At 70.0% G+C, this 55,532-nt stretch carries 61 protein-coding genes (2 of these 61 only partly in view); 31 read left to right on the top strand and 30 right to left on the bottom strand.

Annotated elements, in window-relative coordinates:
* Window positions 1–753, bottom strand: partial view of a sigma-70 family RNA polymerase sigma factor gene (locus G3I71_RS02490; protein ID WP_164312208.1) — the 5' portion only. Its footprint begins 912 nt before the window's first position; only the first 753 of its 1,665 coding nucleotides appear in the window; it begins with the start codon at window positions 751–753; its stop codon lies beyond the left edge, outside the window.
* Between the two features lie 205 nt (window positions 754–958).
* Here G3I71_RS02490 and G3I71_RS02485 point away from each other — a divergent pair, with 205 nt between their 5' ends.
* The 4 genes from G3I71_RS02485 (at window position 959) to G3I71_RS02470 (ending at window position 5,278) form a co-directional block, all read left to right on the top strand.
* On the top strand, window positions 959–1,372 hold the full coding sequence (locus G3I71_RS02485; protein WP_164312207.1) for an SsgA family sporulation/cell division regulator: 414 nt from the start codon (window positions 959–961) through the stop codon (window positions 1,370–1,372).
* A gap of 71 nt (window positions 1,373–1,443) precedes the next feature.
* On the top strand, window positions 1,444–2,229 hold the full coding sequence (locus tag G3I71_RS02480; RefSeq protein WP_239148816.1) for a response regulator transcription factor: 786 nt from the start codon (window positions 1,444–1,446) through the stop codon (window positions 2,227–2,229).
* 92 nt (window positions 2,230–2,321) lie between these two features.
* Window positions 2,322–3,755: an ATP-binding protein gene (locus G3I71_RS02475; RefSeq protein WP_343242832.1), complete on the top strand. Its 1,434-nt coding sequence runs from the start codon at window positions 2,322–2,324 to the stop codon at window positions 3,753–3,755.
* Between the two features lie 170 nt (window positions 3,756–3,925).
* The gene (locus G3I71_RS02470; RefSeq protein ID WP_164312205.1) at window positions 3,926–5,278 is read left to right on the top strand and encodes a DUF3500 domain-containing protein; all 1,353 of its coding nucleotides are present in this window, start codon (window positions 3,926–3,928) and stop codon (window positions 5,276–5,278) included.
* Between the two features lie 100 nt (window positions 5,279–5,378).
* Here the strand turns inward: G3I71_RS02470 and G3I71_RS02465 are convergent, their stop codons facing one another.
* Window positions 5,379–6,338, bottom strand: a complete 960-nt coding sequence (locus G3I71_RS02465) for an ABC transporter substrate-binding protein (RefSeq protein ID WP_164312204.1) — start codon at window positions 6,336–6,338, stop codon at window positions 5,379–5,381.
* A 402-nt stretch (window positions 6,339–6,740) separates the two neighbouring features.
* Between G3I71_RS02465 and G3I71_RS02460 the strand changes: the two genes are divergently transcribed.
* The 4 genes from G3I71_RS02460 to G3I71_RS02445 all read left to right on the top strand — a co-directional run bounded on the left by G3I71_RS02460 (window position 6,741) and on the right by G3I71_RS02445 (window position 11,587).
* The gene (locus G3I71_RS02460; RefSeq protein WP_164312203.1) at window positions 6,741–9,935 is read left to right on the top strand and encodes an ATP-binding protein; all 3,195 of its coding nucleotides are present in this window, start codon (window positions 6,741–6,743) and stop codon (window positions 9,933–9,935) included.
* A complete protein-coding gene (locus G3I71_RS02455; protein WP_164312202.1) occupies window positions 9,932–10,408 on the top strand; it encodes a roadblock/LC7 domain-containing protein in 477 nt (158 codons plus the stop codon). The genes G3I71_RS02460 and G3I71_RS02455 overlap by 4 nt, the downstream gene beginning before the upstream one ends.
* A gap of 149 nt (window positions 10,409–10,557) precedes the next feature.
* Window positions 10,558–11,001 carry a DUF742 domain-containing protein gene (locus G3I71_RS02450; protein ID WP_164312201.1) on the top strand — a complete coding sequence of 148 codons (444 nt, stop codon included), beginning with the start codon at window positions 10,558–10,560 and terminating at the stop codon, window positions 10,999–11,001.
* Entirely contained in the window at window positions 10,988–11,587 is a 600-nt protein-coding gene (locus G3I71_RS02445) for an ATP/GTP-binding protein (RefSeq protein WP_164312200.1), read from the top strand. The genes G3I71_RS02450 and G3I71_RS02445 overlap by 14 nt, the downstream gene beginning before the upstream one ends.
* A 54-nt stretch (window positions 11,588–11,641) precedes the next feature.
* Here G3I71_RS02445 and G3I71_RS02440 read toward each other — a convergent pair whose 3' ends face one another.
* The 5 genes from G3I71_RS02440 to G3I71_RS02420 form a co-directional block, all read right to left on the bottom strand.
* Window positions 11,642–12,310 carry an ABC transporter permease gene (locus G3I71_RS02440; protein ID WP_164312199.1) on the bottom strand — a complete coding sequence of 223 codons (669 nt, stop codon included), beginning with the start codon at window positions 12,308–12,310 and terminating at the stop codon, window positions 11,642–11,644.
* Window positions 12,307–13,029, bottom strand: a complete 723-nt coding sequence (locus tag G3I71_RS02435; RefSeq protein ID WP_164312198.1) for an ABC transporter permease subunit — start codon at window positions 13,027–13,029, stop codon at window positions 12,307–12,309. Before G3I71_RS02435 ends, G3I71_RS02440 begins: the two co-directional genes overlap by 4 nt.
* On the bottom strand, window positions 13,026–14,198 hold the full coding sequence (locus G3I71_RS02430) for an ABC transporter ATP-binding protein (protein WP_203729119.1): 1,173 nt from the start codon (window positions 14,196–14,198) through the stop codon (window positions 13,026–13,028). The genes G3I71_RS02435 and G3I71_RS02430 overlap by 4 nt, the downstream gene beginning before the upstream one ends.
* A 175-nt stretch (window positions 14,199–14,373) precedes the next feature.
* On the bottom strand, window positions 14,374–14,721 hold the full coding sequence (locus G3I71_RS02425) for a hypothetical protein (RefSeq protein ID WP_164312196.1): 348 nt from the start codon (window positions 14,719–14,721) through the stop codon (window positions 14,374–14,376).
* Window positions 14,718–14,942 carry a hypothetical protein gene (locus G3I71_RS02420; RefSeq protein WP_164312195.1) on the bottom strand — a complete coding sequence of 75 codons (225 nt, stop codon included), beginning with the start codon at window positions 14,940–14,942 and terminating at the stop codon, window positions 14,718–14,720. Before G3I71_RS02420 ends, G3I71_RS02425 begins: the two co-directional genes overlap by 4 nt.
* Before the next feature lie 161 nt (window positions 14,943–15,103).
* On the opposite strand from G3I71_RS02420, the gene G3I71_RS02415 reads away from it, so the two are divergent.
* The 7 genes from G3I71_RS02415 (at window position 15,104) to G3I71_RS02385 (ending at window position 19,047) form a co-directional block, all read left to right on the top strand.
* Window positions 15,104–15,400 (top strand): GntR family transcriptional regulator, encoded by a 297-nt coding sequence (locus G3I71_RS02415; protein ID WP_239148815.1) that lies wholly within the window; start codon window positions 15,104–15,106, stop codon window positions 15,398–15,400.
* Between the two features lie 74 nt (window positions 15,401–15,474).
* Window positions 15,475–15,777, top strand: coding sequence for a hypothetical protein (locus tag G3I71_RS02410; RefSeq protein ID WP_239148813.1), 303 nt, complete (start codon window positions 15,475–15,477; stop codon window positions 15,775–15,777).
* A gap of 553 nt (window positions 15,778–16,330) precedes the next feature.
* Window positions 16,331–16,519, top strand: coding sequence for a hypothetical protein (locus G3I71_RS02405; protein ID WP_164312379.1), 189 nt, complete (start codon window positions 16,331–16,333; stop codon window positions 16,517–16,519).
* 267 nt (window positions 16,520–16,786) lie between these two features.
* Window positions 16,787–17,014, top strand: a complete 228-nt coding sequence (locus G3I71_RS02400; RefSeq protein WP_164312194.1) for a hypothetical protein — start codon at window positions 16,787–16,789, stop codon at window positions 17,012–17,014.
* Window positions 17,015–17,221: 207 nt separating this feature from the next.
* Complete coding sequence (locus tag G3I71_RS02395) at window positions 17,222–17,968, top strand: hypothetical protein (RefSeq protein ID WP_203729117.1); 747 nt, start codon at window positions 17,222–17,224, stop codon at window positions 17,966–17,968.
* A gap of 172 nt (window positions 17,969–18,140) precedes the next feature.
* Window positions 18,141–18,716 carry a YdeI/OmpD-associated family protein gene (locus G3I71_RS02390; RefSeq protein WP_164312193.1) on the top strand — a complete coding sequence of 192 codons (576 nt, stop codon included), beginning with the start codon at window positions 18,141–18,143 and terminating at the stop codon, window positions 18,714–18,716.
* Window positions 18,717–18,807: 91 nt separating this feature from the next.
* Entirely contained in the window at window positions 18,808–19,047 is a 240-nt protein-coding gene (locus G3I71_RS02385; protein ID WP_164312192.1) for a hypothetical protein, read from the top strand.
* Between the two features lie 28 nt (window positions 19,048–19,075).
* On the opposite strand, the gene G3I71_RS02380 is transcribed toward G3I71_RS02385, so the two are convergent.
* Window positions 19,076–19,984 (bottom strand): NAD(P)-dependent oxidoreductase, encoded by a 909-nt coding sequence (locus G3I71_RS02380; RefSeq protein WP_164312191.1) that lies wholly within the window; start codon window positions 19,982–19,984, stop codon window positions 19,076–19,078.
* Between the two features lie 95 nt (window positions 19,985–20,079).
* Between G3I71_RS02380 and G3I71_RS02375 the strand changes: the two genes are divergently transcribed.
* Window positions 20,080–23,235 carry a beta-N-acetylglucosaminidase domain-containing protein gene (locus G3I71_RS02375; RefSeq protein WP_164312190.1) on the top strand — a complete coding sequence of 1,052 codons (3,156 nt, stop codon included), beginning with the start codon at window positions 20,080–20,082 and terminating at the stop codon, window positions 23,233–23,235.
* A 73-nt stretch (window positions 23,236–23,308) separates the two neighbouring features.
* On the opposite strand, the gene G3I71_RS02370 is transcribed toward G3I71_RS02375, so the two are convergent.
* From G3I71_RS02370 to G3I71_RS02335, 9 genes are all read right to left on the bottom strand, one after another.
* Window positions 23,309–23,596 (bottom strand): SCO5918 family protein, encoded by a 288-nt coding sequence (locus G3I71_RS02370; protein ID WP_164312189.1) that lies wholly within the window; start codon window positions 23,594–23,596, stop codon window positions 23,309–23,311.
* Window positions 23,597–23,722: 126 nt separating this feature from the next.
* Window positions 23,723–25,291: a DEAD/DEAH box helicase gene (locus G3I71_RS02365; RefSeq protein WP_164312188.1), complete on the bottom strand. Its 1,569-nt coding sequence runs from the start codon at window positions 25,289–25,291 to the stop codon at window positions 23,723–23,725.
* Window positions 25,292–25,572: 281 nt separating this feature from the next.
* The gene (locus G3I71_RS02360; protein WP_006373337.1) at window positions 25,573–25,776 is read right to left on the bottom strand and encodes a cold-shock protein; all 204 of its coding nucleotides are present in this window, start codon (window positions 25,774–25,776) and stop codon (window positions 25,573–25,575) included.
* Window positions 25,777–25,938: 162 nt separating this feature from the next.
* Window positions 25,939–26,217 (bottom strand): PfkB family carbohydrate kinase, encoded by a 279-nt coding sequence (locus tag G3I71_RS02355; RefSeq protein WP_343242817.1) that lies wholly within the window; start codon window positions 26,215–26,217, stop codon window positions 25,939–25,941.
* A gap of 58 nt (window positions 26,218–26,275) precedes the next feature.
* Complete coding sequence (locus tag G3I71_RS02350) at window positions 26,276–26,869, bottom strand: GNAT family N-acetyltransferase (protein ID WP_164312187.1); 594 nt, start codon at window positions 26,867–26,869, stop codon at window positions 26,276–26,278.
* Window positions 26,866–27,063: a hypothetical protein gene (locus tag G3I71_RS50795; protein WP_343242815.1), complete on the bottom strand. Its 198-nt coding sequence runs from the start codon at window positions 27,061–27,063 to the stop codon at window positions 26,866–26,868. The genes G3I71_RS02350 and G3I71_RS50795 overlap by 4 nt, the downstream gene beginning before the upstream one ends.
* 162 nt (window positions 27,064–27,225) lie before the next feature.
* Entirely contained in the window at window positions 27,226–27,588 is a 363-nt protein-coding gene (locus G3I71_RS02345) for a helix-turn-helix domain-containing protein (RefSeq protein ID WP_164312186.1), read from the bottom strand.
* 17 nt (window positions 27,589–27,605) lie between these two features.
* On the bottom strand, window positions 27,606–27,869 hold the full coding sequence (locus G3I71_RS02340; protein ID WP_164312185.1) for a hypothetical protein: 264 nt from the start codon (window positions 27,867–27,869) through the stop codon (window positions 27,606–27,608).
* Between the two features lie 115 nt (window positions 27,870–27,984).
* Window positions 27,985–28,239, bottom strand: coding sequence for a hypothetical protein (locus G3I71_RS02335; RefSeq protein ID WP_164312184.1), 255 nt, complete (start codon window positions 28,237–28,239; stop codon window positions 27,985–27,987).
* 314 nt (window positions 28,240–28,553) lie between these two features.
* Here G3I71_RS02335 and G3I71_RS02330 point away from each other — a divergent pair, with 314 nt between their 5' ends.
* Complete coding sequence (locus G3I71_RS02330; RefSeq protein ID WP_164312183.1) at window positions 28,554–29,558, top strand: helix-turn-helix transcriptional regulator; 1,005 nt, start codon at window positions 28,554–28,556, stop codon at window positions 29,556–29,558.
* A gap of 30 nt (window positions 29,559–29,588) precedes the next feature.
* Here the strand turns inward: G3I71_RS02330 and G3I71_RS02325 are convergent, their stop codons facing one another.
* The 3 genes from G3I71_RS02325 to G3I71_RS02315 are packed head-to-tail and all read right to left on the bottom strand — an operon-like array spanning window position 29,589 to window position 32,979.
* Window positions 29,589–30,854 carry a cation:proton antiporter gene (locus tag G3I71_RS02325; protein ID WP_164312182.1) on the bottom strand — a complete coding sequence of 422 codons (1,266 nt, stop codon included), beginning with the start codon at window positions 30,852–30,854 and terminating at the stop codon, window positions 29,589–29,591.
* A 17-nt stretch (window positions 30,855–30,871) separates the two neighbouring features.
* A complete protein-coding gene (locus G3I71_RS02320; protein WP_164312181.1) occupies window positions 30,872–32,038 on the bottom strand; it encodes an ABC transporter permease in 1,167 nt (388 codons plus the stop codon).
* Entirely contained in the window at window positions 32,035–32,979 is a 945-nt protein-coding gene (locus G3I71_RS02315) for an ATP-binding cassette domain-containing protein (RefSeq protein ID WP_164312180.1), read from the bottom strand. Before G3I71_RS02315 ends, G3I71_RS02320 begins: the two co-directional genes overlap by 4 nt.
* Window positions 32,980–33,083: 104 nt before the next feature.
* Between G3I71_RS02315 and G3I71_RS02310 the strand changes: the two genes are divergently transcribed.
* Together G3I71_RS02310 and G3I71_RS02305 are read left to right on the top strand one after the other, a co-directional pair.
* Entirely contained in the window at window positions 33,084–33,500 is a 417-nt protein-coding gene (locus G3I71_RS02310; protein WP_164312179.1) for a hypothetical protein, read from the top strand.
* A complete protein-coding gene (locus G3I71_RS02305) occupies window positions 33,497–33,811 on the top strand; it encodes a transcriptional regulator (protein ID WP_164312178.1) in 315 nt (104 codons plus the stop codon). The genes G3I71_RS02310 and G3I71_RS02305 overlap by 4 nt, the downstream gene beginning before the upstream one ends.
* A 77-nt stretch (window positions 33,812–33,888) precedes the next feature.
* Here the strand turns inward: G3I71_RS02305 and G3I71_RS02300 are convergent, their stop codons facing one another.
* The 6 genes from G3I71_RS02300 to lxmK all read right to left on the bottom strand — a co-directional run bounded on the left by G3I71_RS02300 (window position 33,889) and on the right by lxmK (window position 38,082).
* Window positions 33,889–34,056 carry a hypothetical protein gene (locus G3I71_RS02300; RefSeq protein ID WP_164312177.1) on the bottom strand — a complete coding sequence of 56 codons (168 nt, stop codon included), beginning with the start codon at window positions 34,054–34,056 and terminating at the stop codon, window positions 33,889–33,891.
* A 38-nt stretch (window positions 34,057–34,094) separates the two neighbouring features.
* Window positions 34,095–34,259, bottom strand: coding sequence for an LxmA leader domain family RiPP (locus G3I71_RS50155; protein WP_203729113.1), 165 nt, complete (start codon window positions 34,257–34,259; stop codon window positions 34,095–34,097).
* A gap of 54 nt (window positions 34,260–34,313) precedes the next feature.
* Entirely contained in the window at window positions 34,314–34,469 is a 156-nt protein-coding gene (locus G3I71_RS50150; RefSeq protein ID WP_203729111.1) for an LxmA leader domain family RiPP, read from the bottom strand.
* Between the two features lie 199 nt (window positions 34,470–34,668).
* Complete coding sequence (locus G3I71_RS02295) at window positions 34,669–35,970, bottom strand: NAD(P)/FAD-dependent oxidoreductase (RefSeq protein WP_164312176.1); 1,302 nt, start codon at window positions 35,968–35,970, stop codon at window positions 34,669–34,671.
* A 25-nt stretch (window positions 35,971–35,995) separates the two neighbouring features.
* Window positions 35,996–36,907, bottom strand: coding sequence for a T3SS effector HopA1 family protein (locus G3I71_RS02290; RefSeq protein WP_164312175.1), 912 nt, complete (start codon window positions 36,905–36,907; stop codon window positions 35,996–35,998).
* Window positions 36,908–36,963: 56 nt separating this feature from the next.
* Window positions 36,964–38,082 (bottom strand): class V lanthionine synthetase subunit LxmK, encoded by a 1,119-nt coding sequence (lxmK, locus tag G3I71_RS02285; protein WP_164312174.1) that lies wholly within the window; start codon window positions 38,080–38,082, stop codon window positions 36,964–36,966.
* 158 nt (window positions 38,083–38,240) lie between these two features.
* Between lxmK and G3I71_RS02280 the strand changes: the two genes are divergently transcribed.
* From G3I71_RS02280 to G3I71_RS02240, 9 genes are all read left to right on the top strand, one after another.
* Window positions 38,241–39,518 (top strand): pitrilysin family protein, encoded by a 1,278-nt coding sequence (locus tag G3I71_RS02280; protein WP_164312173.1) that lies wholly within the window; start codon window positions 38,241–38,243, stop codon window positions 39,516–39,518.
* Window positions 39,515–40,792, top strand: a complete 1,278-nt coding sequence (locus G3I71_RS02275) for a pitrilysin family protein (protein ID WP_164312172.1) — start codon at window positions 39,515–39,517, stop codon at window positions 40,790–40,792. The genes G3I71_RS02280 and G3I71_RS02275 overlap by 4 nt, the downstream gene beginning before the upstream one ends.
* 53 nt (window positions 40,793–40,845) lie before the next feature.
* Window positions 40,846–41,832 carry an LLM class flavin-dependent oxidoreductase gene (locus G3I71_RS02270; protein WP_164312171.1) on the top strand — a complete coding sequence of 329 codons (987 nt, stop codon included), beginning with the start codon at window positions 40,846–40,848 and terminating at the stop codon, window positions 41,830–41,832.
* Complete coding sequence (locus G3I71_RS02265) at window positions 41,829–42,446, top strand: flavoprotein (RefSeq protein WP_164312170.1); 618 nt, start codon at window positions 41,829–41,831, stop codon at window positions 42,444–42,446. Before G3I71_RS02270 ends, G3I71_RS02265 begins: the two co-directional genes overlap by 4 nt.
* Window positions 42,447–42,609: 163 nt before the next feature.
* Entirely contained in the window at window positions 42,610–43,587 is a 978-nt protein-coding gene (locus tag G3I71_RS02260; RefSeq protein ID WP_164312169.1) for a hypothetical protein, read from the top strand.
* 36 nt (window positions 43,588–43,623) lie between these two features.
* Window positions 43,624–43,929, top strand: a complete 306-nt coding sequence (locus G3I71_RS02255; RefSeq protein WP_164312168.1) for a helix-turn-helix domain-containing protein — start codon at window positions 43,624–43,626, stop codon at window positions 43,927–43,929.
* Window positions 43,930–43,972: 43 nt separating this feature from the next.
* Complete coding sequence (locus G3I71_RS02250; protein ID WP_164312167.1) at window positions 43,973–45,769, top strand: ABC transporter ATP-binding protein; 1,797 nt, start codon at window positions 43,973–43,975, stop codon at window positions 45,767–45,769.
* Complete coding sequence (locus tag G3I71_RS02245) at window positions 45,766–45,990, top strand: hypothetical protein (RefSeq protein WP_164312166.1); 225 nt, start codon at window positions 45,766–45,768, stop codon at window positions 45,988–45,990. The genes G3I71_RS02250 and G3I71_RS02245 overlap by 4 nt, the downstream gene beginning before the upstream one ends.
* A 222-nt stretch (window positions 45,991–46,212) precedes the next feature.
* The gene (locus G3I71_RS02240; protein ID WP_343242814.1) at window positions 46,213–46,956 is read left to right on the top strand and encodes a DUF4142 domain-containing protein; all 744 of its coding nucleotides are present in this window, start codon (window positions 46,213–46,215) and stop codon (window positions 46,954–46,956) included.
* A gap of 32 nt (window positions 46,957–46,988) precedes the next feature.
* Here G3I71_RS02240 and G3I71_RS02235 read toward each other — a convergent pair whose 3' ends face one another.
* Window positions 46,989–48,596 (bottom strand): glycoside hydrolase family 13 protein, encoded by a 1,608-nt coding sequence (locus tag G3I71_RS02235; protein WP_164312377.1) that lies wholly within the window; start codon window positions 48,594–48,596, stop codon window positions 46,989–46,991.
* Window positions 48,597–49,052: 456 nt separating this feature from the next.
* On the opposite strand from G3I71_RS02235, the gene G3I71_RS02230 reads away from it, so the two are divergent.
* Window positions 49,053–50,015, top strand: a complete 963-nt coding sequence (locus G3I71_RS02230) for an LAETG motif-containing sortase-dependent surface protein (protein ID WP_164312165.1) — start codon at window positions 49,053–49,055, stop codon at window positions 50,013–50,015.
* Between the two features lie 162 nt (window positions 50,016–50,177).
* On the opposite strand, the gene G3I71_RS02225 is transcribed toward G3I71_RS02230, so the two are convergent.
* Window positions 50,178–51,185 carry a nucleoside hydrolase gene (locus tag G3I71_RS02225; RefSeq protein WP_164312164.1) on the bottom strand — a complete coding sequence of 336 codons (1,008 nt, stop codon included), beginning with the start codon at window positions 51,183–51,185 and terminating at the stop codon, window positions 50,178–50,180.
* Window positions 51,186–51,349: 164 nt separating this feature from the next.
* Here G3I71_RS02225 and G3I71_RS02220 point away from each other — a divergent pair, with 164 nt between their 5' ends.
* Window positions 51,350–52,375, top strand: coding sequence for a hypothetical protein (locus G3I71_RS02220; protein ID WP_203729109.1), 1,026 nt, complete (start codon window positions 51,350–51,352; stop codon window positions 52,373–52,375).
* A 110-nt stretch (window positions 52,376–52,485) separates the two neighbouring features.
* Entirely contained in the window at window positions 52,486–53,193 is a 708-nt protein-coding gene (locus G3I71_RS02215) for a hypothetical protein (protein ID WP_239148809.1), read from the top strand.
* A gap of 89 nt (window positions 53,194–53,282) precedes the next feature.
* On the opposite strand, the gene G3I71_RS02210 is transcribed toward G3I71_RS02215, so the two are convergent.
* Both G3I71_RS02210 and G3I71_RS02205 read right to left on the bottom strand, forming a co-directional pair.
* A complete protein-coding gene (locus tag G3I71_RS02210) occupies window positions 53,283–55,328 on the bottom strand; it encodes a TerD family protein (protein ID WP_164312375.1) in 2,046 nt (681 codons plus the stop codon).
* Window positions 55,329–55,454: 126 nt separating this feature from the next.
* Window positions 55,455–55,532, bottom strand: the end of a protein-coding gene (locus G3I71_RS02205) for a hypothetical protein (RefSeq protein ID WP_164312163.1). It continues 621 nt past the right edge of the window; 78 of the gene's 699 nt are visible here — the last part of the coding sequence; its start codon lies off the right edge, out of view; the stop codon is at window positions 55,455–55,457.

The following is a 55,532-nucleotide window of genomic DNA, read 5'->3' as shown; positions in this document are numbered from 1 at the left end:
CCCCGTGCCGCCCACCAGAAGCACCAGCAGGGCCGGGCCGACGAGCGCGGGCAGGCGGTCGTTCGTGCGCATCAGCAAAGCGAGTCGGTGGCGACAGTCGTCGCAGGTGTCCGCGTGGGCGAGGATCTGGTCGGACTGACGGCGGGTCGCGGTGCCGCGTACGTACGCGGGCATGCGGACCCAGTACGGCTCGCACGCCGTGTTGTCCGGGACGCCGGGCTGCTCGCGCAGGAAGGCCTGGCGCATGCCCTCGCGGGCGCGGTGGAGGAGTACCGCGGTGGCGCCCTCCTTGGTGCCGGTACCGATCTGGGGGCCGATCGCCGCCAGGGGCTGGCCCTCCGCCTCCGCGAGCCACAGGGCCTTGACCCAGCGGTCGGGGAGTTGGCCCAGTACCCGTACCAACAGGTCGACCGAGGAGACCTGTTCGGCGGGGTCGTCCATGTGGCGGCCCTGGGAGACGACCCGTTCCCCGCGTTCCGGCCTGTCCTGCGGATCCTGCGGGGTCTCGCGCGCGGAGTTGCTGCCCACGGTGGCCGCCAGGTGCCGGACCGTCGTCATCAGGTACGCGGGCACGTTGTCGATCTCGTGCCCCGCCGACAGGCGTCGCCACACACGGAAGTGCGCCTCGGCGACCAGGTCCTCCGCGGCCCAACTGCTCTTGGTGAGCGAACGTGCGTACGCGACGAGACGCGGTTGCTGCTCCTCGTAGATACGGGCGTACGCGTCGGTCGCGGTGGCGGTGTTGTCAATCATGGGCAGGAACGCTCCAGTTACCTGCGGATGGGGCATTGGGGATGAGTTTGTAAGGCTAGATGACAAAAATCTCAAGTAATTACAGAAGGTGACGCACGTCACATGGGGTAACTCCCGTATCGGCGTAATGCCGGGGCACTGCCAGAGGTCGAGAAGGCAGCTCGGCACAACTGGCCCAACGCCTCACCCGGACGGGAAGACGATCATGTACAGAACCCTGGAGCAGTCCGCGCGCGCCCGCCTGATAACCCCCGGTTACCAGGAGCTTCCGCTCGTCGTCACCCTGCGCTACGACTCCACCGACCCGCTCGCCGTCCACATCGACTTCCCCGTCGACGTCTCGGTCGACGGTGAGGGAGTCACGTGGACCTTCTCCCGGACGCTTCTGGGAGAAGGGCTGGACAACCCGGCGGGCATCGGCGAGGTCCACCTGTGGCCGTGCGGACCGACGCGCACGGTCGTGGAACTCCACTCGCCGTACGGGCTTGCCGTGGTCCGGTTCCGTACGGCGCAGCTCCAGCGGTTCCTCCATCGCTCGTACAGCGTTGTCGCACCGGGCATGGAGGATCTGGGACCGATGGTCGAACAAGGGCTCGCCCTGCTGCTCGGCGGGGTCTGAACTCCGTACACGCCGCCCGCCACTCAGTTCGCGCACAGCGGTCCCACAGCTTCCTCGGGAATGCTCGGCGCATGTCCGGCATGACTGACACCCCCAAAGCCGTGGCCCCCGAAGGCGTGGGCCCCAAAGCCGTGGACCCCCTGGCCGTAGCTCCCGAAGGCGCCATTCGTGTGCTGATCGTCGACGACGAGCCGGAGCTCACCGAGTTGCTGGCCGTGGCCGTGGCCGGAGCGGGCTGGCAGCCGTTCCTCGCGGCGGACGGGTACAGCGCGCTGCAGATCGCGCGCGGCTGCGCCCCACATGCCGTCGTGCTGGACGGGATGCTGCCCGACGTGGACGGGCTCCAGGTACTGCGCGGACTGCGGCAGGAGCACGCCGGACTGCCCGTGCTCATGCTCACCGCCCGGGACGCCCTCGAACACCGCATCGACGGCCTGTCGGCGGGCGCGGACGACTACGTCACCAAGCCCTTCTCCCTCGAAGAGGTCATGCTGCGGCTGCGCGGACTGCTGCGCCGGAGCGGCGCGGAGGAGGCGGCCGAGGACGAGTCCGTACGGGTGCTCGGCGATCTCGTACTGGGCGAGAAGACGCGAGAGGTGCAGCGGGGCGGGGTCCGTATCCCGCTCACGGCAAAGGAGTTCGACCTGCTTCGCTTCCTGATGGAGCGTCCGCGGCAGGTGCTCAGCAAGACCCAGCTCCTCGATCACGTCTGGAACAGTTCGTTCGACGGCGAGGGCAATCTCGTCGAGGTCTACATCTACAGTCTGCGCGCGAAGCTCGACAAAGGCAGGGCGCCGATGATCCACACGGTGCGCGGGGCGGGGTACACCATCAGGGCCCCGGAGAACGGCAGTTGACCAGTAGCCGCGCGTGGTGGCGGCGACAGCGGTCGCTGCGGACCGGGCTCGTGCTGTTCATCTCCGGCACACTGGCCGTCGTCTGTACGGTCATGGCGCTTGCCACGGTCTACGTCCAACGCGCCTATCTGCTGGGCGACTTGGACCAGCGCGTCACCTACGCCGCCAATCGCAGCCAGGGTGGTCTGCAACGCCGGACGGGCGACGCGACCGACCTGGGCTTCCTCAACGAACGCGGCCAGCCCGCCGGCACCCTCGCCGCACGTTTCGCCACCACGGACGCGGACGGGGGCAGTGCCTCAGAGATCATCGCCGCCGAAGTCGTCACCGCGGACGGGCGTCAACGCACCCTCACCGCCGCTCAGCGCGCCGCCCTCGCCGGGATCACCGCAGACGGCTCCCTGCACACCCGGACGATCCCGGGGCTCGGCACCTACCGCCTCACGGCCATCGGCGGCGACGGGGTGCCCGTGCTGGCGGGGCTGCCCATGGGCAACGTACAGCGCATGATCAACCGGCTGGTGGTGGTCGAGGCGGCCATCGCCATCGTCAGTCTCGGGGTGGCTGGGTGTGTCTCGGCGGTCGTCATACGGCGGCGGCTGCGGCCCCTCGACCGGGTCGCCGCGACCGCCGTCGAGGTCTCGCGGGTGCCGTTGGACCGGGGCGAGGTGGCCGGCCTGACGCGCGTGCCGGAGCACGACACCGACCCCGCCACCGAGCCCGGGCAGGTCGGCGCCGCCCTCAACCGGATGATCGACCACGTCGAGTCGTCGCTCGCGGAACGGCAGCGCGGTGAGGTGCGGATGCGGCGCTTCCTGGCCGACGCGAGCCATGAACTCCGTACGCCGCTCGCGTCGATCGCCGGGTACGCCGAGCTGATGAGCGGCGGCGAGGTGGTGAAGGGGCTGGAGCCGGACCAGGCGTGGCTGCGGGTGTCGGCGCAGTCGGCGCGGATGACCGGGCTGGTGGAGGACCTGCTGCTGCTCGCCCGGCTCGACGAGGGGCGGCCGTTGCGGTCGGCGCCCGTGAACCTCGCGACGCTGGTCGCCGAGGCGGTGTGGGACGCGCGGGCGGCGGGCGCCGACCACGACTGGCAGCTGTCGCTGAGGCTCGACGGCCCGTCCACGCCGGCGACCGTCGTGGGTGACGCGGAGCGGCTGCATCAGGTGGTGGCCAGTCTGTTGGCCAACGCGCGCGTGCACACGCCCGCCGGCACGAGGATCACGGTCGTCGTGGAGGCCACCGACACCCACCGCGTGATCCGGGTGCGGGACGACGGCCCGGGCATCCCGCCCGCCCTCCTCCCGACGGTCTTCGAACGCTTCACCCGGGCCGACGCGTCCCGCTCCCGGGGCGGCCCCGACCGTGACGGCGGCGGCTCGGGCCTCGGGCTGGCCATCGCGACGGCGATCACGCAGGCGCACGGCGGCCGGATCGACGTACGGAGCGAGCCGGGCCGTACGGAGTTCACGGTGACGCTGCCGACGGCCGGGAGCCCTTCCTCCTTCAGGTCGCACAAACGCTAAGCAGCTCCACAGAAAGCCAGTTCAGACAGTGCGCGTACGAGGTTCGGCGCGCCCTTCTCGACCCCCGCGCGGGGTCCGTTTCAGCCCTGCCTCAGTTGGCTGGACCAGGGTTGCCGACGTGCGGCCGACCAGTCACCGGGGACGCGGCCACGACGAAGGGAACCAGTGCGATGACCGAGCACGAGACCGGGGAGTCCGGGCAGACCGGGGAGTCCACGGCGCCGGAGAGCGGACGTCACGCACTCGCGAACCGGCGCAACTTCATGCGCAAGGTGTTCTTCGCCAGCGGTGCCACGGCCGTCGCGACGATGGGGGCCGGCGCGTGGACCGCCCTCGCGGACGACACGACGGGCACGGCGACGGCCGACGCCTCCGCCTCTCCGACCCCCAGCGGGGCGCCGAGCGGCGGCCCGGGCGGCGGTACAGGTGGCGGCCCCGGCAACATGACGATCACCGAGGACTTCTTCGGGCTGACCACCGACGGCAAGCGGATCGACGACCTGTTCACGGTCCACTCGACGAAGGTCGCCACCGCCCCGGTCATCACCGCCGCGACCGCCTTCCTGGCCGGGCTGACCGACACCCAGAAGTCGTCGACGCAGTTCACCGTGCAGTCCACGGAGTGGCGGCTGTGGAGCAACGTCGATGCCTACGAGCGTCAGGGCGTCTCCCTTGCAGACCTGACGGATGATCAGAAGGCTCTGGGAACCGCCCTGTTGAAGTCCGCCCTGAGCGCGGACGGCCTGGAGACCACGGAGAAGATCCGCAGGATCAACCAGGCGGCCGGCGAGGCGATCAACAACACGACCGCTTTCAACGAGGACGCCTACTACTGGACGGTGATGGGCACCCCGTCCGCCACCGAGCCGTGGGGCTTCCAGTTCGACGGCCACCACCTGGTGATCAACTACTTCGTCCTCGGCAGCCAGGTCGTCATGAGCCCCTGCTTCTGGGGCTCGGAACCGACGTCAATGGAGATCGACGGCGAGACGGTGACGGTCTGCCACGAGGAGGTCGTGGCCAGCCTCGCCTTCATCAACTCCCTCACGGCGGCGCAGCAGTCGGTCGCCATCGAGTCGACGACCAAGTCGAACGAGTCGATGAAGGCGGGCGCGTTCGCCGACAACACGGTCCAGGCGTACACGGGCCTGCGCGGCAACGCGCTCAACGCCGCCCAGAAGAAGAAGCTGCTCGGCATCGTGGGGGCCTTCGTCGGCCGCGCGAAGGCCGACGCGGCGAAGGTGACGCTGTCCGAGGTGAGCAAGCACCTCTCCGACACCTACGTCACCTGGGCCGGCGGCACCGCCGACGACGCCGCCTTCTACGTCCGCGTCCACAGCCCCGTCATCTGGGTCGAGGTCGACTGCCAGGCCCCGGGCCCGCTGGCGGGCGCGTACGGCGCCACGCCGGGGAGCGGCGCGACACAGAAGCACGTCCACTCGATCCTCCGTACCCCGAACGGCAACGACTACGGAAGGGAGCTCCTCAGGCAGCACTACCTGACGTCGTCTCACCACCACTGAGACGCACACACACTGTTTCGAGGTTTCTCTGTCATGGCGAGAGCCGCACCCGTGAGTACGGGTGCGGCTCTCGTGATTCCGTGGTCCCCGACCGGGAACGTCAGCTCAGGCCGGCCGACTTCAGCCAGGCCTTGGCGACGTCCAGCGGGTCCTTGCTCTCCAGTTGCACCTGGGAGTCCATGTCGAGCAGGGCCTTCGTGTCGAGTTTGGCGGAGACCGCGTTGAGCGCGGCTATGCCCTCCTCGGAGAGCCCGCTCTTGTAGACCAGCGGGGTCACGTTCGCGAATCCGAAGAGGTTCTTCGGGTCCAGGAGGACGACGAACTTCTCCTTGGTGATGGTCGGGTCCGTGGTGAAGATGTCCGCGGCCTGCACGGTGTTCTTCTTCAGCGCGGCCTGGGTCAGCGGGCCGCCCGCGTCGAGCGCCTTGAAGGACTTGAACTTCAGCCCGTACACCGACTCCAGCCCGACCATGCCCTGCTGGCGGGTCTGGAACTCGGGCGAGCCGCCCAGGACCAGGTCCGGCGCGATGGTCTTGAGGTCGGCGAGCGTGGAGGTCGCGGTGAGGTTGTACTGCTTCGCGGTCGCCGCGTTGACCGTGACGGAGTCCTTGTCCTCGGCCGGCGACGACTCCAGCAGCGTGAGCTTGGAGTCGAGCTTGGACTTCGCGGCGGCGTTCACGGTCGCGAGCGAGGTCTGCGCGGCCTTCGCGTCCAGGTAGGCCAGCAGCGAGCCGTTGTACTCCGGCAGGACGGTGATGGAACCGTTCTTGAGCAGGCCGTAAGTGGTCTCGCGGCTGCCGATGTTGGGCTTGTAGGACACCTTGATGCCCTTGGCCTTCAGGGCCTCGCCGTAGATGTCGGCGATCAGGATGCTCTCGGCGAAGTTGTTGGAGCCGACGACCACGGTGTCACCGGCCGCCTTGTCGCCGGCGAGCGGGTCGGAGGTGTCGTCGGACGAGGAGGAGCATCCCGCCAGCAGGAATGTCACCGCCGCGAGGGCGACTGCCGCCGCACCCGGGTGGTTCCTGAGGGACCTGCTGCTGTGGGCGTTGATAGTCACGGTTCTCGTTCCGGGCTGGGGGAGTTGATGAGAGCTCAGACGCTTTGGTCTGATCCAATCCAGCCGCTTCTTGATCAGTCAAGAGGAACCGGGTTACCGATTGACGTCTATCCGTGATCACTTGCGCATGGACCTGGAGATCACCTGTGTACTCCCCGGAAGGCCCCCGAGTGGCCTCCGGACGCCGCTTCGTAATGGATTCTTGACTTAGGGCCACATGCTCGCCCGTTCGAAGACGGGATAGTCTCGCCGGAGTTGGCGTCCGCCTCAGCAGTCGGCGGGGGCCACAGCGGTGTGCGGGGGACGCTTCCGTATGGTTCGTTGTCGGACACATGTGTGCAGCAGGTCGGCATGCATGCGCCCCCCTTGCACGCCTGCAAAACCTTTTTTGAAGGAGGCCCGGTGTCCACGAAAGAGGTGGACGCGTCCGCCCGGCCGGCATCCCCGGCGTCCTCGGCACAGAGGTCCACACGCCGGGGCCTGCGGGGGTTCGCCGACCGATGGCCCTTCCAGCGCAAACTGAACGTACTCGTCGGTATCCCGCTGACGGTGATCGCGCTGCTGCTGACGTACCTCATCGTCGACCTGGTGCAGGAGTCCAACCGCGCGGAGGACGCCGCCCAACTGGTGCGCGCCAGCGCCCAGGTGGCCCGACTGGTCGCCGAACTGCAGGCCGAACACCAGCAGGCGCTCCTGCTCTCGGTGCGATACGAAGCGGCGTTCGACGCCGGCACCCCCTCCACCGCGTACTACCGGCAGGCGCAGTCGGCCGTGGACGCCCAGGTGCGGACGGTCGTCGACGCCTTCGGCGACCGGCTGCCGGACACCGAGGTGCAGGCCCTCAAGGACGTCCAGGCCCTGTCCGCCCTGCGGGCCACCATCGAGCAGGGCTATCTGCCCGCCACCAACATCGACCCGGCGTACTCGGGTGCGGCCGACGGCCTCATCGACGGCCTGGGCCTGGACCGCAACGCCGACCTCGCGACCACCTTCACCGGTAACCTCCTCGACTCGCTGCTGCGCGCCGGCACCGCCCACGGCGCCTACGAGACCGGCGTCTTCTCCGCGGGGACCCGCGACAGCAACGCGCTCATCGAGTTCACCGGAGCGGTCGGCTCCTACGAGCTGTTCACCTACCAGGCCGAGCGGTTCGCCCGGTTCGCCGACGAGGCGCAGACCGACGAGTTCGGCGGCATCGAGCACAACTCCTGGCAGGCCGCCATCAGCCGGCAGTACGCCGAACTGGCCGTGGACCCCAGCGCGTTGCAGGCCGAGTCCAAGAGCGCGATCCAGGCGGCACTGCGGACGGCCATCATCTCCTACCCCAACTACCGCGCGCAGTCCGGGACCCGGCTGGACATCTCCACCTCGCTCATCGACCAGATCGCCGACCGCGCCGACGACGCCGCCTCCAGCGCCCAGTGGCGCGCGGGCCTGCTGCTGAACCTGGCCCTGCTCTGCTTCGCCCTGTGGATCGCCTTCTCCATCCTGGTCCGCCGCTCCGTGGTCCGCCCGGTGCTGGCGCTGACCGGAGCCGCCCAGGAGGTCGCCGACGTGGCGGGCCGCGAGCTCGCCCGTGTCGCCGACGACGACGCCGAGGAGTCCGGCTCCCCGCGGCTGCGCCGGCTGCCGGTCACCGCGGACGACGAGATCGGCGAACTCGCCCGGGCGTTCAACAACGTGCAGACCACCGCCGCCGCGCTGCTGGAGCGCCAGGTGCACAGTCGGCGCAACGTCGCCGAGATGTTCGGCAACGTCGGCCGCCGCGTCAGCAACCTGACGACCCGTCAACTCGCGCTGATCGACGCGGTGGAGCGCGGCGAGACCGACCCCGCGCTGCTCGAACGCCTCTACTCCATCGACCACATCGCCGTCCGCCTGCGCCGCAACGCCGACAGCCTGATGCTGCTGGCCGGCATCCGCGAGACCGTGCTCGGATCCGGGCCGACCGCGCTCACCAACGTCGTACGTGCCGCGCTGGGCCAGATCGAGGGCTTCCAGCGGGTACGGCTGCGGGCCGCGACCGAGGCGATGGTCGAGCCCGACATCATCGGTGACCTGACCCTGATGATCGCCGAACTCCTCGAGAACGCCGTGTCGTTCTCGCCCGAGGACAGCCCCGTCGAGGTGGTGGTCGGCTCCGACCACGAAAGCGCGTCGATCACCGTCGCGGACCACGGCCTGGGCATGAGCGCCGAGCGTCTCGCCGAGGAGAACTCCCGCCTGGTGCGCCGCGAACGCCTCGACGTCGTCCCGACGAAGGTGCTCGGCCTGTTCGTGGTCGGTGCGCTGGCGCGCCGCTGGGACGTCGACGTCACGCTGTCCCGTACCCCGGGCGGCGGAGTGACGGCCGAGGTGATGATCCCGTCGACGCTGCTCCTGACGATGAGCGAGCTGGAGCCCACGGGGCGGCTCGCCTCCCGCGACGTGCCTCCCCCGCCCTCCGCGCTCACCTCTCCGTCGGCCCCCGCGGCCGGCCCCTCCCCGTCGTCCTCGATCCCGTCCACGGTCCCGTCCTGGGCCACGCACGAGGACGACGCGACCGTCCTCCCCCGCCGGGTCCCGCGCCGCGACGCGTCTCCCGCCGAACAGGAGACGGGGGCCCCGCTGCCCTCGGCATCCACCGCCGAGGACCCGACGAACCCGGCCCGCGACACCGCCACAACCACGGCAGGTGCCTCCTCCGGCTCCTCCGGCCACTCGGCTGAACCCGTTCTCCCCTCCCGTACGACGAGGTCCGCGCCCCTCGGTCTCCCGACCCGGTCCGGATCCCTGGCCGCCAACGCCGCGGCCGAGTCGGGGAGTTCAGCCTCCCTGTCGGCTTCCGCGCCCCGCGCCGGCCTGCCCGAGCCCGCCTCCGGCGTTCACCCCGACGGAACCGGAATCCCGGCGCCCCGCACCGCCGAGCCGACGCTCCACACCCGCGCGAAGGACGGACCCGGGGCCTACTCCCGTACGACGGAGCGCATGACCCCCGCCGCTGCGACGGAACCGTCGCCGTACGCCTACCCGACCGGGCCTCAGCCCACCGCCCGTACGACGGAGCAGTCGCCGCACGGCCACCCGGCCGAGCCCCAGCCCACCGCCCGTACCTCGGAGCCGTCTCCGTACGCCTACCCGGCCGGCCCCGAGAGCGGTCCCGCCCGTGCGGCAGGCGGTCCCGGTGACTCTGTCCGCGGGGCGGAGCAGGGCGCCGCCGGCCACGCGGCCGACCCGTTCGCCGTCGGTCCCGACGGCTCCCGTCCGCTTCGTCGGCGGGTGCGCGGAGCGACACTGCGGACACCCGTCGACGCCGGCGCCCAGCAGGCCGCGCGGCAGGCCGCCCGCCCCGCCGACGCGGACGCCGTGCGCGATTCGCTGGAGGAGTTCGAGGCAGCCGTGGCCCGCGCGCACCGCGACACCGGCGAACACCCCCGCCCCACCGAAGACCGGGCCGCTCGTCGCGACGACGGCCGCCATGACCACCGTCCCCACGTTTCGCCCGACCGGACAGAGTCGTCCGACCCGTCCACCGACCAGATCACCGTCGGGGACACCACGCATGACCAGAACCACCAGATCCACCAGAACCACCTTCCGGAAGGAGCCGAGCAGTGAGCACGTCGACAGGTGAGACTCCCGCCGGAGACGCCAGGCCGAGCGATCTGCGGGCCGCCGCAGATGACTTCACCTGGCTGCTAAACCGTTTCGCCACCGAGACCGCAGGGGTCGTGGACGCCATCGCGGTGTCCTCCGACGGCCTGCTGATCGCCGTGTCGGCGCTGCGCGAGCACGCCGACTCCGAACGGCTGGCCGCGATCGTCTCGGGCATCACCAGCCTGGCCGCGGGCGCCTCCGGCAACTACGGCCTGGGCGGCCTGAACAAGGTCATCATCGATCTGGAGGGCGGCCATGTCCTGGTCTCCGCGATCGGGAACGGCGCCGTGCTCGGCGTGGTCACCGGCAAGGAGGCCAAGTTGGGCAACATCGCCTACGAGATGACGGTGTTCGCCAACCGCGCGGGCACCGCGCTCAGTCCGCAACTCGTCCTGGAGCTGAAGAACACCGTCGGCGCCACACGTCTGCACTGAGCGGGACTGAGCGCGTGCGCCACCGCAGCAAGCCATGGACACAGCCGTAGACAGCCGTAGACAGGCCTGGACAGGCGTAAAGAGACCGTCGAGAGAACGCTGAAAGACCGTTGAGATACCGCAGAGAGACGTAGAGAGAGCGAACACCGATGGCGGACGGCCGCACACCGCACGGCGGGCGCGAGGACGGCGTCGCCCCCGTCGGCCCGGCACCCGCCGTGCGGCCCTTCCTGGTCACCGCCGGCCGGGTCGCGGGCGCCGCGGGGGAGGCGTCGTCCGGCCGGACGATGCCCGTGGAGACCCAACTGGTGGCCACCACCGGCGGGCTCGACGCGCTCCACCGGCTCTCCTTCGAACAGCACGACATCGTCGCCGCCTGCCGCGTACCGCAGTCCATCGCGGAGATCGCGGCCAGGCTGCGGCTGCACCTGAACGTGGTGCGGGTCCTCGCCGAGGACCTCCGGACGGCGGGACAACTGTCGGTGCACGTGCCCGACTCCGGCGTCACCCACGACTCGTCCGTACTGCGCAGGGTTATCGATGGCCTGCGGGCCATCCCCGACTCCCGGAGGGTCCTCCGTGACACCGACTGAACCGCTGGTCCGCACCTCGGCCGGACAGGCCGCCGTACGGCCGCCGTTGCCGGTGAAACTGGTGATCGCGGGTGGCTTCGGCGTGGGCAAGACCACCGCCGTCGGCTCGATCTCCGAGATCGAGCCGCTGACCACCGAGGCGGCCATCACCGAGGTAGCGGCGGGCGTCGACGACCTCAGCCACACCCCGACCAAGACCACCACCACGGTCGCGATGGACTTCGGCTGCATCACCATCGACCCGACACTGAAGCTGTATCTGTTCGGCACGCCCGGACAGGAACGGTTCGGGTTCATGTGGGACGACCTCGTGGAGGGCGCGGTCGGCGGGCTGGTCATCGTGGACACCCGCCGTCTGGACGACTGCTACGCCGCCGTCGACTACTTCGAGCACAAGCAGATCCCGTTCGCCGTCGCCGTGAACGCCTTCGACGGCCAGACCGCGCACACGCTGGACGAGGTCCGCTGGGCCCTCGACGTGTCCGAAGGCGTGCCGCTGCTCGTCTTCGACGCCCGCGAGCGCGGCTCGGTGCGCGACGCTCTGCTGGTCGTGCTGGAACAGGCCCTGGCTCGCTCCGGCGGCTGACGCACAGGGCGGGACCGGGAACCGGTCACGCCCCGAAGTCAACTGTGCCCGGGGCTAGTTGCTCCGTCGCACGCCCGGCGAGACCGTCACCTTCGTCGCCGCCCAGAACACCGCGAGCGTCGCGAGTGCCATGCCGGCGACCAGGGTGGCGCCGCCCACCACCTTCTCGTAGTCGTGCTGGTAGAGACCGTCGACGATGTAGCGGCCGAGGCCGCCGAGGCTGACGTACGCGGCGATGGTGGCCGTGGAGACGATCTGGATGGCCGCCGAGCGCAGCCCGCCGAGGATCAGCGGGAGTGCGACGGGCAGTTCGACGCGCAGCAGGATGCCGGACTCGCGCATTCCCATGCCCCGCGCGGCGTCCACGGGGGGCGGATCCACAGAGCGCATCGCCTCGTAGGTGGTGACCAGGATCGGCGGTACGGCGAGGACGACCAGCGGGATCATCACGGGCAGCATGCCGAACCCGAGCGCGAGGGTCGCCACCACCAGCAGGCCGAAGGTGGGCAGGGCGCGGCCGGCGGTGGCCACCAGGGAGAGGACGTTGCCGCCCCGCCCGTAGTGACCGGTGATCAGGCCGATCGGCAGCCCGATCGCGGCGGCGATGGCGAGCGCCTCAAGGGAGTACTGGACGTGTTCCCACAGCCGGGTGGGGATGCCGTCGTACCCGTTCCAGTGGGCGCTGTCGCCGAAGAAGGCGTGGATGTAGTTGATGACGTTCACCGGGCTGCGTCCTCCAGGGCGGGCACGGCCGGCTCGGGCCGGACCCCGGCGGGCCTGGACCGAGCGCCGCGCGCGGCGCTCGGCATCCAGGGGGTGAGCAGGACGCGTACGACGACCAGCGCGGCGTCCGCGAGCACCGCCAGGGCGGCGCTGGTGATCACGGAGTTCCAGGCGAGTTCGGGCCGGTTGTAGATCTGCGCGTCGTGGAGCAGGTTACCGAGGGCGCCCTGGTTGCCGATCAGCATGCCGACGCTGACGAGGCTGATGCTGGACACGGTGGCGACCCGCAGACCGGCGATGATGGCGGGCACCGCGATGGGCAACTGGACCTGGACGTACCGGCGTACGGGCCCGAAGCCCATGGCGGTCGCGGCGGCGAGGGTCTCCTGCGGGACCGACCGGACGCCGTCGACGATCGCCGGGACGAGCACGACCAGGCTGTAGACGGTGAGCGGGATCATCACCGTCAGCTCGGTCTGTCCCGTGTAGTCGATGAGGACGACGAAGAAGGCCAGGGACGGGATGGCGTAGAGCACGGTCGTCACCCACAGCACCGGCGGGTACAACCAGCGCAGCCGCACGCACAGTTGGGCCAGCGGGAGCGCCAGCAGCAGCCCGCCCAGCACCGGCAGCAGGGCCTCGCGCAGATGGAGCCCGATGAGGCCGAGCCAGTCGTGCTGGAGGTCGCTGGGGATGTCGAAGAAGCGGTTCCAGTTCACCTGACGACCTTCTGCCCGCTCTTCCCGCTGACCCCTCTGACCTCAGTGGTCCGCTGCCCCTCAGGGCCGGCCGCGTGGGCGCCGCGGATGGCGTCACCGATGGCCGCCTGCGAGACGACTCCGGCGGCCCGGCCCTCGGCGTCCACGGCGACCGCCCAGCCGGTGGGCGACAGGACGGCACAGTCGAGCGCGGCGCGCAGCGAGTCCCGCCCCGCGACGAACGGCCGTCCGTACGGCAGCAGTTGGCCGGCGTCGACCTGTCCGGCCGTCAGCTCGCCGGACTCGCTCCAGCCGAGCGGACGGCCGTCCAGCCCGGTGACGAGAAGGTAGGGGGCCTCGGTCGCACCACGTGCGGCGATCTGTTCGGCGGTGGCGTCGATCGCGACGATCGGGGCGGTGAGCAGTTCAAGTCCGCCGGAGGAGAAGAACGACAGGCGCCGGATGCCCCGGTCGGCGCCGAGGAAGTCCTCGACGAACGCGTCGGCGGGGTCGGACAACAGCTCGGCGGGCGGCGCGAACTGGGCGAGCTTGCCGCCGGTGCGCAGCACGGCGACCATCGTGCCGAGCTTGACGGCCTCGTCGATGTCATGCGTGACGAAGACGATGGTCTTGCCCAACTCCGCCTGGATACGCAGGAGTTCGTCCTGAAGCACCTTACGGACGACAGGGTCGACGGCGGAGAACGGCTCGTCCATCAGCAGCACCGGCGGATCGGCGGCCAGAGCACGTGCCACACCGACGCGCTGCTGCTGGCCACCGGAGAGCTGGTAGGGGTACCGCTTGGCGAACGAGGCGTCGAGCCCCACCCGTTCCATCAGTTCCCGCGCCCTCGCGCGTGCCTTGTCCTTGCTCCAGCCGAGCATCCGGGGCACGGTGGCGATGTTGTCGACGATCGTCCGGTGCTGGAAAAGTCCGGCGTTCTGGATGACGTAACCCATCCCCCGGCGCAAGGTGTTGACGGACTGCTGACGGCTGTCGACACCGTCAATGAGGATCGTGCCCTCGCTGGGCTCGACCATCCGGTTGATCATCCGCAGGGTGGTCGTCTTGCCACAGCCCGAGGGGCCGACGAGGACGGTGATCGAACGATCCGGTATGTCCAGGGACAGCCGGTCGACGGCCACCGTGCCGTCCGGGTATCGCTTGGTGACTGAATCTATCCGTATCAAAACGCCGAATACCCTTCGGGTTTGACCATTTCCGCCCACTCTTGACCAGCTGAGTTTCGGGCCATTGCGGGGAGAGTCTAAACCCCGCACGTTTCGGACGTTTCCACGGGAGAGACGCGTTCCCGCGCGTCCCACACCTCGGCCTGACGGCCGATCAGCGACTGCCGACCGCGACTCACGGCTCGTCCCCCTCGGTGTCGTCGTCCATGTCGTCGCCTTGGCCGTCGCCCCGGTCGGACATCGGCAGCCGCATACCCCGCGACTCGGCGACCCGCAGCACATCACTCAGACACTCGGCGAGCCTGACCCCTGCGTACCGCACCTCGGCGTGCGGCGACATCGGGTCGTGCAGCACCTTCCGGGCACGGCCGAGGACATCGGCACCCATGTCCAGCTGCACGGCCTCCGTCTCATCGGCCAGCCGGGAGAGATACCCGCCCTCGGGATCCGGCACGAGATAACACGGCTTGCCCTCGGGCGACGGCCAGGGCAGCAGACGCGGCGCGGCCACCGGCTCCGTCACGCGGCCACCTCCACCGGAAGATACGGACGGACAAGCCGGCTCGCCGCGCCGTCGAGGGGCACGTGAAGGCCGTACGGGGAACGGTGCGCGGGGAGGGAGGCGCATACGGGGGTGACGGGTCGGACCGGGGGTGCGTACCGGGCACCTGACCGGCGGATGCCCGTACCCGGGGCGAGCAGGAGGCTCAGCCGGCAGACGATACGGCGGATAGGGTTCAGCATGTCGACGCTCCTTGGTTGGGCGTTGGCCACGCCCCGGGAGGTCTAGCCACCTCGCCGGGGTCTTACATGTCTTCGAACCTACATTGCCCTACAGCCCTCTGCATACAAGTACAGAGGGATCCACTCGTTCGGGTAGATCCAAGCACGCCTACGTTGGACATATGAGCGATGCAGAGGAGCAGCAGTCACCCCTGGACCCGATGAGCGCGAGGCCGCTCTATGTCCAACTGGCCGACGTCATCGCCGAGAAGATCGCGTCCGGCGAGCTCGTACCCGACAGGCCGATCCCCTCGGAGCACCACCTCGCCGACGCGTACGGGGTCGCAAGGCTCACAGCACGGCGTGCCGCGCAGGAACTCCGCGAGCGAGGACTCATCGTCACCGTGCGCGGCAAGGGCTCGTTCGTCGCCGAACAGCCGCCCACTGGCGCCCCCGAACAAGACAAGCCCACCGGCTGAGAGCCCTCGATGCACCCGATGAACAGACTCGTGAACGCCGTGAACTCAGCTCAGGCCATTGAGGAGACAAGTTCTTGATCGCGACCATAGCCATGACGCACTCCGGTGCGAACACGCCAGGTGAGCATTTCCAGTTGGCGGCCTTCACAGCGGCGGCCGCGGTCTTGGTCATCTGGCTGGGCCGGAGGCAGCGCCGCACGGGCCGCAGCTTCATCTTCACGGACAAGGCGGTCAGGATCGGCGGCACGCTGATCCAGCCCCCGCCTCCCAGTCGCTGGAATCGTGCCATCGGATGCATCGGGATCGGAGTCGGCGGCTTCTTCATCCTGTCGGCGGTCGTCAACCTTGCCATGGCCCTCCACGGACTCCTGACCTGAGACGAGCCTGCGGGTCCCAGGTCCACAAGGCCGTTGATCTGCCCGCCTGTTATTCCGTGGTGCCCCACCACCTCGACCTGTACGTTCCCTCCCATGACCGACAACCGAAGGGGCAGTGCCGCGTAGGCGCCCCTCCGCCCTGCGGGGCGAGATTCCCGACCGGAGGCAGAACCGGCGGCGGCGCGCCTCGATCAACCGGCTCTCCGGTTCCTGCACGGCCGACATCCGCCGGTTCGAACTGAGCCGCCGCTGGCCGGAGTCGACGGCGGAGGCCTTCTCCCAGTGGGGGCTTCTGGCGTACGGGCCGCTGCGCCAGTTGGCGGAGCCGTTCTCGGCGCAGGCCTGCGGTATCCCCGAATGCGGGTGCGACCCGGGGTACTTCCGCGATCACCTCGAAGAGGTGATCCACGTACTGCCCAGGAAGAGCGCACGCGAACTGCGCACACTCGTGCGGGCGTTGGACCACACCATCCTGGACCGGGCCAAGATCTTTCGGGTGGATCACCCCGACGAGCCCTGGTGGCGAGGCCAGTTGCGAGGGGAGGGAGACACAGTGAGCAGGAGGCGTTACGTCGCCCGGGGCGTCCCCGGCGGTTACCGGATCTGGGACAACCGAGGGCGCCGCTGGTGGGGCGACCTGTACGAGCTGTGCCCCGACGACCTGCTCACCGAGCTCAACGGGCCGGCCGACCAGGACCGGATCACCGCACTGCTCAGGCGATACCGATCACTGAAGCGGTAGCCGAGGCTCCGAGTCGGGCTGGCGGGCAGCGCCGACCCTCTAGAACGCCCTCGTACGCGCCCGTACGCCCTCGTACGCGCATGGCAGCGGAGCGCCGGAAAGGTGTAGCGGGCTACACCCCGGGTTCGGGAGAGCGCTCCCTCGTGGCGGAGAGGCGTTCCCGGGATCGTTGATCTCGGAAGCAAACGCCTCCCCGACCACCCCCGACCACCCCAACCACCTCTCCCACCTGGCCTTTTCTGGGCCTCACCCGGAAGGAAACCCTCCATGAAGTCCCTCCTCGCCTCCAAGCCCGTCCTCTGGTTCCTGTTCCTGTTCAACCTCGCCGTCGCGGCCGTCGCCCCGTTCGTCGTCGACGGATCGCAGGGCGTCATGACCGCCGTCGGCATGGGCGTCGTCTCGCTCGGCGCGGGCGTCAGCCTCTTCAAGAGCCGCGGACAGCAGCAAGGGCGACAGGGACAGCAGGGACACGGGGCGCACCGGCAGCAGGTCTGACGTGCCCCTTCCATACCGTCGGGAGGAATCTCCCCTGACAGCCGAATGGCTCCGCACCGCGATCCAACGCGGCGTAGGACGAAACGCGCAGGTCAGCCGGGGCATGGCGAGCGGGGCGGAGATTACCGAGAGTCCGCGAGCGGTTGCGGCGAGTCGCCGGTGTTCTCACCGTGGGTCCAAAGAGAGCAGCTCTCGAAAGGACTGCGCATGCGCGCCCTCGTATCCCGTTCCGGCCTCGGCCCCCGCTCCCGCGGGCTCCTCCTCCCGTCGTCCGTCGTCTGTGCCGCGCTGATATTCGGCCCGGTCGGCACCGCCGTCGCCGTCACCGACGCGAGCCGGGACGCCTACGCCTCCATCGGCGCCCACACGTCGTGGTCCCTCACGTCCGGCACCTCCTCCACTGCCTCCTCCTACGCGGACCGGGTGCTCAAGCGGCTCGGCGCCCTCGATCGCGCCGACCGCGGCGACGTACTCGCCCCGGTGCTGAACGTCCTGACCGACCTCACCGAGCAGACCGGCACCGGCCGCCTCACCGCCACCCAGGCGGCCGGGTTCGCCAAGGCGGTCGAGACGGCGAACGCCTCGCTCAAGCAGCGCCTGGCGGAACGGACCGGTACGACGAACAGGGCCGCGGCAGCCATGGCCGACCCGATCTCGGACCTCCTGGCCCAGCTCCAGGCAACCCTCAGCGGCCTCCTCGACACGGTGACCGGCCTGGTCAGCGGCCTGTTGGGCACGGTCACGGGCCTGGTGAGCGGCCTCCTCGACACCCTCGGCGGCCTCCTCGGGGGTCTCCTGGGCGGCCTGCCGCCACTGCCGGTGGAACTGCCCCCGGTCGAGCTGCCCCCGCTGGAGCTCCCGCCGGCCGCACTGCCCGCGTTGCCCGCGTTGCCCGCGTTGCCCGCAGCAGGGGGCCTGGCGGGAACGGGGAGTACGGCAGCCACGGTCCAGTGACCCGACCGCGCTAGCCCGGCCCGGCCCGGCCCGGCCCGGCCCCGTCGACTGTCGGCGAGGGCGGGCCGGAAACCGGGACCGGAAACCAGGGCAGAAACCGAGACCTGTACCCGCGCGGTCAGCGCGACACTGCGGCCTCCCCACGAACGGCCGGATGTGATTCGCTGCCGGAGTGACTCAGGACCTGGACACCATCGACTTCCCATCCGCCGAGGCCTTCGAGTCCTGGCTCGGCGAGAACCACACGGCCTCGCCCGGAATATGGCTCAAGCTGCGCAAGAAGGGCCCCGGAATCGTCGCGCTGAACTACGCCCAGGCGCTCGACGTGGCGCTCTGCTACGGCTGGATCGACGGCCAGAAGGCCGCGTTCGACGACGAGTGGTGGCTCCAGCGGTTCACCCCGCGCAGGCCGCGCAGCAAGTGGTCCAAGGTCAACTGCGGCAAGGTGGCCGTCCTGATCGAACAGGGCCGGATGCGTCCGCAGGGGCTGGCGGAGATCGACCGCGCCAAGGCGGACGGCCGCTGGGAGGCGGCGTACGACAGCGCGAGGACCGCCACCGTGCCCGACGACCTCGCGGCGGCCCTGACCGCCGACCCGGCCGCGGCGGCGTCCTTCGAAACCCTTGACCGGCAGAACCGCTACGCGATCCTGTACCGGATCCAGGAGCCCAAGAAGGCCGAGACCCGAGCACGCCGGATCGAGAAGTACGTGGCGATGCTGGCGAAGGGCGAGAAGCTCCACCCCTAGGCACGCAGGCACACGGGGACACGGGGACACGGGCACACGGGCACACGGGGACCTAGACACGCAGGCATCCGTCACCAAGGGAGCAGCCGCAATGTCCGGCGAGAACGACAGAGCAACTCACGGAACCGGCAACCTCACCGAGACGTTCGCCTTCCGTTGCCTCGACTGCGGCGCGACCTGGAACCGCACCTTCGAGGTCGTCCTCCAGCCCGACCCGGCCGGCTGCCTCAACCCGATGGAGTACGTCGACGAGGACGGCCGCGCCACGCACTCCCCCCTGACCGACGCCGTGTGCGGCACCTGCGACAGCCGAAAGGTACGGGTGGGCTGACAGCACCAGCGCGAAGAGACGCCCTCGGCTACTTCTCCTCGAAGCTCGCGAAGTACGCCGCCGCCATGTCCTCGTCCCCGTGTCCTTGCTCCTCAGCACGCCGGAACCGTTCGGCGCTCGCTGCGGCCACATCCAGCCGTACGCCGTTCCGCTCGCCCGCCTCGACGATCAACCGGGCGTCCTTGGCCGCCGTGGACACCGCGAAACTCGCCGGAGTCAGCTTGTCGTCCAGGATCAGCCCGGCCTTGGCACGCAGATAGCCCATGTCGAGCGGACCGCCGGCGATCACGTCGAAGAAGCTCTGCGGGTCGACGCCGAGAGCCTGGGCCAGGGCCAGCACCTCACCGGTCGCGTTGGTGGCGGCGAGCACCCAGCTGTTGGCGACGAGCTTGAGCCGCGTCGCACTGCCCGCGCCCCCGTCCTCGCCGGTCCACACCGTACGGGCGCCGACCGCGTCGAGGACCGGCGCGACGGCCACCCGGTGCTCCACGGGACCGGCGGCGAGCACGAGCAACTGCCCGGCCTCGGCGGGCTGCCGGGTCCCCAGCACAGGCGCGTCGAAGAAGACGAGCCCCAACTCCGCTGCCAGCGCGCCCAGTTCACCGATCGCGTCCACACCGGCGGTGGTCGACTGCACCCACGCGGCCCCCGGACGGAGCGCGGGCGCGGCCTCGCGCATGACATCCCGGACGGCGTCACCGTCGTACAGCATCGTCAGGACGACATCCGCGTCCCGTACGGCGTCGGCGGGATTGTCGGAGACCTGGACGCCGTTCTCGGCGGACAGCGGTTCGGCCTTGGCGCGGGTCCGGTTCCACACCCGGACGGCGTGGCCGGCGCGGGCGAGGTTACGGGCCATGGCGGCGCCCATGATGCCGGTGCCGAGGACCGCGACGGAGAGTGCGACGGTGCGGGCGGGAGTGTCGGTGTCAGTCATGGGCTCAGTAAAGCAAGTGGCCGGGGTCTTGCCGTCGGGTGAATCCATCCACCAATATTCCGCACGATGGATAAAATAGTGAACCGGAGCCGGCCGTGACCCCGGCACTGAAGTCAGTGAGCGGTCTCCTGGCCGCGCTGGCCCTCTGTGTGCTGGGCACCGCCCCGGCCCCCGCCGCAGCGGCGACGCCCCACTCCGCCACCGCGTCCACCGTCCCCCACATCTGGCCGAATCCCCAGCAGTCGACACCCGGCCACGGCACCCAACCGGTCCCGAAACAGGTTGTCGAGGTCATCGGCCACGCCACCGACCCCGCCGCCCGCGCCCTCGTCGAACGCGTACTGCGCGACGCCGGCGCCCGCACCGTCCGTACCGTCACCGCAGGCCGCCCGACACCCCCCGCCGCCCTCACCGTCTACGTCGGCGGCCCCACGGAGAACCCGGCGACGGCAAAGGCGCTCAAGCACCTGCACGCCGCACCCCCCACCAAACTTCCCTCCGGTGGCTACACGTTGGCCACGGGCAAGGGCACCATCGCCCTGTCCGGCGTCGACCCGACGGGCACCTTCTACGCGGCCCAGACCCTCCGCCAGCTCATCACCCACGACTCGGTCCCCTCCACAACCGTCCGCGACTGGCCGACGACCGCCCTGCGCGGAGTGGTCGAGGGCTTCTACGGCGCCCCCTGGACCCAACGCGACCGCCTGTCCCAACTCGACTTCTACGGCCGCACGAAGCAGAACGTGTACGTCTACTCCCCCAAGGACGACCCGTACCTGCGCGCGAACTGGCGCGACGACTACCCGCCCGCCCAGCTCGCGCCCCTGAAGCAACTGGTCGACCGCGCCACCGCGAACCACGTCCGCTTCACCTACGCCCTCTCTCCCGGCCTCTCGGTCTGCTACTCCTCGGCCGCCGACATCAGGGCACTGGTCGCCAAGTTCGAGTCGCTGTACGCGATCGGCGTCCGCTCGTTCGCCGTACCTCTGGACGACATCAGCTACACCTCCTGGAACTGCCCGGCCGACGAGCAGAAGTTCGGCACCGGAGGCGGCGCGGCGGGCACCGCGCAGTCGGCCCTCCTCAACGCCGTCGTCAAGGACTTCATCTCCGCGCACGACGACGTGACCCCGCTGGAGATGGTCCCGACCGAGTACTCGGACCTCGCCGACTCCCCGTACAAGTCCGCGCTGCGGGAGAAGCTGGACCCCTCGGTCGTCGTCGAATGGACCGGCGTCGGAGTCATCGCGCCGACGATCAGTACCGAACAGGCGCACCAGGCAAAGGAGTTGTTCGGTCACCCGATCCTCATCTGGGACAACTACCCGGTGAACGACTACACCACCAGCCGCCTCCTCCTGGGCCCCTACACCGGCCGCGAGGCAGGCGTGGCCACCCAGGTCACGGGCATCACCGCCAACCCGATGATCCAGGCCGAGGCCAGCAAACTCGCCCTCTTCACCTCAGCGTCCTACGCCTGGAACCCGACGGCGTACGACCCCCGAGCGGCCTTCCTGGCCTCGGTTAAGGACTTCGCAGCCACCGCATCCGCGCCCAAGTCCACACCCACCCCCACCCCCACCCCCACCGCCACAGCCACAGCCACCGCCCTCCGGATCTTCGCGGAGAACAACTACTCCTCGCTCCTCGACGCCACCGAGTCCCCGACCCTCACCCCGCTCCTCAAGGCGTTCACGACCGCGTACGAGAGCGGCGACGGCCTCGACAGGGCGGCCCGCGCCCTCACCGCCTACTTCACGGCGATGGCCGCCGCCCCCGCCGACCTCCGCGCGAACCTCCGCAACTCACGCTTCCTGAGCGAGACCTCGTCCTGGCTCGACAAGCTGGGCTCATACGGAGAGGCGGGCAGGACAGCCGTACAGCTGATGCTCGCGCAGACGAACGGCGACACGGACGCCGTAGCGACCCTCTACGCCCGCCTCCAGTCCCAGCGCAGGCAACTCGACTCCGTCCCGCAGCAGATCGCCCCCGGCGTACTGGACCGCTTCCTCTTCGACGCGACGCTGCGGGCGGCCCCCGACCCGGGCCCGGACGCGTCCTTCACCCCGACGTCCCTGTCCCTGCCCCCCGGCGGCAGCGCCACGTCCACCCTCACGATCGCCGACAACGGCTCCACGACCGCAGGCACAACAACCTGGAAGATCAAGCCGGTTGACGGCCTGACCGTCACCCCGTCCTCCGGCACGGTCACCGTCCCGGCAGGCGGAAAGGCCACCACGACCCTGACCTTCACGGCGGCGAGCGGGGCGAGAGCGGGCACAAGGTCGGTGGCCGTCACCGGAGACGGACTGGTGAGCCGAGCGATCCCCGTACAGATAAAGGGAGTTGACGGCAGCGGCAGCACGCGAGCCCTCACCGCCAACTTCAGTGGCGCGTCGGTCAGTTCGGTTGACCTGGCCTCCGGTACGTCGGCGGAGATCCCCGTCGGCAACAACCCGGGGGAGGTCGTGGTCAGCTCGGACGGCCGTACCGCCTATGCGGCGAACCAGGGTTCGGACACGGTGAGCGTCATCGACATCGCCGCCTCGAAGGTCACGGCGACCGTGCCGGTCGGGGACGTACCGGCGGGCCTCGCCCTCACCCCGGACGGCCGGACCCTCTGGGTCGCGGACTACTCCGACGACGCGGTCCAGCCCATCGACATCGCCACGGGCACTGCGGGCGCGAAGATCGCGGTGGGCGACGGCCCGGAGAACATGGCGATCACCCCGGACGGCACCACCCTGTACGTGGCGAACATCCACGACAGCACGGTGAGTCCGGTGGACATCGCGACAGGCAGGGCCGGAACGCCGATCGCGGTCGGGCCGAACCCGTTCAACGTGGTCGCGGCTCCCGACGGGCGGACGGTGTACGTGTCCAACTCCGGCGGCTCGACGGTCACTCCCATCGACACCGCCACGAACGACACCCGCCCGACCTACCTGGTCACCGGTCAGGCGTACGGCCTCGCCGTCTCACCCGACGGCCGTACCCTCTGGGTCAGCGCGAGCAACGGTGACACGATCACCCCGCTCGACACGGTGACCGGCGCTCCGGGCACCCCGGTCACCGTCGGCCGCTCCGCCTTCGACATCACCCTCGACTGGAACGGCGACACGGCCTACGTCACCACAGCCGACGCCGGCACCCTCGTACCGGTGACAACGGCGACGGGCAAGGTAGGCACGCCCCCGAAGACGGGCGCATACCCGCTGGCCGCGGCGGTTACGGGGGTGCCGGTCGCCTGAAAGGCGAGCGAATCCACTGAACGGAACCGGGCAACTCGCCCGTCCCGCCCAGCTCGTACGGCTCGTCCGGTGGTTACTGCATTTCGGCCCACGGGTCGATGACCGCCGGACGGGCCGGGCCGGCCGCGGCGGCCGGACGGCAGGTGAAGCCGAGCCGGTTGAGCGCGGCGATCATCTCCTTCTCGGTGAAGTCCCGCCGGTCGAGGCGGGTGATGACCGCGCCGACCTGCTTGACGGGGTAGTCCACGCCACCGATGCCGACGGCCGCACTGGTGATGGGTTCGGGAGCGACCCCGTCCATCTTGTGCGTGACCTCGCTCATGATCAGGTCGAACGGGAATCGGGCGATCACACAACGCATGGTGCCTCCGCAGGTCAGAGAAGGGTCCGGAGTCAGTGGTTCTGGGACAGGGTGATGCGGGCGCCGGTCGGCCTGACACCGACCGGCTGGGTGAAGCTGGGACAACGCTGAGGCTTGGGGCTGCGGTCAGCCGGCCTGACGTGCGTCGGAGCCCGGGCGCCTGTTCCGGGGCGCCCGGCGCCGGCGGCTGCGTGGCTCGCCGGTGGTGGGGTCCTGCTCCGTACGGGCGGACGGGTTCCCGCCCGACACACGCGGCGGCTTGGCACCGCCACCGGTCGGACGCGACGCCTTCTTGGCAGTGCCGCCACCCGTCGCACGGGTCTTGCCCGCGGCGCCGGTACCCGACGTACGCGCCGTGGCCGCACCGCCCTCGGCGGACCCACGGCGGGAGCGCGAACCCGAACCCGAACCGGCAGCGGAACCCGCGCCCGAACCGGACCGGGACCGCGAGGACCTGGACCGGCCGCCGGAGCCGTCGCCCTTGGGGGCGGCAGGCGGGGTCGGGGCCGGGACCGGGATGATCACGGGTATTCCGGAAGGCGTACGGGCACCGGTGATGCGGGTCAGTTCCGCGGCGCCGGGGGAGACCTTGGCCGTGTTCGGGTCGACGCCCGCCGCCCGGGTCAGGGTCCGCATCTCGCGGCGCTGCTCGGGCAGGACCAGGGTGACCACGCTGCCGGAGGCTCCGGCACGGGCCGTACGGCCGCCGCGGTGGAGGTACTCCTTGGCGCCGCCGGGCGGGTCCACGTTGACGACCAGGTCGAGGTCGTCGATGTGGATGCCACGGGCGGCGACGTCGGACGCGACCAGCACGGTGACCTCGCCGGTCTTGAACTGGGCGAGCGTGCGCGTGCGTTGGGGCTGGGAACGGCCGCCGTGCAGGGCGCCCGCGCGGACGCCGCTCTTGAGCAGGTGCTTGGTGAGGCGGTCGACGCTGCGCCGGGTGTCCATGAACATCAGGACCCGCCCGTCGCGGGCGGCGATCTCGGTGGCGACCGTCTTCTTGTCGACGTCGTCGACGTAGAGCACGTGGTGCTCCATCGTCGTGACGGCGCCGGCGTGCGGGTCGGTCTGGTGCACCACGGGCTCGTGCAGGTAGCGGCGGGCGAGCCGGCCGACGTCCGCGTCGAGCGTGGCGGAGAACATCATGCGCTGGCCCTTGCGCGGCACCTGGTCGAGCAGATACGTGACCTGCGGCAGGAAGCCCATGTCGACCATCTGGTCGGCCTCGTCGAGGACGGTGACGGAGACACGGTCGAGGCGGCAGTCACGGCGGTCGACGAGGTCGCGGAGCCGGCCGGGCGTCGCGATGACGACCTCGGTGCCGTCGCCGAGCGCACGGGCCTGACGGGCGATGGGCAGCCCGCCGACGATCGTGGTCATCTTCAGGCTCATGGCACGGGCGTGCGGGGTGAGCGCGTCCACGACCTGCTGGGCGAGCTCACGGGTCGGTACGAGGACGAGTGCCAGCGGGCGTCCCGCCTCGGCGCGCTGTCCGGCGAGACGGGCCAGCATGGCCAGGCCGAAGGCCAGGGTCTTGCCCGAGCCGGTCTGACCACGGCCCATGACGTCGCGGCCCGCGAGGGTGTCCGGCAGCGTGGCCGCCTGGATCGGGAAGGGGACGGTGATGCCCTCGACGGTGAGGGAGGCCAGCAGCGAGGGCGGCAGGCCCAGGTCGGCGAACGACCGGTTCATGCAGAACCTTCCTCAATGCGGCACGTCGACAGAATCACGGCAGCGCTCAGCGTCCGCCGCGACAGCGGCGGCACACAGGACAAAAAGGCCGTGGGGACGGGCCGAAAGGAAACGAGCGGTGGTGGGGATCACCCCCAAGAACCAGGGACGGGCGACCGGTGTCCGGCGCGAAACCGTCCCTAAAAAACTGTGAGCCGGGGCTCGCACCCCTAGGTGCGGGCCCCGGCCACAATCACGTGTGTCGATGTCGGTCCACTAGTGGACCGGCAGGATCACGCGGATCAGGCGGGGAGAATGTTCTCCGCCTGGGGGCCCTTCTGACCCTGCGTGACGTCGAACGTCACCTTCTGGCCCTCGTGGAGCTCACGAAAGCCCTGAGTGGCGATGTTCGAGTAGTGAGCGAAAACGTCGGCGCCGCCGCCGTCCTGCTCGATGAAGCCGAAGCCCTTTTCCGCGTTGAACCACTTCACGGTACCGGTGGCCATGTTAATTCTCCTTGGGGCATGCTCGGGGGCCCGCACCGTGCGGACCCCGCGTCGCCGGAATGATTGCCCCGACCGGAGAAGAACACCGAAATCTTTGGGAACCACAACTGCAACTGAAAACCACGCTAGCACACAACGCGCGGACGGGGGGCTGCGGCAATGTCACACGTCCGGCGGGAATAGTCTCCGCAGCTCAACGCGGTCCGCGGCCGTGGGGACGTCCTCGCGGGTGATCAGGGTGGCCGCGGCCATCAGGTGCCCCAGCCGCAGCCCTTCCGCGGCGTCTCGATCTTCGAGCAGGGCCGCGAGATACCCGGCCGCGAAGGCGTCGCCCGCGCCGACCCGTTCGACGACCCGGGAGGCGGGCGCGGGCACGAAGATCTCCGTGCCGTCGGCCCCGTACGACGTCGCTCCGTGACCGGCGTCCTTGACGACGATCACGGGGGCCGGGCGGGGGCGGAGTCGCGGCGGTAGTAGTAGGTGCGGGAGCGGCGCGGCCTCAGACGAGGGCGCGGCCCTTGTGCCGTACGTGCACATGGCCGTCGTGGGGGAAACCGGGCGGTGACGCTGTCAGGACGCGGTCGAGTTCGTAGCCGCTCTTGTGGGCCACGCGGCACGAGGCCACGTTGTCCTCCTGGTGCACGAGCTCGAGGCGCTGGAGCCCGGCCGCGTCGCCAGGGGCACCGTACGTGTCGAAGGCCCAGGTCGTGAGCGCCTCCAGGGCTCGCGGGGCCACCCCGCGCCCCCGCGCGTGGGCTGCGGTCCAGTAGCCCACCTCGGCCGTCCGTCCTCCGGGAGCAACACCCTTGAGGACCACCTGCCCCACCAACTCACCCTGCCCAGGCCCGGGTTGAGCCTCAAAGACCGCGAAGGAGAACCGGTCACCGGCCTCCCAGCTCCGCCGCCGACTCCGTATCCAGCGCAGCCCGTCCTCCTCGGTCTCGACGACGGAACGACTCGCCCAGCGGCGCAGTACCGGGTCCCGGCACACCTCGACCAGTGCGGTGACGTCCGCCGGGCGCCAAGGGCGCAGGCGGAGAGCGGAGGCGGTCGGTGTCGCGGGCACGTCGAGAGCGACGACGGCAGCCGTCATGAACCGTCATCCGAGGAGCTCTGCCCGCCCGACTTCCGGCTCGAACGCGACGACGCGCGCAGCACCTCGCCCGCCGCCGGCGTCACGTGGGCCACCCCACGCGCCCAGCGCGGCCCGCCCCGCGACGCCCACACGACACAGACACATCCTCCGACGACCAGCACAAGAATGCCGATCAAGACGAATATCTCCACGCTCTTCCCCTACTCCTGGCTCCTGATCCTTCGGATGCGGTCCGCGACATCCTGTCAGCCCGTACGACCGCTCCAGAACCCCAACGGCGCCCGTGCACAACCCCGTTGGGGCTGTTCGCGGGCGGGGCCCCCGCACCTGTCCGATGAACGGCCTTCGGCAGCTCAGCCGGCGAGAAGGGGGCGCAAGGAGGCGGGGCGCTGTTGGCGGAGAACGCCGGTGCCCTGGCGAGTGCCGGGGCGCGTGAGGGCCTGGCGCATGGCCTGGTACTGGAGGTAGGAGTCGCTGAGGGCCTTGCGGAGCTGGTTGACCTCCTCGGCCAGTTCCTGCTCTCGTGCCGCGGTGGGGAAGGGTGCGGACTCGAGGCCGGTCCTGCCCGCTTCGATGAAGCGCTTCTTCCAAGCGCTGACGGCCTGGGCGGATACGCCGGCCTGACGGGCAGCGTCCGCGGCTGTGGTCTCACCGGCCAGGATGGCGAGCAGGATCGAGACTTTCTCCTCCGGAGGCAATGCAGGCGGTCTTGGCATGCCATGTCTCCCTTGTTCTACAGTTCGTGTTCTTTTTCGTCTGCTTCATGCTTTATGGGACGAATCGTCCATCCGGTCAGCGCCGTGGCGCGCATGATCTCGTCGACGGTGTACTCGACCTGGGACGCCAGGACCGTGCCCGGGGCAGCGACCGCGATGACGGCGGCACCGTCGGTGCAGTGGACGATGGCCGCCGTCCACTCGGTGGGCAGCAGGGTGATCAGCCGGACGGCCGCGGTCTCGGGCGCGGCTCCGACGGGCGCTGCCGCCGAGACCGCCATGCGGAAATGGTGGGCAACGCTCACGTCGCTCTTGACCTCTCGGTAGGCCTCCTGGTGGAGGCCGTGGCGGACAGCCGGGTCACGCGGGTGCGGACCCGGCGGCGCCGGGGGTGACTCACCCCCAGTCGTGCACGTCGCCGACGCCGATCACGATCTCGCCGAGCAGGTTCCCGACAAGTCCGGCGGCGGTCCCGGGCGACACGCCGCAACAGGCGCCGCCGACGCCGGGCTGTGGCGGGGCCGGCTCGTCGGCTGCGGCAGGGCCGGCGCCCAGCAGGCCCAGGGCGAGCGCCGCGGTGATCGCCGTTGCGGCTCTGCGGATGCGGACGGTCGTACAGGACGCGGTGACGCGTTGCGGCTTGATGTTCATGGTTCCCCCTGGGTAAGACTCTCGTCCGAGGCCCGCTCGGCGGGCCCGTGAGCACAACTCTGCCCTTTCGCACGGTGCTGGTGATGCTGTGGAGCATGCACCTTGATGCATTCCGGGGTGCCGCATGCTGCATGGTCCGCGACCTCGCGGGAAAGCGCTTGCCCGGGCGTTCTCCTGGTGCTTCGTCGGCGGGGCAGGTCGTGAAGGTTGTGCTCCTCACGTGAGCACGTAACCTGTTCGATGCACACGCGATGCGGAAATCTACGTTCCGCACCGGGTGCGTGCACGTGTAAGCGATCAAGGCCGGGGGGGCCGTGCGAGCAGATTTGGGATTTCTCGGTGTAGGCACCGATGTCGAGCGCGTCTATCGGGCGTTGCTGCGGGTAGGGCGGGCGCTGCCCGGCGAGTTGGCCGAACAGTGCGGCTACCAGGAGGAGCAGGCGCGAAGTGTCTGCCGTCGCCTGGTCGAGCTCGAGCTGGCGAATTCTCAGGGGGACGGTGTCCTGACCCCGCTGTCGCCGGCCAGGGCGGTCGAGGGGCTGGTGGCCACGGCGGTCACGCGTCTTGAACTCAGTTTGCAGAGCGAGGTCCACACCAGCGGCATCGTCGACGCTCTGATCGCGGAGCGCCGCGCGCCTTCCCCGGGAGGCCAGCCGGGGGCCGGTCGGTCCGTACACCTAGCCGGGATGGCGGCGGTCAGAGCGGCCATCGACGAGCTGACGTTCTTCACCAGGGACGAGAGTCTGACCACGAATCCCACGGGGGTGCTCAGCCAGGAGAGCATCTCTCACGCCCGCCCGATCGACGAGCGTGTGCTGCGCCGCGGTGTGCGGATGCGGACGGTGGTGGGTCACGCTGCCCGTGAGGATCCGCCGACCATGGCGTACCTGCGGGAACTGGCCGGCAAAGGAGCGTGGATCCGTATCGCGCATGACCCAATCGAGCGTCTGATCATCTGTGACCGGGCGGCTGCGCTGACGCCGCTGGACCCCGTACACACCGCGAAGGGCGCGATTTTGACGCATGAGCCCGGGCTCGTCGCCGCACTGGTGTCCTTGTTCGAACGGATGTGGACCGGTGCCGAGCCGCTGCCCATGGTGGAGGGGGAGGACGCCGGAGGCGCGGCGGGCCCGGTGAACGAGTTGGAGCGCAAGGTGCTGCACTCGTTGTGCACGGCGGACAAGGACGAGGTCGGGGCGCGTGAGGTCGGTATCGCGCTGCGGACCTACCGCAAGCATGTGGCTGCTCTGATGCGCCGTCTGGATGCGAGCAACCGTTTCCAGGCAGCCCTGCTGGCCCGGGAGAAGGGCTGGATCTAGCAGGGCTGCCTGGAAACGGACGGTTCGTCATCACACGGCCACTACCGGTGTGCGGGCCGGTTCCGGGAGACTGGTGTTGCGCTGCAGGTACGAGAGCAGGGGGCCGGTCATCGCGGTCGTGGTCAGAGCCATGACTACCAGGGCCAGGGTCATGGGGCCGGTGAGGATGCCCGCGCTGACGCCTGCCTGCAGGACGATGAGCTCGGTCAGCCCGCGGGTGTTCATCAGGACTCCCACCTCCCGGGCCGCCGCGGGGGGTTGGCCTGCCAGCCGGGCTCCTGCGTATCCGCCCAGCACCTTGCCGGCGATGCCCAGGGCGACGGTCGCCAGGAGCAGGGGCCAGGACGCGGATCCGTAGGAGCGGCTGAGTACGCTCACGCCGGTCACCACGAAGAAGACCGGGACGACGAAGCGGCCGGTGCGCGAGACGGTGGCCACGGCCGCGTTCCATTGTTCGCCGGGGCCGCTGGGGACGGCGAAGCCCACCATGGCGGCGCCGAGGATGACCGTCATGCCCAGGCTGTCCATGGTGTAGCCCATCAGACAGGCGGCGAGGGCGAGGAAGCCGGCCATCAGACGTGTGCGGCCGACGGCCAGCAGCCGGGCGGCCCGGGAGCGCAGGGCGACGCGCAGGGCGAGCATCAGGACGGCGCCGACGGCCAGGGCGGTGAGGCAGTCGAGGAAAGCGCCGGCGGAGCGTGCGTTCAGGCAGATGGCGAGGGTGAGCATCAGCCACCCGATGCTGTCGATCATGACGGCGGCCGCCATGGTCAGCGTTCCGCTGAGGCTGTCCTGCATCTTGCGGAAGGTGAGGATGCGGGCCATGACGGGGACAGCGCTGATCGACATGGCCACCGCGGTCATCAGGAAGAACGCCGGCGTGGGGGCGGTGCCGCGTACCGCCTGGTTCGTAAAGGCGTCGATGCCCCAGGCCAGCAGAACCCCGCACAGCAGGGCCGGCACGAGGGAGCCAGCCGCGACCCAGATGACGGGGGCCTTGTTGGGGCGCCCGGCCTGTGAGCGCAGGTGGTGTGCCAGGCCGACCAGGTAGAGGGCCAGTGCGCCCTGGCCGATCCGGGTCAGGACGTGGAGGACTTCGGCGGGCAGGGCGGCGTCGAAGGCCTGACGTCCCAGGATCGCCAGGAGAAGCGGTCCTGCCAGCAGGCCGACGCTGATCTCGCCGATGACGTCGGGTTGCCGCAGGCGCACGGCCGCGCGGCGGCCGGCGCTCGCGAGGGCCAAGGTGATCAGCAGAGCGGCGACGACATGGGCCAGGGTGAGGAGGTGCGTCATCATGTCAGGTCCCTTTCGAGTCAGGCCGCGAGGGCGTGACGCCAGCGGACCGCGGAGCCGATCTTCAGGATGGAGTTGGCGTAGACGCGTGCTGCCAGCCAGACGCATCCGCTGGTCGCCGCCGCCATCAGGGCCGCGGCGGCGAGCTGCTGGAGCAGCGAGACGTTGGAGACGCTGGCCTGCAGCGGCATCAGGAGGCCGGAGAAGGGCGGGATGTACTGGACGATGCCGACCCAGTCGGCGTTCAGATCGCCGGCCGCCGCGGCGGCGACACCCACGGGTGCCAGGGCCAGGACCATGACGGGCATGAGGACCGACTGCAGGTCCTCGGGGCGGGAGACGAGGGAGCCGGCGGCGGCGAAGAGGTAGGCGAACAGGGTGAAGGTGAGCAGGAACCACAGGGCTGCGCTGATCAGTGCGGCGGTTGAGGGAAGTCCTTCGGCCCTGTCCTGGAACATCGCCCGCGCGCCGACCACGGCCGCGACCAGGACGGCGATCTGCAGGACGGCGGCCGTGCCGATGCCGGCGACCTTGCCCATCATGAGCCGTAGGGGAGTGAGGGTGGCCAGGAGTACCTCGACGACGCGGGTGCTCTTCTCCTCCACGACGCCCTGCGCTACCAGGGAGCCCTGGCCGATGATCTGCATGAACAGGACGACGACCATGCTGATGGCCGCGCCGATCTCGGTACCGTTGGGCCCGTTGTCTCCGACGTTGACAAGGGTGGGGCCCGCCGTGGCCACATCGCGCCGCAGTGCCGCGGTGTCGACCTGCTGCCGGTCATAGGCTCGCTGGGTGGCCCACGCCTTGGCCAGGGTGATCGCCGAGGCCTGGGCCTGGGCGGGTGTGTCGGAGCGGCTGAGCACGGCGGCCCGGGAGCCGGTGATGGTGACGGCGGCGTCCACGTCCTTGTCGATGACACGGTCACGGCCCGATACCTCGCCGGTGCACGGGCTGAGGCGTATGCCGGGCGGTGCGGGACCGAAGGACTTGGCCGGTGCGCCGCAGACGGCCACGGTGTGTGTCTTGGGAGCGTTCGCGTAGTAGAGGCCGGCGACCAGGCCGAACACGGCGATGACCATGAAGAGCATGCCGATGAAGTAGCCCTTGGACTTCAGGCGTGCGTCGATCTCGCGGCGGTAGACCAGCCACACGTCGCTCAGGGTGCTGTTGGCCGGGATGCTCACTTGGACGTCTCGCTCTCGTTCTGGAGGTCGGCGAAGCCGTGTGGCTCCACCAGGTCACGGAAAAGCTGGGTGAGGGTGGGACGTTCACGGGTGAGCCGGCGCACGGTGCCGTGCTGCATCGCGGCGCGCAGGACGATGTTCTCGTCCTGGCCGGGGGCCGCCTGGACAATGAGGGAAATTCCGTCCTCGTGCCTCTTGAAGGTGCTGATCGCGTCGGTGTGGTGCAGCGGCCAGTCGGCCTCGGCCCCTTCCACGTGGACGACCAGAGGCGCGTCCCGCGAGTCGCCGCGCAGTTCTTCGAGGCTGCCGCAGGCGGCGAGGCGGCCCGAGCGCACGATCGCGACCTGGTCGCAGAGCCGTTCGACGAGTTCGAGCTGGTGGCTGGAGAAGAGCACCGGGATCCCTTCCGCGGCCTTCTCCTTGAGGACCTCGCTCATGGCGTCGACAGCCAGCGGGTCCAGGCCCGAGAAGGGTTCGTCCAGGACCAGGACGTCGGGTTCGTGAACCAGGGCGGCGGCGAGCTGCACACGCTGCTGGTTGCCCAGACTCAGGGAGTCGACGGGGCTGTCCCGGTGCTGGGTGATCCGCAGCCTGTCCGTCCAGCCCAGCATGGCCTGGCGGGCCTGAAGCGAGGTGAGGCCGTGCAGGCGGGCGAGGTAGGTCAGCTGGGCCGCGACCGTCATCTTCGGGTAGAGGCCGCGCTCTTCCGGCATGTAGCCGAAGCGTGTGCCGGCGGCCGGAAGCGGCGCGTTGTCCCAGCGCACATGCCCGCTGTCGGCTGCCAGCAGCCCGACGACGATGCGCATCGTGGTGGTCTTGCCGGCGCCGTTGCTGCCCACGAAGCCGAAGAGGTTGCCGCTCTCGACGCGCAGGGAGAGGGAGTCGAGAGCGAGGTGAGCGCCGTAGCGCTTGGTGAGGTTGTCGACTTCGAGTGCTGTCACGGGAGTTCACTCCTGCTGGTGGGTGGTGTGGGGACCGGGCGAGCGTTCGGCTTTCCCTAACAGAACTACTTGCCTAATTGGAAACTACATGCCAGGATCGAAACATGGACGCTGAGGAAGCACAGAAGAACCTGGCAGCCGCCCGGACCTCGTACGAGGCATCGGTCACCCCCGCACTGCCCGCCTGGGCACCGCCGCTGTGCGGCCTGATGGTGGGTGGCGGAGTCGCCCTGGCCGGCATCGGCGCCGAGAGCGCGTGGGTGCGCGTGGCCGGCGTCGTCGTCGGTGTCGGCCTGGCCCTCGGCGCCCGCACGCTCCTCAACCGCATCCGCTCGCGGCGCGGCGTGGTCGGCGTACGCGGCCCGGCGGCCCGGACCCAGTCCACACTCGTCGTCGCGGGAGCGGCGTACGTGATCGGCGCCATGAACGCCACCTCACAGACGCGTTGGGTCTTCCTCGCGATGGGAGTCGTCGTCGGCGCCATCGTGTGGGTGTCGCTCGCGAAGAAGGTGCGCAGGTGACCGACGGTCTCGACGAGGCCTTCCGCTCCACCACCCGGCTGAGGATCGCCTCGTTCCTCTCCGGGTGCGAGGAGGCGGAGTTCCGCGCCGTACAGGAGTACTGCGAACTCACCGCTCCGACCCTCTCCAAGCACGCGGCGGCACTTGAGGCGACCGGCTACGTGGAGATCCGCAAGGGCCACGTCGGCAAGACCCCTCGCACCTGGCTCACCCTCACGGAACAGGGCCGCTCCGCCCTCGCCGGCCACCTGGCCGAGCTGCAGTGCATCGCCGCCACCGCGGCACGGCACGGCAACAGCCACCGCGCCTGAAGCAAGACGGGTGGGCAAACACGGCTGCGGTGGGGCCGCCCGGCGAGTACACCGGGAGGCCCCACCACGTGTGGCCATCAGGAGATGACCGATATCGGCAGGATGCTCACCGCGAGACGGCTGTCACGGCCTGCGGGTACCGTCGTCACTCGGGCCTGTGCCGCTTCCTCACCCGGGTCGACGAGATCTGCGAACTCGTCGACCCCGAGGTAGTGCGCATACCCGGAGAAAAGCTTCCCTGTCACGATCGACACATCCTTCGAGCGAGGCAGCTGAAGGGAAATCAGCAGCCGTTCTGCACGGTCAGCGAGATGCTCGCCCCCACTGCCGCGCCGGACACGGCCCAACTGATGGACTCGATCGAGGCAGGGGCCTCGCCGGTGGCGGCGGTGCCGTACTCGTCAGCGGTGGTGTAGGCGGCGTAACCGGCGATCAGCTTCTCGTTCATTTTCGGTTTCCTCTCGGTGAAATATCAGTGGCCGATTCGTGCTGGGTCAGGCGATCAGCACTTGTCGACAACCGACATGATGGAGAGGGCCACCGAGGCGATGGAGATGCCGACGGTCTCCACGGACGCGGGGGCCTCGCCGGTGGCGGCGGTGCCGTACTCGTCAGCGGTGGTGTAGGCGGCGTAACCGGCGATCAGCTTCTCGTTCATTTCGAACTCCCAGTTCGTTTTGTCTTCTCGATATCAGCGGGCCGCTTTCCTTTCGGTCCGCGGTTGCTGACAAGAGAGATTTCATCACTGCGGAGACGGGCCGGTCGACAGGAATTTCCACCCTGCTTGACCGGAAAACCGCTCCACCTTCGGAGTTCTTCGTCCAGGAGAAACTTTCGCCCATTAATTGATGCCCGGATCAACCGACCGGGGCAGCCGCCGCGGCCTTCGCCGCCTCGGTCCTGGCCGCCCGGTCCTGCATGGCCTCCTGGATCCCCTCGACCCCCATCGGGTCGAAACTCACCAGCTCGGGCAGCGCCTTGATGCCCGAGATGAGGCTGATGAAGCCCACCCTCGAATTCTCGACGTACATGCGCCCCACCCCCTGCGCCCGCTCCATGTACTCCTCCCGCAGCCGGTTGGGATCCATGAAGAACCGGACGTAGGCCAGGATGTCGCTGTACAGCTGCTGGTAGGTGTCGTTGAACCGCCCCAGTGCCTGATCCTCGGCGCCCGGCTCGTCCAGTACCGCGTCCAGGGCGCGCGACGCCATCCAGGCGCCGGAGGTCCCCAGCCACACGCCCGAGGAGAAAAGCGGGTCGATGAAGCACGCCGCGTCACCGACCGCGACCCAGCCGCGCCCGTAGAACCGCTCGCTGACGTGTGACCAGTCCCGAGCGGTGCGCATCTCACCGGCGTCCGAGGGATCGACCATCGTCCTGGCGATGCGGCTGCCCGCCAAGCCCTCCAGGAAGACGTCGGTGCGGGAGCGGCCCTGTGCGGCGGCCTCGGCGAGCTGACTGGCCGGCAGCACGTACCCCAGGCTCAGCTCGGTCTCCGACAGCGGGATGCCCCACATCCAGCCGCCCCCGTCGATGGCCTCCACGAGGATGTCGTCCGGGGCCTCCAGCGGCGTGAACCGCTTGAAGTAGGTCCACACCGCCACGTTCCTCAGGTCCTCCTGGAACGTCACCTCGGTGAGCTTGCGCGTCACGACCCGGTTCTGCCCGGAAGCGTCCACCGTGTACGCCGCCGAGGCCCGCTTCTTGGTCCCGCCGTGCGTGTACACGACGCCGGTCACGGTGCCGTCCGCGTCCTGGACGATGTCGTTGACGTGGGCCTGCTCCAGCACCGTGGCGCCGAGCTTGCGGGCGTTGTCCAGCAGCATCTGGTCGAACTCGTCGCGCTTGACGTGCCAGGAGTGGTCGTACACACCGCCCGTGGCACTGAAGTCGGTGCGCCAGGGCTGCGGGTCCTTGCCCCACACCAGGTTGATGCCGGTCTTGCGCTGAAAGCGCGCCTCCAGCTCATCCACGACACCGAGCTCCTCCATGACCGGGATCATGCCGGTGACCAGGGACTCCCCGATGTGATAGCGGGGGAAGGACTCCCGCTCGAGAACCAGCACGCTGCGGCCGCGCTTGGCCAGCAGGCCCGCCAGGGTGGAACCGGCGGGGCCACCGCCGATGACGACGACGTCGTACCGGGTTGTCTCAGACATGGGCAATGCCTTTCGTCGTTGGGGTTCAGAAGGTGTGCAGGAAGTCCACGAGCGGGGACGAGAGGTTGCGGGCAGGCTCGGCAGGGTCGATGCCGGCATCGATGAACGCTGCGGTCAGGCACTCTTCCCGTGACTCCGTCGCCCCGGCCGGGAGCGTGGCGTGGCGCACCAGCGCCTCGGCCATCACATGCGTCCGGTGCTGACCGAAACTCATGCCCCGCCGTGAGGGACGCTGGTCGTCCGGCTCGAACGCACAGCCCACCGACTCGGTCAGCGGACCGGCGAAGGGAGAAGTCCCCGGCGCGAGCAGCCCGGTGGCCTGCAGGTGCTCCGCACAGGCCTGCGCCTTCTTCCACCCGGGACGCGGAAGATAGATGACCAGTGCGTCGGTGCGGGGGTACAGCAGCAGCGACGAGGAGATCTTCGCCCGCCACGGGGTCCGGGCCCCGTCAAGGAAATCGACGGCCGCGCTCCAGACCTGCGGGGCGGCGTCTGGATCCGCCAGGTGCGCATACAGCCGAAGCGTCGCACCGGCCCCAGCGGTGGTCTGGGAACTGGCGAAGAAGAAGCCGGGCGACAGACCCGGCCGGGCCGCCGGCAGGACGACCTCCGCGTCCCCACCGGCCGACTCGCGCAGCGACGACGAGGGCACAGCCACACGCACCCCGTCCAGCACCACCACGGACTGTCCCTCAGGTCCCTCACCGGTGTGCAGCACCGATGCCCCACGGGTGACCGTGCGACCCTCCAGCACCCGGTGCAGACGCTCGTCGAACGCCGCGTCACGCCACGTACGCGGCGTCGACTCCAGCGCCGCACTGCGACCGGTGTGCAGGGTCTGATACAACACCGAGGCGAGCTTGGAGACGAGCGCCTGCGGGCTGCCGCTCTCATAGCTCTCCCCGCCGGTCTCAGCGCGGTTCCCTCCCTCACTCACCTGCACCTGGTCCAGAAGACCGGTGACACGGGGAGCCAGATTCAAGGTCGCGGGCATCATGCCTCCAGGCCGAGCGTGGTGGTGAACTCGCCCGGAGACAGCAGGACCGTACGGCCGATACCGGCCGCGGCCTTGTTGATGGGGGAGAGACGGGCGGAGGACTGCGCCGCGGCGAGCATCCGGTCGAGCATGTGCCAACCCGCGTACGCGGCCGCCCGGCTCGCCAGACCCTCGTCCCAGCGCACCGGTTCCGGCGCGGTCGCCAGATACGAGCGGTAGAACGCGCGTACCAGCGGCGCACAGCGCTCGACCTCCACCGCACCGGTCGCCACGATCTCCTCGTGGGTCACCGTGTGGCCCACCGGGGAAGCCTCGGCGAGACTCCCAGGGATCCTGTTGGCCGCCTGATACAGCCACTCACCGGCGAAGGCCCCCAGGTCACGGGCCGGATCGCCCAGGCGGGTCTCCTCGAAGTCGGTGAGAAACAGACGACTTCCGGACCGCAGGAACTGGTCGGTGCGCAGATCACCGTGGACCGGGCAACGGGCGGCGTCCGTCCCAGCTCGGTCGGCCGCGCGAAGTGCGTGCAGCGCCTCGATCAGAGCCGTGTCGGCGTGCAGCAGCCGCCACATCTCCAGTTCCGCGAACGAAGCGTCGGCATAGCGCCGCAGCGGCAGCGCGGACAGCAGGCCGAGCGGCGGCAGTGGGTGCTCGGTGGTGTCGAACCCGGCCGCGTCAAGGCTGTGCAGCCGCGCGACGAGCGCGCCGGCCTCCGCGGCGAGCGCCTCGTCGAACACGTCCATGGCCACCAGCTCGGCGCCGTTGTCGGCGTCTTCGAGGTAGGCGAAGGCGATCAGACCGTTCTCCACGTCGGAGCCCAGCACCGCGGGGGTGGACAGGCTCTCCCGCCCGGCCTCCCACACCAGCTGGGTGCGGCGCATACGGGCCGCCCGGGTCGCATCGTCCGCCGTACCGAACTGCTTCACGAATACCTGGGCACCGCTCGCGGTGATGCCGGCCCAGTTGTTGTTCCGGCCGCGTGGGCTCGTAACCGTGTGCGGGTCGAAGGCTCCCAGATCCAGTCGATTCAGCAGCACGTCCACATGGGGAACGGCTACGAGGTCGACCGGCTGGAAACGGGGGACCCGTTCTCGAATGCCGATGCTTTTCGCCATGCCACGGACCATAGAGAGCCGCTCCAGGTGGCGGCAACGCTCAACTTTCCCAGTTAGTTGACGTTCAACCATAAAAATCTCGCCGGGCGTGCGGACACGATCAGAGAGGCACAACAAAAAGTTGCCACACCGCTTCCGGGCAGCTTGAATCCTGGGCCATGGCCGACTTGAGGATGCGTCAACTGTCGAACGGTCTGCGGATCGTCGCCCAACGAATACCGGGCGTATCAGGTGCTGGGATATCCGTGAATTACCGTGTGGGTTTCCGCAGTGAACCCCACAATCGAAGCGGTTTTGCGCACCTCTTCGAGCACATGATGTTCCAGGGGTCACGGGACATTCCGCGCGGAGAACATTTCGCGCGGATCCAGGCCTCAGGGGGCACGGTCAACGGGCATACGTTTCCCGACCACACCGACTACTACCAAGTGGTGCCGGACCCCATGCTCGACCAGGTGCTGTCCATGGAGGCGGACCGCATGGCGCACCTGCGGATCGACCAGCGCAACCTCAACACCCAGCGCGACGTCGTCAAGCAGGAGATCGCGCTACAGGTCGACGGCAAGCCCTACGGCGGCTTCCCCTGGACCGTCCTGCCGCAGGCCCTTTACGAACTGTGGCACAACGCGCACAACGGCTACGGCGAGCCCGTCGACCTCGACGCCGCGACCGTGGCGGACTGCCGGTCCTTCTACGCCACCCATTACGGACCGGGCAACGCCGTACTCGCCCTGTGCGCGGACGTGGACGCCGAGCGCCTCCTCGACGCCGCCACCGCACGCTTCGACGACCTTCCGCACCGCCCCCTGCCACCCCCCGTGCCGCTCGACGAGCCACTGCGCGGACCGCGACACCTCACCCGATGGGATCGCCTGGCACCACGCCCGGCACTGGCACTGGGCCACCGCATGCCGTCGGCCCACGCGGACCTGAGGGAATACGCCGCCCACCTGGTCCTCTCCCAGATCCTCACCGGCGGCACGACCGGGCGACTGAGGCAACGTCTGAGCAGCCACGGAGCCCGGAGCGACTCAAGCGTCGGATTCTTCGGTCCGCTCATGGCCGCCGACCCCGACACCTTTGTCTTCGTCGTCCACCGACCCGGCACCCTTTCCCCCGCCGTCACCCTCGATGCCATCAGAGACGAACTGCGAGCGGTCGCCGCCGGCCTGCCCGCCGCATCCCTCACCCACGCCGTCCACGCCGTGCGGCGCGGCCTCTACCAGGCCCTGGATTCCCTGGCACACCGCACCCGCGCTCTGGCCCGCGGCGAACTCCTCTTCGGCCGCCCACTGATCCTCGACGATCTCACCCGGGCTCTCACCGCCGTGACCGCAGCCGACGTACACCGAGCCGCAACCCATCTCGCCGAGGAAGACGGCAGCGCCGTGGTCGACCTGCTGCCCGGCAACGACCCGCAGGAGACAGCAGCATGACACCACCCGCCCCGGCGGCCGAACTGACGCTCCCGCCCATCGACGTCATCAGCGTGCCGCACCGCAACGGTGCGAACCTGGTGCTGTCCCCCCTGCGCACCGTGCCGCTGCTCCAGGCACATCTGGCCGTCGAGACACCCCTGCGCACCGCGGCGGAGATGGCCGCCATGGACGTCCTCGCGGCCACCGTCCCCACCCTCCACGCCTGCACCGCCTTCGAGGCGGTCGGCGGACAGGTCGCAGTCACCCGCCGCCAGCAGTGGCTGATGATCTCACTGACCTGCGTCAACCAGCAGGTCGGTCCCCTCGCCGACGCGCTGGCCGCCATCGTGTGCCTCCAGGCCTCCGACCGCATGGTCGACCAAGGACGCACCAAGGCGGCCCAGCAGGCGACCCTGGTGTCCTCCGTCCCGGCCGTCGCCTCCGCCCGCCGTCTGTGGGAGGCCTACTACGGCCGGATCCCCCTGTACGTCGAGCCGACCGCACCCGCCCACCACGTGGAACAGGTCACCGCCGACGACGTGCGGCACGCCCACCGCACGCTGCGCCCCGAACAGGCCCACCTCGTCGTCGTCGGAGACCTCGATCCGGAACCCCTCCTCTCCCGGCTGGAGAACGCGCTCGCATGCTGGCCGTCCACGCCCGCGCCCCGGCAGGAGAAGACGACCGCGATGCCACCCGCCGCGGACAGGGGACCGCACCTGCGGCACCGGCCGGGATGGTCCCAGACCCACCTGCGACTGGCAGCGCCCTGCAGCACCCGCCAGGACCTGCCCCGCTTCGCAGCCGCACAGGTCGCCTCGCTCCTGCTGGGCGGAAACTTCTCCTCACGCATCAACACCGACCTCCGCGAACGCCACGGGCTGGCCTACCGCACCTCCGCCGCCCTGACCGACCACCTCGACAGCGACGTCATCGTCATCGAAGCCGACGTGGCCCCGAACAACGCGGCCGGCGCCTGGCACCGGCTGAACAACGTCCTCGAAGACTTCGCCGAGAACGGCCCCACCGGCGAAGAGCTCCGGACAGCGGTCCGCCACACCGTCGGCAAGTACACCCTCGGCCTCGGCGAGCAGACCACACGCGCGGCCTGCCTGATGTCCTACCTCACCTCCGGACTCGGCCCCTCGGGTGTCACCGACATCCCCCGGGCGATCGCCGCCCTGACCCAGGACGACGTACGCGACATCGCCCACCGGTGGCACCCCACCCGGATGCACAGCCTCCTGTGCGGCGACCTGACAGCCGATCCCGACACCGCCGACCTGACCTGACCCGCAGCCCGGACACCCACGCTCCGCCCCAGTCGGCCAGCCAAGGAAGCAACATGCCAACAACCAGCGTCATCTACGCAGCCATGCCCACCGAACTCGGCAGCGTCGTCTCCTACGCGCGTCTCGCCGAGCAGACCTCCGGGAACCGCCTGTGGTGCGGCCAGACCCTCACCATGGAAAGCCACCACCTCTTCGCCGCCCTGAGCACCCTCGGCCTGGACCTCTCCTACGGCACCGCCGTCTCCGTCATGCCCATGCGCCACCCCCTCACCGCGGCCCTGAACGCCCGCTCCATCGCCGCACTGTCCCAACGCCCCTTCGTCGCGGGCATCGGTCCCGGCGCCGCGGTCCTCCAGGAGCGCCTCCTCAAAACGCCCTACCGGCAACCGGTGCGCGCCACACGCCAGTACGCCACGATGCTGCGGACCCTCGCCAACAACGGCATCGCCGAAGCTCCTGACGGCCCCTGGGAGACCACCGGCATCAGCCTGCCCACCCTGCCGACGCCGCCCGTCGAAGTGGGCCTCGGCGTCCTGAGAGAATCCATGGCCCGCCTGGCCGGCGAGATCGCCGACTGGGCGATCACCTGGCTCACCCCCGCCTCGTGGCTGGCCAAGAGCATCGCACCGGCCCTCAGAGAGGGCCACGAACGCGGCGACCCCTCCCGGCCGCTGCCGAAGACGGCGGCAGTCGTCCAGTGCGCCGTCTCCCGCCCCGGTCGCGACCTCGTCCACATCGCACGCCGCGCCGCCGGCACACACCTGAGCGCCCCCCACTACACCGACATGCTGCGGCGGGCCGGCATCCCCGCCGACGCCGACGACCCCGACAAGGGCGCGCGCCTGCTGGTGGAACACGGCGTGCTCGCCCACGGCTCCCCGCGGGAGATCGCCTCGCAACTCGCCGTATACCACGCGGCAGGCGTCGACGAAGTCATCGTCAACGTCGGCGGCGTCCACCTCGCCGAAGGCGCCGGATCCGCGCTCAACGACCTCGCCGCCATCCTCAACGCCGTCGAGGAGCGGGAGCAGCAGCGATGACCTTCACCCCGCAGCCCTTCGTCCCGGCCACGCCCCCGCCTCTGAACGCCGAGCGCCTGCTCTATGTCGCCACCGGCGGTGTGCAGACCATGTTCGTTCCCATGTGGCTCAGATGGCTGCACAACAGCTACCCCCACATGGACATCCGCTGCGTCATGACCCGTTCCGCCCGGCGCTTCGCCGGTGTCACCGCGGTCGCGGCCGCCAACAACGGCCGGCCCCCGATGATCGACACCTGGCCCGACGAACCCCACACCGCGCTGCACGTCGAGCTCGCCGCCTGGCCCGACGCGATCCTCGTGCACCCCGCCACCCTCCACTTCACCGCCCGCCTGTCCCTGGGCCTCGCCGACACGCCCACTCTGCTGGCCCTGCAGTGCACCCAGGCACCGATCGTCGTGTGCCCCGCCCTGCCCCCCGGCGGTCACCTCAACCCCGTCTACCAGCAGCACGTCAAAGCCCTCGCTCAGCGCGACAACGTCAGTGTCATGCCACCCATCAGCGGCATCAGCATGTCGACCGGCGAGGAAGGCCTGGGCACCGCGGCTCTCCTGCCGCACGCCGTGGCCGCCCTGGAAGACCTCCGCTCCTGGCAGCAGGAGGCCGCTGTCTGATGCCGAAGTCGAGCCACGAGCCGAAGAGTCGACTGCCCCTCGCAGCCCGACGTGGGGCGCGACTCCTTCCGCCCGTCCTCGCGCTGCCCGGCGATTCCCCTGGCCCACCCGCGCGGTCCCGGAGTCGCGACCTCGTCGGACTCACTCAGGAAAGCAGGGCCACATGACCACTCCCGCCCCCCTCGACAGCGAAGTCATCAACGAGTCCGGCACCGGAAACCAGGTCACCCGCGTCCTACGGACCCCCGACGGACAGTTGCTGTGGCAGCGCGGCCCCGGACGTGACAACCCGGAGCCCTACCCACCGCTTCCGGCCACCGTCCTCTCCCGGCTCCACACACTCGATACACCCGCCCTGCGATTCCAACCCCCCGCGCGCGCCACCCCGGCCCTCCACACCTGGCACGTGAACGGCCGCTTCAGCTTCGCCGCCCTCATGACCCCCGACCAGCACGACATCGACGGCCGTTTCAACCACCTGATCACCACCCTCGGCAAGCAGCTGAACCAGCTCCACGCCACACCGCCGCACGCCTACAGCGACGTCGAACTTGCCCGAACTCCGCACAGCCACCTCCGGCTGCGCGACTACCTCGGCACGGGACGCGGCCCGCGCGCCGCCACCGCCTTCCACTACCGGCTGCGCACCCAGCTGGGCACTGCACGCTTCAACCGCCTCCAGGAAGCCGTCACTTATCTGTGCGGCACCCCGGATCCGCACGAGACCGTGCTCCTGCACGGGTGGTGCTCCCTGGGGAGCCTCGTCGTACCGGATCCGCCCCACCGACAGGCCGCCGGCCCCAGGCCCCCCGCCCACATGCTCACCGGCAGCGAAGTCTGCACCGGCCGCCGCGAATCCGACCTCGCCTGCCTCCTGGGCGAACTCACCGAATACACCTCCGCGGCCCGCAGCGCCGGTCTCGACTGGCCCCTGCCCGACCAGCTGCGCAAAACCTTCCTCAGTGCCTACGGCGACGGCTTCGACCCCGCGACGCTGGCCGCCGGCCGCACCGCCCGTATCGCCACCCACGCCCTGGCCGTCGCTGCCTTCCACGGCTGGAACGAGCAGCTCCACGGCTACATACCCATGCTCGCGGAGCTCCTCGACCACGACGGCCACCCCGCACTCACCAGCGGCTGAACCAACCACCCGGACCAACCCGCAGAGGGGACACCCATGCCACGAGTACCTGTACTGCCTGCCGAGGAAAAGGCACGCATCGTCCTGAACCTGCTCTCCGGACGAACCACCCTGTCGCAGGCCGCCCTGCAAGCCGGGGTGTCCGCGCAGTCCGTCTCCGTGTGGCGCCGCCAGTTCATCGAAGCCGGCCACACCGGATTCCAGCCGCTCGCTCAGAGATCGGAAGCCGCCCGCCGTGAACGCCGGCTCCTCGGCGAGATCCAGGGTCTGAAAGCCGCATTGGGCGAAGCCCACCTAGCCCTACGCGCCACCGCCTCACACCGCGCGTACAGCCTCCGCTGACACAGCGCCCCTCCACCCAGGACCACCGCACACCAGGAGAGTCATGTTCCGTAGACCATCGACTTCGCCGGCCCAGCCTGAAACCACGCTGCGTCTGCGCCGCGAGCTGTTCGCCCACCCCGGCCCACTGGCGGTCGCCGTACTACTGGCCCTGACAGCCACAGCGGCCGGCCTGTCCGTGCCGCTCCTGGTCAAGGACGTCATCACCCGCTTCGCCACCCACGAGTCCCTGACCACGCCGATCACCTGGATGTGCGTCACCGCAGTGGTCGGTGCGGCCTCCCAGGCGGGCTCCGGTTTCCTGCTGGCCCGCATCGGTGAGCGGATGATCTACCACATCCGCACCCGCATCATGGACCATTCCCTGCGCCTGCCCATGACCCGTATGCGCTCGGAAGGCGTCGGGAACCTCACCACCAGAATCACCTCGGACGCACTCCTGATGCGCCAGGTCGTCGACGTCGGCGCACAGTTGCCCCTGTCCGCGCTCACCGTCCTGTTCACCCTCGGCGTCATGGCCTGGATCGACTGGGTTCTCACTCTGGTGACCATCGCCTCCCTCGCGATCGTCACCGTCGCCCTCACCATGATCATCAGCCAGGTCAAGGACAACATCGCCGGACAGCAGAACTCCATCGGCCTCATCGCCCAGCGCTTCACCGCCAGCCTGGAGTCCCTGACCACCATCAAGGCCTACCGGGCCGAAAAGCTCGCTCTGCGCGGGCTCTCCGCCGACGCGGACGAACTGCGCGCCATCTCCGTCCAGGGCGCGAAACTCCTCACGGCCATCCCCGCAGTCACCACCCTGGGCAACCAGTTCGCCATGATCGCCGTGATCCTCACGGGAGGTGCCCGCATGGCCGCCGGCGACCTCGGCATCGCCGACTTCGCCGCCTTCATCCTCTACATCCTCCAGGCCATCCCGCCGGCCACCGCGCTCACCCAGGGGTTCGGCCGCATCCAGGCGGGTCTGGCCGCCCGCGACCGCTGCAACGAACTTCTGGCCCTGCCCCAGGAAGCAGACGGCACCCGCGATCTGCCCGAACCCGAACCCGTCCCGGGCCAGGACGCCGTCACCCTCCACGACGTCACCTACACCCACCCCGGCGCCACCGCACCGGCCCTGCGCGCCGCCTCCTTCACCACGCGCAGGCAGGGCCTGACCGCGGTCGTCGGCGCATCGGGCGCGGGAAAGACCACCGCTCTGTCACTGATCGACCGCTTCGACACCCCGGACGAAGGCCACATCACCGTCCTCGGCCACCCCCTCGACCGCTGGCCCCTCGATGCCCTGCGCTCGCGCATCAGCTACGTCGACCAGAGTTTCACGCTGCTCGAAGCCACGGTCCGCGAAAACCTCCAGCTCGGCCGCACCACCCCCATCAGCGAGGACGACATTCGGCGAACCCTGGAATCAGTAGGACTTCTCGATGAAATAGCACGACTGCCTCAGGGACTGGACACCCCGCTGGGCCGCGCCATCAACCTCTCCGGGGGCCAGCGCCAGCGCATGGCCCTGGCCCGCGCCCTGCTGTCCCAGGCCGAAATCGTCCTGCTCGACGAACCCACCAGCCAACTGGACGGCATCAACGAGCAACGCTTCCGCGCCGTGGTCGACGACCTCGCGACGAAACGCAGTGTGATCGTCGTCGCCCACCGGCTCTCCACCGTCCAGCACGCCAGCCACGTCGTCATGATGGACCAAGGACGCGTCCTCGACACCGGCCCGCACCACATCCTCATGGAACGTTGCGAGGCCTACCGCACCCTCGTGCGTTCCCAGATCATCGCCGGCCGACGCGAAACCCCCGCTCCGGACCACATGCCGGCGGCCGTATGAACAACCATCGCGCAACCGCATCCCACCAGTCCGTCCCGCCCGCCGCCGACAAGCCGTCACGAGGAGACGCCAAGTCCGCGGCACCCACGAGAGCGCTGGCGTTCGCCGCACTGACCCTGGGCGCCGCCACAGCCCTCCTCGCCCATCACCTCGCCGACCACACAGCGCACCGGGCACGGCTCCTGGCCCGCACCATCGCCACCCTCAGCCGCCCCGCCTGACAGGCCCGCTCGGGTGCGGGGCCACTGCCCCGCACCCGAGCGCGGCCCCCGTCAGGCGACAGGCCTCCCCCGCCGCCGCCCGCTGAAGCCGGTCAACTCACCCACCCGCCCAGCCGGTTTCATGGTGCACCTTTTACGGAGGCCATACGGAGACGAAAGGTTCCGGCCACCACCCGTATCCGTATTCCTCCTCGACGACTCCCCGTCGCTTCAGGAGGCAAGGTGCGTTTCACCCGGAGCTCGACCGGCACCCTTTTCGTGGGTGGCGCGCTGGGCCTGACGCTCGCCGCGCTCGCCTATCCCGCCATGCTCGGTGTCCAGAACGTGTCCAGTTCGCCCACCCGGATCGTCGCGCAGACGCCCACCGGGCCGTTGACGGAGGCCGACCGCGACTTCGTGGTGAAGGTGCGGGCGGCGGGCCTCTGGGAGTACCCGGTCGGGCAGATGGCCATCGCGAAGGGGACCTCGCCCGCCGTCATCACCGCCGGGCAGCATCTCGTCGCCGGGCATGCGGCACTGGACGCGACCGTGCGGCAGATCGCTCCGCAGCTCGGGGTCACCATTCCCAACCTGCCCAGTCCGCAGCAGCAGGGGTTCATCTCCACCCTGACCGCGGACAGCAGGGGAACGCAGTTCGACAGCGACTTCGCCAACATCCTGCGCATCACGCACGGGTCGATCTTCAACACCGTCGCCAAGATCCGGTCGACCACCAAGAACACGCTGGTACGCGCCCTCGCCGACCAGGCCAACACCACCGTCCTCGACCACATCACGGTCATGGAGAAGACGGGGCTCGTCAACTTCGACACCGTGCTCTTCCAGGAGACCACTCCGCCGAAGCTGCCCGCCTCCGACGTCACCCCGCCCGTCCCCGTGCCGGGCGCCCCGACCGTCGTCCTCACCCCGCCGCCGGACACCGGTGCCACTCCGTCCGCCAGCCCGACCTATCCCACGGCAGGGTGAGTTCGGCTCCTATGGCTAGGTTGGCTATGGCCTCAACTTCCGAGCCAAACCGTCGTGTCGGGGCCCAGGCGTCCGTCCTGCTCCAGCGGTGCGCTGCTCAACAGGACTTCCCCGGGCGGCAGTTCGACCGGCGTGACCGACAGGTTCGTCACGCAGCGCCAGCTGTCCGTGCGGGTCAGGTCGAGGACGCCGGGGGCGGATTCCGCCGCCCAGGTCAGGTCCTCGCCGGCCAGCAGGCGGCGGCGCAGGGCGAGGGCCGCGCGGTACAGCTCCAGGGTCGAGCCCTCGACCCCGTCCTGTGCCTCGACGGCGTACGACTCGAAGGCCGGCGGCTGCGGCAGCCAGGCCCCGCCCGCGCCGAAGCCGTACGACGGGCCGGTCGTCGTCCACGGCAGCGGCACCCGGCAGCCGTCGCGGCCCTTGCTGGTGTGCGCCGTCTGTTCCCAGATCGGGTCCTGGAGGGCGGTGGCGGGCAGGTCGGCCACCTCGGGGAGGCCGAGTTCCTCGCCCTGGTAGACGTACGACGAACCCGGCAGGGCCAGCATCAGGAGCGTGGCCGCCCGGGCCCGGCGCAGGCCTGCCGCCTCGTCGAGCGGCGGGGCGGTGCCGTCCGACAGGAGCCAGGCGTTCAGGTCGGTGCCCGGCGGGAGCGTCAGGCGGGAGGCGTGACGTACGACGTCGTGGTTGGAGAGGACCCAGGTGGCCGAGGCGCCCGCCGAGCGGGCCGTGGCGAGCGAGTCCGTGATGATCTGCTTCAGCTCATCCGCGTCCCAACCCGCTTGCAGGTACTCGAAGTTGAAGGCCTGGCCGAGTTCGTCCGGGCGGGCGTACAGGGCGCGGCGAGCGCCCGGGACCCAGGCCTCGGCGACCGCCATCCGGGGCGGGGTGTAGGCGTCGAGGATCTTGCGCCAGTCGCGGTAGATCTCGTGGACCTCGTCGCGGTCGAAGAAGGGGTGCGTTCCGGGTGGGAGGGCGGTCAGCGCCTCCGCGCCGCTCAGTTCGGGAGCGCCCAGGTCGCGCAGCGGCACGTCGAGGTCCTTCGCCAGGGCGTGGGCGACGTCGATACGGAAGCCGTCGACGCCCCGGTCGGACCAGAAGCGGAGCGTGGTGCGGAAGTCGGCGCGGATCTCCTCGTTGGCCCAGTTGAGGTCGGGCTGTTCGGGGGTGAAGAGGTGCAGATACCACTGACCGTCGGGCGCCTGCTCCTCGGTCACCCGCCGCCATGCGCTGCCGCCGAACACCGACTGCCAGTCCGTGGGCGGCAGTTCGCCGTGCTCACCGCGCCCGTCGCGGAAGACGTAGCGGTCGCGGGCCGGGGAGCCGGGGGCCGAGCGCAGGGCCTCCTCGAACCACACATGCCGGCGCGAGGTGTGGTTGGGGACGATGTCGACCATGACCTTGAGGGCGAGCCGGTGTGCCTCCGCGACCATGGCGTCGAAGTCGTCGAGGGTGCCGAGGCGGGGGTCGACGTCACGGTAGTCGGCGACGTCGTAGCCGCCGTCGGCGAGTTCGGAGGGGTAGAAGGGGCTGAGCCAGAGGGCGTCCACGCCCAGCGTGCTCAGATGCGTCAGGCGCCGGGTGATGCCCCTCAGGTCGCCCAGTCCGTCACCGTCGGCGTCGGCGAAGCTGCGCGGGTACACCTGGTAGAAGACGGCCTGCCGCCACCAGTCGGGGTCCCGGGAGGAAAGGTCCGGAGAGGAAAGATCCTGCGAGGAAGGGGCCTGAGAGGAAGGGGCCTGGGGCGAAGGGTTCGGAGTCGGTTCGGGCACTCGCTGTCTCCTTGCTGTGGCACTTCGTTGTGGCGCTTCTCCGGCGGACGACAAGCCCAACTCTGTCCACTTCGCCGGGAACATGAACACATGCGCCCCCGGAACGCAACCTTCCAAGCGTGGCGGAATTGTGATGAATCACGAACATTCTTTTCATTACAGCAAGTTGACACCCCGCCCCGCACGATTCACGATGTGCAAACGCTGTGGCGCATGTGACCAATGTGCCCAGCCTTCCTCGAACCAGACTCCCTCGGCACGGCCCGGCAGCAACGCGCTGCCCTCTCGCCGTACCCGGGTTCTCGCACACGCCAAGATGGGATCCGCATGTCCATACTGAGACGTGTAAACGCGCTGCACCTTCTGGGGACCGGCGCCGCCGCGATCGCTCTCTGCGCGGCCTCCGCCTCGGGGGCCTCGGCCACCGGGACACCCGGCGGGGACGGCTGGGGCTCCAAGACCGGCGGCTACAAGCCGGGCGCCGGTGCGGGCACGAAGACCGAGGCCGATCGCTGCCAGTTCTCCATCGACGGGCAGAACTTCTTCGACTCGGTCCGCGTCGACGACCAGAACCTCAAGCCCACCGACGACGGCAAGATCCACATCAAGGTCCGCACCGCCGGTGACGCCAGCACCTGCACCGCCTCCCTGGCCTCCTACATCGCCCACGGCCCCACCTTCCGCACCTCGGGCCTGCAGGTCTTCGTCGACTTCGACACCGTCACGGTTCGGCAGGGTCAGACCGACTCGCTCGACATCGCGGTGCCGGACGCGGGCTGCTTCGCGCAGATCGACCTCTACCGCGGCAAGGTCAAGTTCGACGGCGACTTCGACGCCAACGACGGCTTCGAGCACGGCGACCTGCCCAAGGGTCCGGACCGTCCGGTCATCAAGGACAAGCTGATCGCGGCGTGGAACGGCGGTACGAAGGACTGCACGGTCACGCCTCCGCCCGCCTCCGAGACCCCGGGCACCCCGACCCCGACGCCTCCGGCCGAGGAGACCCCAGGTACGCCGACTCCCTCCGAGCCCGCGTCCGAGACGACCCCGCCCGCCTCCGAGACGCCGTCGACGCCGACTCCGTCCGAGTCGACGCCCTCCGAGTCGGCTTCGGAGTCCACCCCGCCGGCCACTCCGGCGAGCCCGGACAGCTCCCAGCCCCCGCTGGCCGAGACCGGCGGCGGCAGCGCCACCGGCCCGCTCGCGGGCGGCGCCGCGGCACTGCTGATCGGCGGCGCGGCGATCGTGATGGCGACGAAGCGACGCAAGGCGGGTCGCGCCGGTTCGTAACCCGGCTCCCAACCCGGTTCAGTAACGCTCCAGTACATCCAGTACGTCCGCCCCGGTACCGCTCCTCGCGAGCGGTACCGGGGCGGACGTCGTTTCCGAACTCTTGGACTCTTGGACTCTTGGACTCCCGGACTCCTGGCGCCTTTTCCTATTGCCTATCGCCTATCGCTTCTCGACCGTCCCGAGGTACAGCCGTACGTACCGTTCCACGTCGATGTCCAACGCCACGTCCACCAGCGGCTTCTCCCGTGTGCCGTGGTGGATCTCGGACTCGCCAGGGCGTGGCCTGCGGTCGACGACCGTCTGGCCCCGGGTCGGGCCGGGGGCGAGGGATACCTCGACCGGCAGCAGACGGGTGGTCAGTCCCGCCGGGTCGGCGACCGCGCAGACGGCGCCCGCGTCGCCGAGGCTGCCGGTGGGGGTGGGGTCGCCGGTGAGGGCCGGGTCGCGGTGGGCGAGCAGTGCGCCGGCCAGCCGCGCACCCGGTTCCGCGCTCGCGCGCAGCCGCTGGACATCGGGCCCCGGCACGACGACGCGTGTGAAGACGTCCAGGCCGTACATCGTGATCGGCACCCCGGCGGTGAGCAGGATCGCGGCGGCCTCCGGGTCGTGCCACACGTTGAACTCGGCGACGGGCGTGGCGTTCCCGATCTCCACCGCGCCGCCCATGAAGACGATCCGCTCGATGTTGCGGGTCACCTCGGGGTACGTACGCAGGAGCAGGGCGATGTTGGTGAGCGGCGCGGTCGGGATGAGTGTGACCGGGCGGGGCGAGGCGAGGATCTCGCGGCGCAGCAGGGTCACCGCGTCCACGTCGACGGGCATCCGGGTGGTGGGCGCGTGCAGGCCGATGTCGCCCATGCCGTCCCGCCCGTGCACATGGGCGGCGGGCCGCGCGGGTTCGATCAACGGCCGCTCGGCCCCGCGCGCGACCGGCAGATCGGGGGCGCCGGCCTGGTCGAGGACGGTGAGGGTGTTGCGTACGACCTGGTCGACGTCCGTGTTCCCGGCGACACAGGTGACCGCGCGGAGGTCGAGTCCCGGGTGGCGTACGGCGAACAGCAGGGCCAGGGCGTCGTCGATACCGGTGTCGCAGTCGATGATCACGGGCACGGGGTGGGTCGGACCGGCGTCGGGCCTGGCGGGGGTGGTGGGTTCCGCAGTCGTCACGGTGAGGGCTCCTTTCCCGGCTGCTCAGACTCCCACGCCGTCCGGTTCTCGCCCTCACCACCGGCCGCGCTCACCCGTACGGCCCGGCCCGCTGGTGGGACCGCGCGCGGGATGGTGCCGTCGGAGGGAGATCTGACGTACCGGCGCCCTGGAGGAACCCCTTGATGACCCGTCGGCCCTCTCCCCGTGCGGTACGTCTGCTCGCCTCGGCCATCGGGATGGGCACCCTGCTGACGATGGCCGCGTGCATGCACGACGAGGACCGCGCCGGGGGCACCATGGAACGCCGGCAGGCCAGACCGATCGCCTCCCCCGCCGCACAGCGGGCCTCCGCCTCCCCCAGCGCCCCTACCGCCCCGACCGCCCTCACCGACGCCCAGGCCCAGGGCGCCCTCCTCACCGACGCCGATCTCGGGGCGCCGTGGACCCCCACCGAGGGCGCCGCGCTCTGGCGGGACGCGCTGCTCAAGGCGACGACGGACAACGCCGACTGCGGACGCCTCCTGGACGCCGTGTACACGGAGGAGCTGCTGGGTGAACCGGCCGGCGCCCGTGCCGTCGTCGGCTTCGACGACTACGACGAGGGCGGGCAGCTCCGCTACCAGGTCACCGCCGCCCACCGCGCCGACGTGGACGAGCGGCTCGCCTGGCTCAGGACGATGCCGCAGAAATGCGCCAGCTTCACGGCGGTCGGACCGCGCGGCGCCCGCCAGGAGGTGCGGGTCACGGAGGTCGGCCTGCCGCAGGCGGGGGACGCCAGACAGGGCCTGCGGCTGTCGACACGCGGCGAACTGGACGGCGCCCCGGCGACGCTCACCCTGGACCTCGCCGCGGTACGGGTCGGCGACGACGCGATCGTCCTCACCAACGGCGGCCTGGCCGAGCCCCGCACGGAGTACACGGTCCACGCGGTCCAGGTCGGCGCCGACCGCCTGAAGCAGACCAGGAAGGAAACCCCGGCCGCGCCCCAGACCCCGGTGCGGGACGAGAGCCAGAGCCCGACACAGAGCCCGGCACAGACTCCGGCAGAGAGCCAGAGCCCGTCGCGCGGCCCGGCGCAACCCCAGCCCCGGCCTCAGCCCCAGGAGCAGCAGCAGGAGGCGGAGGGAGAGGGCCAGGACTGGGAGCAGGCACAGGACCAGAACCAGGACACGGACCAGGGGCAGGACACGGACCAGGACCTGTACTGAGCCACCGTGCGGCCATGGGAGCGGGCACCGGGAGGTGTACCTGACACCACCCCCGTATCCACCACTCAGGCCCAGGGACGAAGAGCGCCGCGACCGGCACGATCCCTTACATGAACAAGACGACGGAGACGCAGCACACGACCGGCACGAACAACGCGGCCGGCTCGCCCCACCCGACCGGACCGGGCGAGACGACCGCCCGCCGCCTGACCGGCGCCGCGGGCATCGCCGCCGCGGTCGCCCTGATCGTCGAAGTACCCCTGTACTTCGTCTACTCGGGCCCGCCCCCGGACGCGAACGTCCTGGCCCGGCTCCTGGTCGGGATCTTCGCGCTGGCGTTCCTGATCGTCTTCGTGACGAGCTTCCGCGAACTGGTGAAGCGGGTGAACCCGGCGTACGAGTGGGTGGCCTCGCCGGCCTGCTCGACAGGCCTCGTCTACGCGACGATCACCCTGGTCTCCATGGGCCTGGAGGCAGGCGCGGTGATCGCCACCGACCACTCGATCGACCCGACGATCGACGTGAACGGCACGTACATCCTCTACGGCTCGATCAGCCGCCTCCTGCTCGCCATGTTCCTGGCGGCGACCGGCTTCACGATCGCCCGCACGAACCTCCTCCCGCGCTGGACCGCCCGCTCGTCCTACGTCCTGGCAGGCATCAACCTGGCCTTCGTACCGTCCCTGTTCTTCGGCAACACCCCGGCCGACTTCTACGCGGCGAACGGCTGGGGCACCACCGCCTCGATGGGCGCACTCCTCAGCTACTGGCTGCTGGCCCTCGGCATCTCGACGTACCGCAGCGGCGCGAAGCGCTGAGACACCTCAAGTCCCCTTTCCTGTACGGCCATCGCGGCGCCCGCCTCTCCGGCAGGGCGCCGCGGTTCGTGCAGTACGTACGGTGCGTGTCAGCTGGCGGCAGCGGTCTCCCGCGTACGGGACGACGACGTACGGCGGTCCAGGTGGACGACGACGTGGGCGTGGAAGCGGTCGACGGACTCGTCGACGCTGCGGATGAAACCGGACTCGGCGTTGCCGCGGGTGTTGCCCATGCTCCGGAAGAGGGACAGGCGGTATCCGGTGATCGACGTGCCGTCCTTGGGCAGCAGATCGGCCGGTTCCGGGCGGAGGCGTTCCAGGGTGCCTCGCGGACCGGGCGCCTGCCCGGCGAGCAGCGCCTCGACGTGCAAGTCGGCCGGTGCGTCGGCGAGTTGGCGGACCAGTCGCTTGGACCAGGTGAGGGGGTAGCCCTGTTCGGGCGCGGGGATCTCAATGGACGTACGCAGTTTGCCGGTCCGCAGGTCGGCGCAGAGGGCGAGGATGCCGGGCGTGCCGTCGATACGGAGTTCGGCCTCCAGGCGGCCGTCCGCGCACAGTTGGTCGGCCAGTGCGGCTCGACGGGTGCGCGGGTCGCTGCCTCGCTTCGCACGCTGCACAGGCAGTACCTTCTGGCCGAGTTCACCGCCCAGCCGCAGACACACCTGCCGGACCAGCCGCTCCCAGCTCTCGACGACCTCAACCGCGCGCGAATCGCCCTGGCACAGGGTCTCGTCGTCGATGCCGTTACGGACGGGGACCCAGGCGGGGCCCATGTTCTGGAAGCCGTGGCAGCCGGAGTTCTCGTGCTGGAGGTAGTGCAGCAGCTCCTGGAGCAGCCAGGCGTGCGCCGCGTTGCCGACGCCCTCGTGGCGGATCAACATCTGTGCCTGGTGAGCGACTTCGGCCCAGGAGAGGTGCCAGAGAGCGACCTTGTGCTTGCGCCTGCCGTCCGCCTTGACCTCGACCAGCGGGCTGCCGTCGAGTTCGACGTCATTGGACAGGGTGATGACGGCCTCGTAGCCGCGCCGGGCGGCGATGTCGGCGTACGCCTGTACCTGGTCCGGCTTGAGGGAGTTGCCGTTCGTCTTCGTCTCGACGAGCGCCGTCCACAGCTTCCCGGCCCGTTCGATCCGGATCACGCCGTCGGGTCGGCGCGGAGTGTCGCCGTTGGGCAGCGTGACCTCCGTGAACGTCTCCATCCGGCCGGACGGCGCACCGAACGCCGCCGTCAACCGCCTCCCGAACTCGGGGACTTGCGTCATCACCGACAGGAGCACGGAGGTCGCCCGGGTCTCGCGCTCACGGTCGCTCTTGAGGGCGGCGGCGGGGAAGAGCCGCGCCACCCGCCAGGCGTCGTTCTCGGCGAGGGACTTCTTGGCCACCTTGGGCAGCGTGACCTTCTTCTTAGCGGTACGGGGCCGGGGCGCGACCTTGGCCACCACCGGCTGATCCGGCGTCGTTACAGGCCGCACCGGATCAGCGGGGCGCTCGCTCGTCGGCTGCGTGGGGATGGCGGGCAGGGGCTGGGCCTGGGCCTGCGGTACCGGCGCAGCCCCCACTTCCTGCTTCTCCGCCTCTCCCGCTTCCGAGACCTCCGCGTCGTCGTCGATGTCGACGCCGAAGTCCGTTGCCAGGCCAGCGAGTCCGGACTCGTACCCCTGGCCGATCGCCCGGAACTTCCAGTCCCCGCCGCGCCGGTAGAGCTCGCCGAAGAGCAGCGCGCCCACCTCGCCGGGGTCGTCGATGGCGAAACGCAGCAGGTTCTCGCCGGCGCCGTCGGCGAGCGTCAGGCACAGGTCGTGCAGGTCGGAGAAGCGGGCGCCCTCGTAGCGGCTCGCGGCGACGACGATCCGCTCGGCGTCGTCCGCGATCGCCGTCAGGTCGAAGGTGATGCGGTCCTCGTTGCCGTCGGCAGTGGGCGCCTTACCCAGCAACTGCACGCTGCCGTCGGCGGCGACGGGGTTGTTGTAGAAGTAGAAGTCCCCGTCGCTGCGAACCTTGCCGTCGGCGGTCAGCAGCAGGACGGAGACGTCCGCGTCGCCCTCTCCCGTCGGACTGCTCCAGCCCAGTCTCACCATCACCGAGCCGACGTCCTCACTCAACGCGGCCAGACCGACGTTGGCGCCCTTGACCATCTCGTGCACGAGGCCCCCCAGATGCACCGTAGTGATGTGTGACACGCACCACATCCCGCGCATCAAGGGAACCCTAGCGCCGGTCAGCGACCATTGGCCCCAAACAGCCGGAAAGCCCCCTGTCCGCTACTTCACCGGAGTCTCGAACGCCTCCCGGAACATGGCCCTTCCCTCGTCCGTGGCCTCGGTAGTGCCTCCGCACAT

The sequence above is a fragment of the Streptomyces sp. SID12501 genome (assembly GCF_010550245.1).
GTDB lineage: Bacteria > Actinomycetota > Actinomycetes > Streptomycetales > Streptomycetaceae > Streptomyces.
This window is presented reverse-complemented; position numbering and strand designations above follow the sequence as displayed.

What these genes read in the sequence shown, in the direction of transcription:
- G3I71_RS02485 (WP_164312207.1), top strand. Translation starts at nt 959, where the DNA reads ATGTACAGAACCCTGGAGCAGTCCGCGCGCGCCCGCCTGATAACCCCC.
- G3I71_RS02480 (WP_239148816.1), top strand. Translation starts at nt 1,444, where the DNA reads ATGTCCGGCATGACTGACACCCCCAAAGCCGTGGCCCCCGAAGGCGTG.
- G3I71_RS02475 (WP_343242832.1), top strand. Translation starts at nt 2,322, where the DNA reads ATGGCGCTTGCCACGGTCTACGTCCAACGCGCCTATCTGCTGGGCGAC.
- G3I71_RS02470 (WP_164312205.1), top strand. Translation starts at nt 3,926, where the DNA reads ATGACCGAGCACGAGACCGGGGAGTCCGGGCAGACCGGGGAGTCCACG.
- G3I71_RS02450 (WP_164312201.1), top strand. Translation starts at nt 10,558, where the DNA reads ATGGCGGACGGCCGCACACCGCACGGCGGGCGCGAGGACGGCGTCGCC.
- G3I71_RS02420 (WP_164312195.1), bottom strand. Translation starts at nt 14,942, where the DNA reads ATGCTGAACCCTATCCGCCGTATCGTCTGCCGGCTGAGCCTCCTGCTC.
- G3I71_RS02415 (WP_239148815.1), top strand. Translation starts at nt 15,104, where the DNA reads ATGAGCGATGCAGAGGAGCAGCAGTCACCCCTGGACCCGATGAGCGCG.
- G3I71_RS02400 (WP_164312194.1), top strand. Translation starts at nt 16,787, where the DNA reads ATGAAGTCCCTCCTCGCCTCCAAGCCCGTCCTCTGGTTCCTGTTCCTG.
- G3I71_RS02395 (WP_203729117.1), top strand. Translation starts at nt 17,222, where the DNA reads ATGCGCGCCCTCGTATCCCGTTCCGGCCTCGGCCCCCGCTCCCGCGGG.
- G3I71_RS02385 (WP_164312192.1), top strand. Translation starts at nt 18,808, where the DNA reads ATGTCCGGCGAGAACGACAGAGCAACTCACGGAACCGGCAACCTCACC.
- G3I71_RS02380 (WP_164312191.1), bottom strand. Translation starts at nt 19,984, where the DNA reads ATGACTGACACCGACACTCCCGCCCGCACCGTCGCACTCTCCGTCGCG.
- G3I71_RS02370 (WP_164312189.1), bottom strand. Translation starts at nt 23,596, where the DNA reads ATGCGTTGTGTGATCGCCCGATTCCCGTTCGACCTGATCATGAGCGAG.
- G3I71_RS02365 (WP_164312188.1), bottom strand. Translation starts at nt 25,291, where the DNA reads ATGAACCGGTCGTTCGCCGACCTGGGCCTGCCGCCCTCGCTGCTGGCC.
- G3I71_RS02360 (WP_006373337.1), bottom strand. Translation starts at nt 25,776, where the DNA reads ATGGCCACCGGTACCGTGAAGTGGTTCAACGCGGAAAAGGGCTTCGGC.
- G3I71_RS02350 (WP_164312187.1), bottom strand. Translation starts at nt 26,869, where the DNA reads ATGACGGCTGCCGTCGTCGCTCTCGACGTGCCCGCGACACCGACCGCC.
- G3I71_RS02345 (WP_164312186.1), bottom strand. Translation starts at nt 27,588, where the DNA reads ATGCCAAGACCGCCTGCATTGCCTCCGGAGGAGAAAGTCTCGATCCTG.
- G3I71_RS02340 (WP_164312185.1), bottom strand. Translation starts at nt 27,869, where the DNA reads ATGGCGGTCTCGGCGGCAGCGCCCGTCGGAGCCGCGCCCGAGACCGCG.
- G3I71_RS02335 (WP_164312184.1), bottom strand. Translation starts at nt 28,239, where the DNA reads ATGAACATCAAGCCGCAACGCGTCACCGCGTCCTGTACGACCGTCCGC.
- G3I71_RS02325 (WP_164312182.1), bottom strand. Translation starts at nt 30,854, where the DNA reads ATGATGACGCACCTCCTCACCCTGGCCCATGTCGTCGCCGCTCTGCTG.
- G3I71_RS02310 (WP_164312179.1), top strand. Translation starts at nt 33,084, where the DNA reads ATGGACGCTGAGGAAGCACAGAAGAACCTGGCAGCCGCCCGGACCTCG.
- G3I71_RS50155 (WP_203729113.1), bottom strand. Translation starts at nt 34,259, where the DNA reads ATGAACGAGAAGCTGATCGCCGGTTACGCCGCCTACACCACCGCTGAC.
- G3I71_RS50150 (WP_203729111.1), bottom strand. Translation starts at nt 34,469, where the DNA reads ATGAACGAGAAGCTGATCGCCGGTTACGCCGCCTACACCACCGCTGAC.
- G3I71_RS02295 (WP_164312176.1), bottom strand. Translation starts at nt 35,970, where the DNA reads ATGTCTGAGACAACCCGGTACGACGTCGTCGTCATCGGCGGTGGCCCC.
- lxmK (WP_164312174.1), bottom strand. Translation starts at nt 38,082, where the DNA reads ATGGCGAAAAGCATCGGCATTCGAGAACGGGTCCCCCGTTTCCAGCCG.
- G3I71_RS02280 (WP_164312173.1), top strand. Translation starts at nt 38,241, where the DNA reads ATGGCCGACTTGAGGATGCGTCAACTGTCGAACGGTCTGCGGATCGTC.
- G3I71_RS02275 (WP_164312172.1), top strand. Translation starts at nt 39,515, where the DNA reads ATGACACCACCCGCCCCGGCGGCCGAACTGACGCTCCCGCCCATCGAC.
- G3I71_RS02270 (WP_164312171.1), top strand. Translation starts at nt 40,846, where the DNA reads ATGCCAACAACCAGCGTCATCTACGCAGCCATGCCCACCGAACTCGGC.
- G3I71_RS02265 (WP_164312170.1), top strand. Translation starts at nt 41,829, where the DNA reads ATGACCTTCACCCCGCAGCCCTTCGTCCCGGCCACGCCCCCGCCTCTG.
- G3I71_RS02260 (WP_164312169.1), top strand. Translation starts at nt 42,610, where the DNA reads ATGACCACTCCCGCCCCCCTCGACAGCGAAGTCATCAACGAGTCCGGC.
- G3I71_RS02255 (WP_164312168.1), top strand. Translation starts at nt 43,624, where the DNA reads ATGCCACGAGTACCTGTACTGCCTGCCGAGGAAAAGGCACGCATCGTC.
- G3I71_RS02250 (WP_164312167.1), top strand. Translation starts at nt 43,973, where the DNA reads ATGTTCCGTAGACCATCGACTTCGCCGGCCCAGCCTGAAACCACGCTG.
- G3I71_RS02245 (WP_164312166.1), top strand. Translation starts at nt 45,766, where the DNA reads ATGAACAACCATCGCGCAACCGCATCCCACCAGTCCGTCCCGCCCGCC.
- G3I71_RS02230 (WP_164312165.1), top strand. Translation starts at nt 49,053, where the DNA reads ATGTCCATACTGAGACGTGTAAACGCGCTGCACCTTCTGGGGACCGGC.
- G3I71_RS02220 (WP_203729109.1), top strand. Translation starts at nt 51,350, where the DNA reads ATGACCCGTCGGCCCTCTCCCCGTGCGGTACGTCTGCTCGCCTCGGCC.
- G3I71_RS02215 (WP_239148809.1), top strand. Translation starts at nt 52,486, where the DNA reads ATGAACAAGACGACGGAGACGCAGCACACGACCGGCACGAACAACGCG.
- G3I71_RS02210 (WP_164312375.1), bottom strand. Translation starts at nt 55,328, where the DNA reads ATGGTCAAGGGCGCCAACGTCGGTCTGGCCGCGTTGAGTGAGGACGTC.